Genomic DNA, 55,959 nt, shown 5'->3' with positions numbered 1-55,959 from the left:
CGCCGATCAGGAACATCTCGGGATCGACCACGTTGGCAATAAGCGCCAGGGCGCGGCCGAGATAGTCGGCCATGGTATCGGCAGCTGCCAGCGCGAGCTTGTCACCCTCGCGGCAGGCCTGGAACACGTCCTTGGAATCAGAAGGCCCGGTGAGCTCGATGGGCTCGACGCCCGCCTTCTTGCACTCGGCAAGGTAGTTACTCACCACGCCGGTGGCGCTGGAATACTGCTCCAGATGGCCATGGCCGCCACAGCCGCAGGTGCGCTCCTCAGCCGGGTTCAGGCACATGTGGCCAATCTCGCCGCCGGCGCCCACAACGCCCGATACCACGTCGCCGTTGACGATGACGCCGCCACCCACGCCGGTACCAATGGTGACCATCACCACGTTCTGTACGCCCTTGGCAGAGCCGAGCCAGGCCTCGCCCATGGCAGCGGCGTTGGCATCGTTCTCGTATTTAACAACCGCGTCGGGGCAGTGCTCCTGAATGGCGACTCTTAGCTCGGGCAGGTTAATGGCAATGTTGGCCTTGACCTTGGCATCGCCCGATGCCGGGATGGGGCACGGAACGGCCAGGCCAATACCCGCCACAAAGGCGCGCGGAATCTGGGCCTTGGCGACCACCTGGTCGATAGCCTCGGTCACCGCGGCAAAGCCCGCGGCGTCAACGATAGGCGGCGTGGGCACGCTGGCCTTGGCCAGCAGGTTACCGTCCTCGTCGAACAGGCCCTCCTTAACCGAAGTGCCGCCGACGTCAATGCCGATGTAATACTGCTTAGGTTCCATGGGAGCCCGCCTTTCTCGTTTAAACATTGCCTGTATGGTACCGCTCCCAAGGCAAAAACCTGCCAAAAAGGGACAGGTTTGTTTTGGCAGGTTTTATCTGTGAAAACGCAAACGACCGCTCAAAAGGTCGCGCAGGGCCTTCGCCAAATATAAGGGCGCCGGGAGGCGGAGACTCCCGGCGCCCGTCAAAGGGACTGTGTTGTCTGTTGGACCGCACGGCCCATCGCGGCGATAACGCCAACTAGGCCTTAAGTGCCTGCAGCTGCTTGTGGATCTCGATGAGCTCCGTCGCCATGACGCGCATGGTCTCGGTGCCGGCCATCTGGTCCTCGGCATGCAGCAGAATCAACGGGGCCTCGCCGTTACGCTCGCCGTTGGCCTCCTTCTTCAGAAGCCCCATGTGAACATCGTGGCCACCGTTATAGGCCTCGTCGCCCTGCTTGATAAGCTCCTCGGCGGCGTCAAAATCGCCCTCCTTGGCCTTTTGCACGGCATTGATGTACATGCTCTTGGCGGTACCGACGTAGCTGATGATCTCAAAGCAGGTCATCTGCAGTTCGTTCATATCCTCCATGCGGAGCACCTAGCCCATCACGCTGACGCAGTGGTCGATGATGCCGGCAGCGTTCATGCGGCCGTAGTCGACCATGTTGATGACCTCGACCGGGAAACGACCGGCGGCCTCCTTCTCAAAATCGCCCTTGGTGTAGCCGATCTGCGGACCAAGCAGCAACATGTCGCACTCGCCCAGGTGATCGTGGGCCTCGTTCATGGGACGAGCCTCGACCTCAATATCCAGACCACGGTTTGCAACCTCGGCCTGCATCTTCTGGACCAGCAGGCTCGTGGACATACCGGCATTGCAGCAGAGCATGATCTTCTTCATGGTTTCCTCCTTATAACTGCGCGGCGCGCAGACGACGACTGGTTTTATTCCTTGCGGCTATTGTGCCCACCCCCTGCATCTTTACACAAGGGAGAGAGCCGCGGGCACCGGCACCGCGTACCGGTGCCCGCAACGGTGAAAGGGACGAACGTTAGGCGTTCTACTCGGCGAGAGCCTCCTGCTTGGCGATTGCCTTCTCGGAAATCTTCATAAAGGGCAGGTAGACGGCCATGCCAATGACAATCTCGAGAGCCTGCCACACGCCGGCGCGCCAGTCAAAGCCCGTAGCGAGCAGGGCATTGATGACGGGAGGCATAGTCCAGGGCACCTGGGCGATGCAGGGGCTGATGATGCCTGCGCAGGTAAGGCCATAGGTGATGCCGATGAACAGGTCGGGAAGAAGAACGAACGGGATCATGAGCGGCAGGTTGTACACGATGGGGTAACCGTAGATAACCGGCTCGTTGATGTTGAACAGACCAGGCAGGATAGCCATCTTGGAAACGGTCTCGGAAGCCTTGTTCTTGGAGAACAGGAGCGTGTCGAGCAGAAGCATGAGGGTGCAGCCCGAGCCGCCGATGAGGGCGAAGCTGTTAACGATCTGCATGTTCATGTAGTGATCGGGCTGGATGGTGCCACCGGCGGCAAAGGTAGCCATGTTGTCGACGATGAGCATGGTCAGGATCGGCTCGACGGTAGCGCCAGAGATGGTGGACTGGTGAATACCGACGCAGAACAGCAGGTTAGCAAGGGTGTAGATGAGGATAACAGCCCACGGACCGGCGTTCATGATGCTCTTGAGCGGGTTGGAGATGCACGTGGAGATGATGGTGCACAGATCGGTGCCGGCGCACACGGCGAGCAGGGCTGCGGCAAGAGCGAAGATCGCGAGGTTGAGCAGCATCGGGATCATGACGTTGAAGGAGTTGGAGACCGCGGGAGGCACGCCCTCGCCCAGCTTAACCTTGAGCTTCTCGACGCCAGAAATCTTGATGAAGAGCGAGACGGAAAGCAGGGCGATGATAATAGCCGAGAACAGACCGTTGGTGCCGGTGTTGGCAGTCGAAAGGGCGCCCGTGACCTCGGCGGAGGTGATCTTGTCGGTGAGCAGCGGGCTCGTGGCGGCAAGCGAGGCGGTGATCTGCTGCGGCATCATGATGACGAAAGCAGAGATAGCGACGACCACGCAAGCGAGCGGGTTATCGAAACGCTTGTTCTTAGCGAGGCTGTAGCCAATCAATCCGGCCAAGATAATGGCAGAGACGTTGAGGGTGCCCAGCGTAATTGCCGAACCCCACGTCTGAAGGTTGGCAAGGCCCGCCGCATCGAGCGGGAACAGAGGGAACACGACGTTGTTAATAAGAACCGCGATACCCGCAAGGATATAGAGCGGCGTGATGGTCGCGAAGGCGTCACGCAGGGAACGCAGGTGAACCTGGTTTCCCACCTTCGCAGAGACCTCGGCAAACTTGTCGAGGAAGCTCTTTCCGTTGTCACTGGCCATGATTGCTCCTAACTTTCAAATCCGGCCTTTTCCTATGCGCACGGTGGTCTGTCGCCCTCTGCCACCAGATGTGCCATGTGTTTCGCGCGGCGGCGCGCGGTCTGGGCGTTCGCCCGGTCGCTAATCAACCACGTGGGTTGTGGCGACCTGTTTGAGCCAGGCCGCTGACTTCTTAAGGCGGCGCTTGTAGCCGTCCATAAGGTCGACCTCGACAAAACCGTAACGGTTCTTAAAGGCATTAGCCCAAGACCAGTTATCGATGACGGCCCAGTAATGGTATCCGCGGCACTTGGCGCCCTCGGCAATTGCCTTGGCCACCCACTCCAGGTGCTGACGTACAAAGTCGACGCGGTAGTCATCCTGGATGGTTCCTTCGGCGTCACGGTTCTTGTATTCGTCCATGATGCCGATGCCGTTCTCGGAAACGAACCACTCAAGGTCGGGGTAGTTTTTAGCGCAGTCCATGCCAAAGTCGTAGAGGCCCTGCGGGTAGATCTCCCAGCCACGGCTCTCGTTCATAACGGCGTCGGGCCATACGTACTCGTCGGCAAAGTGCGGCAGGCCGTACTGGTCGACCTTGCTCGCCGGCGCCTGAACACGCGTGGGGTGGTAGTAGTTGCAGCCGAGCCAGTCGACAACACCCTGCTTGAGAATCTCTTGGTCGCCGGCACGGAACGGGAGCTTAACGCCGCCCTCAGCCAGGCTGTCGAGCACGTCGGCAGGAAGCTCGCCCTTGGTAATAAGGTCGAGCCACCAGCGATTGTTGATGCCGCTGGTCATACGCACGGCCTCGAGGTCTGCCTCGTTGGGGTTCTCCTTGGTATAGACCGGGGTAAAGCAGTTGATCATGCCGATCTTGGCATCGGCGCGAATAACGCCCTCGTCATAGGCGCGACGATAGTTGGCCACGGCCAGCGCGTGCGCCAGCGAGATGTGATACTGCACGGTGCGGGCGCGGTTGAAGTCATGGAGCTGCGGGAACCACACGCCCTCCTGATAGCGCTGCTCGGGCTCGACGATGGGCTCGTTAAAGGTGAACCAGTACTTAATCTCCTGGCCAAACTCGTGGAAGGCGACATCGGCGTAATGCGCGTAAGCCTCGACGACCTCACGGCTCTCCCAGCCACCACGGTTAAAGAGGTAGGTGGGCATGTCAAAGTGGTACAAGTTGGCAAACGGCTCCAGGCCGGCCTCGCGAGAGGCGCGGAACAGCTCGTGATACCACGCAGCGCCCTCCTCATTAAGGTTGCCGTCGGCATCGAGCAGACGGCTCCACTGGATGGAAGTGCGATAGGTATTCAGGCCCAAGTCCTTCAAAATGCGAAGGTCTTCCTGGTACTTGGCCATAAAGTCATTGCCGGCATAAGAGCCAACGCAGTTGTAGAACGAGCCCAGATCCTGGATGGACCAGGTGTCCCACAGGTTCTCGAGCTTGCCGCCCTGGTTCCACTGACCCTCAGTCTGCGGGCCGGACATAGCAGCGCCAAAGAAGAAGTCGTTGGGCAGCTGATACTGTGCCATCAAAGTCCTCGCTTTCGTGTTCTAGAGCTTCCGGTTGGAGACGGGTTTGCTTTGGCAGGTTATCCGGCGCGGGCGCGCACCGGTCATACCGATATCCAACCCGCCAAAACAAAACTGTCCCCAAACAGCACAAGCAAACGCCAATGCATCTCGCTTGTTGTCTGTAACTATAGCGCTCTGATTTATTATGTAAAGCGTCTTTTTTATTTTTCTTTATCGAACTTCTTTGATGAAAGCCATATGGATGCTTTTTAAGTAGGTATACTCTCTTTATATCAACGCAAATATGAAGGGAGGATTACATGATTCCCAAATACGAGGCGATAGCTGCAGATATCCGTCGAAGCATCGAGGACGGCGCTCTTAAACCGGGCGACAAGCTACCCACCGTCGTTGAGTTCTGCGAGCTCTATGGCGTTTCCAAAATCACCGTCAAACGAGCTATTGAGCAAATCACCGAGGAAGGCCTAATTACCAGCCGGCGCGGATCGGGCACCTACGTTAAGGACACGGCGGGGCTTCCTGGCCAGGTGTTTTTCCAAGGCAAGAACGACCGCGCCCAAGGCTTTTCGTACGAGCATCGCGGGGAGAAGGTGACCTCGGTGGTCTACGATTTCTCGATCGTCAATCCGCCGGCAGAGGTTGCGACCCAGCTGGGAATGGCCGAAGACGACTTTGCCTATCACATCGTGCGCGTACGCGAGGTCGATGGTCAGCCCATCGTTATCGAGTACACCTATATGCCACTCGAGCTGATTCCGGGTCTTAAGAAAAAAGACCTGTACGCGTCGGTCTACAGCTTCATCCGCGAGCAGTGCGGACTCAAGATCTCGAGTTTCCACCGCACCATTCGCGCCGTCGCGGCAACTGAGGAAGAGGCTGAGCGCCTGGATACCAAACCCGGCTCTCCCCTGCTCGAACTCAACCAGATTGGCTTCTTGGATAGCGGCACCGCGTTTGAATATTCTATCTCGCACAACGTAGGCGACCGCTTTGAGCTGCACAACGTAACGCTGGCCTAGTTTTGCAATCCGGTGGGTGCTCGTTTTGAGCTGTCTTACGCGGCACCCGCACAACCTTATGGGAGTATGCACATGTCCGATTTGATTAAACTCACGCCGATCTTCCACGAGAAGATCTGGGGCGGCCGCCAGCTCGAAACCGTATTTGGCTACGACATTCCCGAAGGTCCCATCGGTGAGTGCTGGGCCATCTCGGCCCACCCCAACGGCGACTGCCAGATTGCGGAGGGCCCGTATGCAGGCCACACACTTTCGTGGCTGTGGGCCGAGCACCGCGAGCTCTTTGGCAATTGCGAGGGCAAGGAGTTCCCGCTGCTCATCAAGATTCTGGACGCCAAGGACGACCTTTCGATCCAGATTCACCCCAACGACGAGTACGCCGCCGAGCACGAGAACGGCAGTCTGGGCAAAACCGAGTGCTGGTATGTGCTGGACTGCGAGCCCGGCTCCACGATCATCGTCGGCCAGCGTGCCAAAGACCGCGCCGAGGCCGCACAGATGATCGAGGAAGGCCGTTGGGACGACATGCTCAACGTGCTGCCGATTCACAAGGGTGACTTTTTCCAGATTGACTCCGGTACCGTGCACGCCATCAAGACTGGTACGCTCATTTTGGAGACGCAGCAGTCGAGCGACGTGACCTATCGCCTGTACGACTACGACCGCCCCGGCACCGACGGCAAGCTGCGCCCGCTACACATTGAGCAGAGCCTCGACTGCATCGACTTTGATGCTCAGGCTCCGACCGACGGCACGGTGACCGCGCCCGAGGTGGACGGCGTGACCGAGCTCGAGTCCAACCCCTGCTACACCGTCGATCGCGTGCGCGTCAACGGCAGCAAGACCCTCGACCAGCGCTGGCCCTTCATGTGCCTGTCGGTCATCGACGGCGAAGGCACCGTCTGCGGCGACCCCGTCCACAAGGGAAGCCACCTGCTGGCCCCGAGCACCGTCAGCTCCATCGACCTCGAAGGCAAGATGGAACTGATCATCAGCCACCTGTAGGTCGCACCAACAACCCAAACGCAACAAGGGGCTCTCCCGTCCATGTGCGGGAGAGCCCCTTGCCATATCTATTTATCAGCCCACCCGGCTCTCCAGATCAAAAAGCGGACGAGCAGAGCGACGTTCGCAAGCACCGTTACCCAAGGACCTGGGCGGGCGTATAGGGCAACATCGATCGCGAGTTCCGCACGCAAAGGAGAGCACTTAATGTGCTCTCCGTCTTGCGCAGGACTGCCCGAGCAGGCGATGTTGCCCTATACGCCCGCCCAGGTCCGCCAGGATCACGACAGCTTGACGATCGGCGCGAAGCCCTTCATAAGCTTTTTGGTCTGGCCGGTCTTTTCGAATTGAACCTCGATCATGTCTCCGGCGACCGAGATCACGGTACCCGTGCCAAAAGTCTTGTGGCTCACGGTATCGCCCGCGGCAAAGTCCTGCGATGCGCTGGCACGATCGACCTTGCGCTCCACCGTCGGGGACACCTTGGAAGACGGCTTTTTGGCTCGCGACGCGCCCGAACCAAAAGTCGAGGCAACACGGCCGGCGTCAGGCGAAACCCCACGATGGCGCTCGGTCCCGTAACTGCTGCCGCCAAAGAAATCGTCAAAGCTCGATCCGCCGCGCGAACCGGAACCGCCGGTCGAGCGCGTATGCGAGCCAAACACCTTGCCGCCGTACATATCCGAGCCCATGCCCGAGCCAAAGGTGCCGTGACGGTCGCCGCGCTTCTCCCAGCCCGTGCCCTCAAAACCGGCAGAACCGATGCCGCTAAACTCGATATCCTCAAACGGAATCTCGTTGAGGAAACGCGAGCGCGGGTTGGCAGAGGTCGAGCCGTAGGTGCGACGCGTGGCCGCATAGGTCAGGAACAGGCGCTTGCGAGCACGCGTGATGGCGACGTAGGCCAAGCGGCGCTCCTCCTCGAGCTTGCCCGGATCGTCACTACCGCCAAAATCGTGCACGTGCGGGAAGATGCCTTCCTCCATGCCGGCCACGAACACCGCCGGGAACTCCAGGCCCTTGGCGGAGTGGATGGTCATCATGGTAATGGCATGCGTCTCGCCGGCCAGGGAATCCAAGTCGGAGCGCAGGGCCAGCCACTCCATGAGTGCCGGCAGCGCCTTACAGGTGAGCGGACCGTAGGTGCGCTCGATCTCGTCGGCATGCACGGCACCCGCCGGCATCCCCGTCGGCGCGGCATACGCGTTGCCCGCGATGGCGGCGGCCAGGGCATCCTGCGGCGAGAGCGCCGGGGCGGCTAGGCTATCGAGCGGATTGGAACCTGCGGCATCGCGCGCGCCGACGAGTGCCTCAAACGAGGATACCGGGGCAGATGGCCCCGGTTCGGGCGCGGGCGCGCTCACCACGACGGGCTCGGCGCCGGCAGGCACGTCGGCAACACCGGCAGCGCGCAGCTCTTCCAAGCTCTCGAGCGTACCCTCGATGTCCTCGTGCGTCTCCTCAAATTCGGCAGCGACGCCCAGGAATTCCTGGATGTTCTCGGCACGGCTCTCAGACTCCATGGTGCCCTCGGCGCGAAACGCCTGCAGCAGGCCCGTCTTATCGACAATCATCTCGACGACGTCCTTGAGCTCGCCGTCCATGCGGCGGCCCTCGCGCACCAGCGACACAAAGCTTGACAGGCCATTGCGGACCTTGGCGCTAAACATGCCGGTTTCGGCACACGCAATCTCGCAAGCCTGGAAGAACGAGCAACGGTTGTCGCGCGCCAGCTGCTCGATTTTTTGGATCGAGGTGGAGCCGATGCCACGGCGCGGTGTGTTGATGACGCGCTTGACGCTCATCTCGTCGGCCGGGTTCACGATCATCTTAAGGTAGGCCATGACATCACGGATCTCGGCACGGTCGAAGAATCGCGTGCCGCCCACGATCTTGTAGGGCACGCCCGCGCGCAGGAACATATCTTCGAGGATACGCGACTGGGCGTTGGTGCGATAGAACACGGCAATGTCGTCGTAGCTCGTGCCTTTGGCATGCAGCTTCTCGATCTCGCCGGCAATCCAGCGACCCTCGTCGCGTTCGTCGCTCGCCTGGAAGGCCTGGATCTTCTCGCCATCGCCCTCGGCCGTAAACAGGCGCTTGTCCTTGCGCTGCGAGTTGTGGCGCACCACGGCGTTGGCGGCGCTCAGGATGTGACCCGTAGAGCGATAGTTCTGCTCCAGCTTGACGGTCTTGCAGTTTTTAAAGTCCTTCTCAAAGTCCAGGATGTTGGTGATGTCGGCGCCACGCCAGCTGTAAATGGACTGGTCATCGTCGCCCACGACCATGAGGTTTTGGTACTTAGCGGCCAGCAGGTTGGCGATTTCGTACTGGACGTGGTTGGTGTCCTGATACTCGTCGACGCTAATGTAGCGGAAGCGCTCTTGGTACTTATCGAGCACCTCGGGACGGGTGCGCAGCAGCTCGAGCGCGCGCACGAGCAGGTCGTCAAAGTCCATCGCATTGGCGGCGCGCAGGCGGCGCTCCAGCTCTAGGTAGACCTGCGCGGCCTTTTTGTCGTTGGGGCTATCGGCACTCTTGAGCATGTCCTCGGGGCCGATCATGGCGTTTTTGGCCGAGCTAATCTTGCTGCGGATCATGTTGATGGGGAACTGCTTTTGCTCGATGCCGAGCGCCTGCATAATGTCGCGCACCATGCGCTTTGAGTCATCGTCATCGTAGATGGTGAACTGGCCGGTGTAGCCCAACAGGTCGGCGTCCTCGCGCAGCATGCGCACGCACATAGCATGGAAGGTACACACCCACATGCCACGGGTGCCGCTGGGAATGAGTGCCGCCAGACGCTCGCGCATCTCTGCCGCGGCCTTGTTGGTAAACGTAATGGCAAGAACCTGCCAAGGCTTAACACCCAGGTCGCCGAGCATATGTGCGATGCGGAAGGTCAAGACGCGGGTCTTGCCCGAGCCGGCGCCGGCGAGCACCAGCAACGGGCCCTCGGTGGACAGGACCGCCTCGCGCTGGGCGGGATTAAGGCTGTCGATGTCGACGAGCGGTTTGGCGGGCTTGGGCGCCGGCGCGGGAGCGTCGTAGATGTCGAGCGGAACGAGCTCGGGCTCCGGCGCAGCGGGGGCGGTGTATGCATCGAGCGGCACGGGTTCCGGCGCGGGCGGTACGGGTACCGCGGCGTTCTTTTCCCAGGGCAGGGGCTGGGTCATGGGCGACTCCTCATCTGACGGACGGCGCGCCTGCGGGCAGCGCCATAGTTTGAGCCGTACCAGTATACCGAGCCGCGCGGACACCGACGCAAATCACACCACGACTCCGTGCGCCACCGTCAGACCCGCCCCAGCGGATTTGGCGCAATGGGGTCAGGTTGCTTTGCACCAATCTATTGACAATCACGGAACCGCCGATGTCATGGCCACGGTAGCGAGCGGCGGCCAGGGCGAACAAATTGGCATGAAAAGAGGGCGGCATAGACCTTTTGGTCATGCCACCCCCTTTGAATGACAAGTTGTCGCCCTGGCCGTCGCGCAGCGTCAACTAAGTTAGAGGCCGAGCATCGGCTCCAGGACAAAGAAGTACGCGAGAACCACGATGCCCAGGATGATGCGGTAGACGCCGAAGCACTTAAAGTCGTGACGCCGCACGAAGCCCATAAGCCACTTGATGGCAATGAGCGACACCACAAAGGCGACGACGCAGCCCACGCCCAGGATGGCGATTTCGTTGGTGCCGAACGTGCCGCCCTTAATAAAGTACTTGACCAGCTTGAGCGCACTCGCACCAAACATGACGGGAATGGCCAGGAAGAACGTGAACTTAGACGCCACCGAGCGCGTGCAGCCCAGCAGCAGGCCGCCGATGATCGTGGAGCCGGAGCGCGATGTGCCCGGAATCAGCGAAAGCACTTGGAAGCAACCGATACCCAGCGCGGTCTTCCAGCTCAGATCCTCGAGCGTAGTGATGGAGCCAAAGTCCAGGTTATCGTCATCGTCTGAAGCGGCAGCCGCAGCGGGAGTGGCAAAATGCGCACCAGCGGGGCGTCCGCCCGCCACCACGGCACTCGAACCAAACGAACCGGCAAGAGCAGCCTGGTCGCGCTTGTTCGCGCGCCAGTTCTCGATCACAATAAACAGCACGCCGTACACAATGAGCGCCAGCGCCACGACGGGAGCATTATAGAAATGCTCCTCCATCCAGTCGTTAAGCGGCAGACCGATCGCCGCGGCGGGAATGCAGCCGAGCACAATCTTGCCCCACAGCACCCAGGTGTCGCGACGGCCCTCCTTGCCCTTGCTGGGAGAAAACGGGTTGAGGTCGTAGAAGAACAGGACGCAGACGGCCAAAATGGCGCCAAGCTGAATCACGACCAGGAACATATTCCAGAACGTCTCGCTCACGTTCATCTTGACGAACTCGTCCACCAAGATCATGTGACCGGTCGACGAAACAGGCAGCCATTCGGTAATGCCCTCGACTAGGCCCATGAAGGCAGATTTTAGAAGCTCAATGATATCCAAAGGGACCCCCTCGTTAGACACCCACCGATAGTTGTTCTGCGGACGGTGCGGGCGATGTCCCATTATCAACCGTTGGCGGCGCGCCTGCGCCTACCCTTACCAAAAAACTCGCCCGTTCACAGAATTGCGAGCGGTCAAACCCAAATCCTTGGGTATAACTGCAACAAGATAAAGTGTCCGGCGGTCACGCATCCGCGCCCGCCCGACGCACGAGCCCCGCGCCCGTGCGATAGACCAAGGAGGAAACCATGAACGAGGGCTATACCAAGGTATTTGTTTCACTCGACGGTACTGAGCAGCAGGATTTTGTGCTCGCACGCGCCATCAAGGTCGCCGCGAACAACGGCGCCAAGCTGATTATCGGCCACGTCATCGATTCCACGGCACTCGAGAGCGCCGGTTCCTATCCGGTCGATCTGGTCAACGGCCTAGAGGAGGCATTTAAGAACTCCATCGCCAAGCAACTCGAAGAGGCCAAGGCCAATCCCGATATTCCCGAGGTCGAGGTTATGATTCGCGCCGGCCGTATTCGCGAGACGCTCAAGGACGAGATGCTCGACGTGGTCAAGCCCGACCTGGTGCTCTGCGGCGCTCGCGGTCTGTCCTCGATCAAGTATGCGCTCCTGGGCTCGATTTCGACGTTCCTGCTGCGCAACACCGACTGCGACATCTTGGTCGTAAAGTAGCGTTGCTCCCACCGGCCGCGGGGCCTGCGGGGTTTCCACGGGCACGTCCTCGCCGCGTTGCGGCTGCGGGATGTGCCCTTAGGAAACCCCTCCCGGCCCCGCGGCCTTCGCAGCCTTACTTCAGCGAGTTGGCTGATAAAAGATGGCGTGCCGCCCCGTTTGGGGTGGCACGTTTTGTTTGGGCTGCACGTTTTTGTTTGGGCGGACGTCTGCCGCATGCGTTACTCGAAATATTGAAACTTATTCGTTGAGAAGGAAAACGTTACGACAAAGCCTTCGCCGGAGTCGGATGCTGCGGTGACGTCGATGCCCATCTTGGAGCACAGACGCGCCACCAGGTAGAGGCCGATGCCCGTTGCGCGCTTGGTGGTGCGGCCGTTGTCGCCGGTAAAACCTTTCTCGAACACGCGCGGCAGGTCGGCCGCGCTCACGCCGCAGCCGTTGTCCGCGACGGTAAGCTCGATGCGTTCGCTCGCCAGGCCCTCGTCCAGCAACGCGCCCGAAAACACGATCTTTGCGCCGTCCTCGCGCGCATATTTGATGCTGTTCTGAATAAGCTGGCCTAGAATAAACTCGAGCCACTTCTCGTCGGTAAAGACCTCAAAGTCGAGGTTCTCGCACACCGGAGCCACGTGCGCCGCGATAAGCTCGCGCGCGTTGGCTTTAATCGCGCCCGTCACCAAGGTCTTGAGATTCCAGCGACGAATCAGGTAGTCGCGCTCCACGACTTCCGAGCGCGCGTAGTACAGTGCCTGGTCGATATAGCGCTCCACGCGAGCCAGCTCGCGACCCAGGTCATCCACACGCGACAGGTCGTCTTCGCTGCCATCCAGGTTTTCCAAAATCAGATGGGCCGCCGCCAGGGGCAGCTTGGCCTCGTGGACCCAGCTCTCGATATAGTCGCGATAGTCATCGGTCTGACGCCGGCCTTCGGCAACCTCGTCGCATGCCGCCTTGCCCACCCGGCGCAAGACCTCGTACTCGAGCTCGCCCTCGGCATAGGTCGGGCATTGCACCATCTCCTGGACCCATGCGGGACTCTCGAGCTCCTCTGCCGCGCGCTCCAACTGACGCAGAAAACGGCGACGGCGAGTGTACTCGATCACGATGCCGAGCATACCGAAGATAAAGGACACGCCAACCGCCACGACCACGATAGAAACGGGTGCGCCGGCAACCGTCAGCACAAAGCAGCTCAGCAGCACGCCGCACGTCCACACGGCGACGGGCAACAGCGCATCTTTAAAGAACTTGCCAAACGACATAGCTGGCACCTAGACCGAATAGCCCTGGCCGCGATGCGTGGTCAGATACCCCTTGACGCCGATCTTGTCGAGCGTGGTGCGCAGGCGGTTGATGTTGACGGTGAGCGTGTTGTCGTCCACGAAGGCATCGGAATCCCACAGGTCTTGCATGATGGCCGAGCGCGAGACGATCTTGCCCGCGCGGCTCAGAAGCAGCGAGAGGATACGCAGCTCGTTTTTGGTGAGCTCAGTGCTAGTGCCGGTTTGCGTGTTGGTGACCATGGAGCGGGCGAGGTCGAGCTCCAATCCCTTGTGGACGAGCGTGCTGCGCTCGCCTGCCGCCGCGGTGCGACGCAGCAGCGCGTTGATGCGCGCCACGAGCACGCGCGCGCTATAGGGCTTGGAAATAAAATCGTCCGCGCCGAGCGTCATGGCCATGACCTCGTCAATCTCGGTCGTGCGCGAAGTGAGGACGATGATGGGGACCTCGGATTCGCGACGGACTTCGTGGCAGATGTGTTGGCCGTCTTTGACAGGAAGCGTGAGGTCGAGCAGTACCAGATCGGGCGCGGCAGCGAGAATATCGCGCGAGACGTGCTCGAACGATTCGCAGGCCTCGACCTCAAAACCGGCACGGGCAAGGATATCGACAAGCTCGCGACGAATGGGCTCGTCGTCATCAACGACATAAATCAGCGCCATGTGTCCTCCCGTTTCTCGTAACTTGCACTTTCCACACCATTATGCCCACGGCGTCGCAGCGATGCGACCCCGTGGGCATCTAATGTGACAATAGTGTTCGGTAGCCTTGAGAGAGAGTAGGGGCCCTCGGTCCTAAACCGATCGGCCCCATCACTTCGGCCTCGAGCCTCTACTCGAGCGTACGCATGTACGCCGAAATGGCATCCAGGCCCTTCTGCAGGTCATCGGTGTTGTCGGAGTATGCATAGCCGATGCGCATGCTCTTGGGTTCCTCGAAGCAATCGCCCGGGGTGACGAGCGCGCCGGACTTCTTAATCATGTCGGTGCAGAACGTCCTGGAGTCAATGTCGTAGTCGTAATACACGAGCGCGGTGCTACCCGCCTCGGGCTTGACGAACGACAGGTGCGGCTCGCTCTCGACCCACTTCTCCAGAACAGCAAGGTTCTGACGGACGATGCGACGGCTGCGCTCAAGGATCACGGAAGCGTTGCCCAGAATCAGCTCCGCCACCGACTCGCTGAATATGCCGGCGGAAATCAGGTTGTAGTCGCGATGCGAGAGCAGCGCGCGACGGAGCTCCGGGCTCTTGGTGACCGCCCAGCCCAGACGCAGGCCGGCGAACGACCAGACCTTGGACATGGATGCGGTGGCGACGGCCTTGTCGTACAGGTCGACCACGGACTCGGCGTACTCATCCGTCTGAGTAAGCAGACGGTAGACCTCGTCGCAGAGCAGCCACGCGTCGTGTTTGCGTGCGACCTCGACAATCGCCTTGAGCGTATCGGCGTCGAGCAGGGCGCCCGTGGGGTTGTCCGGGTTATTGATGCAGATGAGCTTGGTATCGTCGGTCACCAAGGCATCGAGTGCGTCGACGTCGACGTGGTAACCGTTCTTGCGATCGAGCTGAAGGATATCGACCTTCGCACCGCACATCTCGGGAATCGAATAAAGCTGCTGGTAGGTGGGCTTGACGGAGACTACATGATCGCCCGGTTCGACGAGCGTGGAAATAACCAGGGAGTTGGCGCCGGTCGCGCCGTGCGTGGGCACGATATGCCCGGGCTCGACCGTCTTATAGAGACGCGCGACCCCCTCGAGGAAGCCGGGCTGTCCCTCGATGTCTCCGTAGGTGAATCGGCGCGAGCACAGGCTATCGAGCCACGCCTTCTTGTCGGTGTTCGTAAGCTCGAACAGCTGGTCGAGCGTGAGGGAGTAGACGCACGTCTCCGCAACGTTGTGGGTGCACTTGGTCTCCCACTCGTTCATCCACTGCTCGACGGCGAAATCCTTGATCTGCATTGTCGTTTCCTTTCCTTGACTTTCTTACAGTTCCACCACGGTGCCCAGCCCCGCCTCGACGGCGCGGTCGTAGGCAATTTTCGATGCCGAAAGGTCTTGAACGGCGATGCCCGACGTATCGAACACCGTCACCTGCTCGTCATCCGAACGCCCCGTAGCCGTGCCGGCGATGACTTCGCCGAGCTCCGCTTTGATGTCCTCGGGTGTGATGGCACCCTCGGCAACCGGAATCTCCAGCTCGCCGGACGCGACCGATTGCTCGCGGTCGTCGACGTAAACAGCGGCACGGGCGACAAGCGCCGAGGCGAGCTCCTGCTTGCCGGGCATGTCGGCACCGACGCAGGAGATATGCGCACCGGGGCGCACCCATGCATCGGGGATGATAGGCTTGGTCGCAGGCGTGATCGTCACGATGATGTCGGCCTCTGCCGCGGCGCCTTGGCCGTCGGCCGTCGCCTCGATGGAATAGGTGGATGCCTCGCGAGCATGCTCGCAAGCGCCCAAGATATGGGCGAGCTCGTCTCGTATGCGCTCGACGCGAGCCTCGGGCGCGGCATCGGAAACCGGCTCCCACACCTTGACCTCGCTCACTTTGGGACAGGCGGCGAGCACGCCCGCCACCATATAGGTGCTCATGTGGCCGGCACCCGCAACAAGCAGTTTGGACGCATCCGCCCGAGCCAGCCACTTGGCGCCGAGCGCAGCGGCAGCACCGGTGCGAAGTCCAGTGACGGCGGAGGCATTGAGCAGCGCCAACGGCTCGCCCGTCGCGTTGTCGCACAGCAGCGTAGTGCCAAAGATCTCGGGGAGCCCCTTTTTGGGATTCTGAGAGAACCAAGCAGTGAGCTTCAGGCCGAAGAGGCCGCTCCCCGCCAACTCGCCCGAGCGGATATCCATATCGGCCACGCCGGGTTCGAACTGCTCGTATACCATCGGCCACGCAACACCCTTGCCCGTTGCCTTCTGGCGATATGCCTCCTCCACGGCAGCGATTGCATCCTCGATCGTCAGCACCTTGGAAACTTCCTCGGCCGAAAGCACCACCATCTGCCCCATCATCGCTCCTTTCAGCGAAAGCTTTACGTTGCTTCACTGTACGGTTTAGTAACGATGCCGCCAAGGATCATTTCTTGTTGGAATCTACAACGATTCTCAATCTGATTTTTCGTTCCATCAGCATATATTTGAACTATTTCTCGCATCAACGGCATACGGATGTGCGATTATCCTTTTTATGCCGGTATTTATTGTAGTGATTTACAGGGTGATGTTGATGCTATACACCGTCTCGGACTTCTCACGGGAATATGAGGGGTCGGTCCGTCTAATCGCCGGCAGCGATGGCATCTCGCGTGCCGTCTCCGGCGTTGGGATCCTCGATTATGAACTCATGCCCGGCCTCAAGAACAAGTACCAGCGCGTCAACTTCAGCTCAGACGAGATCGTCCTCAGCACCTTCCTCTATGCGAAGGACGACCCGTACCTCATCACTGAAGCCGTGAAATACCTCGTCGCCAAGGGAACGAGCGGTCTCATCATCAAAAACGTCCTGCACATCCCGATTCCCGACCAAGCCATCCGCTACGCCAACGCGCGGCACTACCCGGTCTTTCTCACGACCGACGACTCACTGTTCTTTGACAGCGTCATCTATGAGGTCAAACGGCATATCGAGCAGCTCGCGTCCATCGACTTCGCACAGCGCGAGATCGATGCCCTGAGGACAGACGTATCGCCCGAGTCCATCTGCCGACGCATCCGAGGCCTCAACCCGTCATTTCTGGACGAAGCGGTCGCCCTGTTCACATCGTTTGCAGAGCCCCTCGACCCGCGTACGTTTTTGCAAATCGAACGTCTCTGTGCAAAATCGACCCTCGCCGGATGCCACAACATGCTGGCACCCTATGACGGAGGTCTGTTATTCGTAGCGACAAGCGACTCGGAGCAGACGCTCGATGTGGAGCGAATCGTGCAGGCGCTCACGGAGCTCATCGAGGCTAGCGGCATCGATGGCGGAGCGGAAGGGCTTGGCATCAGCGATATTCTGTTTGGAGACGAGGCGGTGGCGCAGGCGATCTCGCAGGCGATTTACGCACAGCGCCTATCTTGTCAACGAGCCGAGGGTCCCGTCCGCTATACGCAGCTCGGCATCCTGAGAACCGTGATGCCTTTTGCGGAAACCCCGGAGATGCGATCGTTCTCGGAGGCGATTCTCTCGCCGATACGCGAGCACGACAGTGAGCATGGCAGCGAGCTGGAATCCACGCTCGCCGCATTCATCGAGAACGACCGACGTATCGAGCGAACCGCCAAGCAGACTGGCCAGCACCCGAACACGATTCGATATCGCCTCGATAAGGTGACGGCTCTCACCGGACTGAGCTACAAATGCGCCCCGGAGATGGAGCAGCTGTCGCTCGCCTACGCCATCGAACGCGCTCGCTCGCTTCAGTAAGCCCACCCCACCTTGAGGTTAGGAACGGCGGGCACGGAGCTTTTCGTAGCCATCGGCGAAGAAGGCGACCGTGGCGGCGTCGGCCTCGGCGGCGTCCGTCTCGGTTGCGGGGACCACGCCGTGCTCGTCGCTCACCAGGAACAGCGCGCCCTTAAGCTGCGCGGGAATATCTACGCGCGCGACCGGGATGTCCTTGGTCTGGGCCAGCTGTTCGATGAGCGTCGCCGTGCCGCACAGGCACTCGTCCGCCGGCGCCACAAAGGCCAGCTCGCCGTCGTTGACGGCAGCAAGCAGCTCGGGCGCCACGCCGGTTTCGTCGGCCTCGGAACGGGCCTCGGCAGAGCGGGCACGCAGCGCCTTGGCTGACGTATCGGCGAGCGGCTCGTACTCCCCCACTGTCATGGCGGCGTTGCCGTTGATGTCGATCACCAGCATGAGCACGCCGTCGTGCGCAGTATAGTCGCCCTCGGCTAGCGACCACTCAACGTGCTGCTTGGCCCAGCTGAGCATGTTATGGGTAAGTGGCTCGCCCTGCACCAGACGCTCGGACAGCGCGCGGATGTGGCGGTTGAGCATGGGCACCTTTTTGTTGGACATGCGCCAACGGCAGACAAGCGCGGGCTTGTCGAGCGTAAACTTCTCGACCGCCTCCTGATTGGCGCAAAAGTCCTCGTACGCACGCTGATCCTCGGCATTGCCAAACAGCTCGGCATCATCCACAACGGCCATATCTAACCTTTCTCAAAAACATACACCGCACCGTTATACCCAAAAAAACCGCCCGCGCCAACCGGCGCAGACGGCAATAGATAGCCTTCGTTCGGAGCAAGCCAAGGCCACTGGTGGAGCATAAGCCAGCGAGCCGGCTCCAAGTGCCCCAGGTCGCCACGAAAGAGGAGCGACGCGTACTTCTTGTACGCGAGCGACGGTTTGAGCGGCGAGATGGGGTGCTTGGGGCCGGCGCAGCGTCGAGCAGTTACGCGGTTTGGTAAAACCGCGTAACGATATTAGTGCCTAAAATGCCTGGCTCCGGTGAAGACCATCGCAATACCATGCTCGTTGCAGGCCTGGATGCTCTCGTCATCGCGCTTGGAGCCGCCGGGCTGGATGATGCAGGTCACGCCGTGCGCGGCAAGCACGTCGACGTTGTCGCGGAACGGGAAGAACGCGTCGCTTGCACAGGCAAAGCCGCCCTTCTCCACGCCCTCGCGCTCGCAGAAGTCCTCAGCACGCTCGCAGGCCAGCAACGCGGAATCCACGCGGTTGGGCTGACCGGGGCCCATGCCAATGCCGGCCTTACCCTTGGAGACCAGGATGGCGTTGGACTTGACGCCCTTGCAGACCTTCCAGGCAAACTCGAGCTCGGCCATCTCGGCGTCGGTGGGCTTACGGTCGGTGGGGAACGTAAAGGTCGCGGGGTCCTCGGTCACGTGGTCGACTTCCTGCACCAGCATGCCGCCGTCGATGGAGCGCAGCTCCACATGGGCACCGTGGTCCACGCCGCCGGTAGCCAGCACGCGCAGGTTGGGGCGCTTGGCCATGCGCTCGAGCGCCTCATCGGTGTAGCTCGGGGCGATGATGACCTCGACGAACTGCTTGTTCTGATCGGCAAAGTGCTCAACCAGCTCAAAGGGAACCTCGCGGTTGCAGGCGATGATGCCGCCGAAGGCGCTCTTGGGATCGCAGGCGAAGGCGCGGTCGTAGGCGGCCGTGATGTCCTCGGCAACGGCGGAACCGCAGGGGTTCTGATGCTTGAGGATCACGCAGGCCGGCTCGTCGAACTCGCGGACCAGGTTCCAAGCGGCATCGGCGTCCAGATAGTTGTTGTAGCTGAGCGGCTTGCCCTGGATCTGCTCGGAGCCCACGAGCGGGAACTGAGAGCTCGCGGTGTTCTCGCAGCCCTCGGCAAAGCGATAGACCGTGGCCTTCTGCTGCGGGTTCTCGCCATAGCGCAGGTCGTCGACCTTTTCCAGCGAGATCTCGAGCTTGGCAGAGGTGTCCGCCACGTCGCTTGCCTGGGCGGCAAGCCAACGGGAGATAGCCGTGTCGTAGGCGGCGGTGGTCTGGTAGACCTTCACCTGCAGGCGACGACGGGTGGAAAGCGTGGTGCAGCCACCGGTCTCGCGCATCTCGGCCAGGACGGCATCATAGTCGGCCGGGTCGGAGATGACGGTAACGCTCGCGGCGTTCTTGGCGGCAGAGCGCAACATGGAGGGGCCACCGATGTCGATGTGCTCGATGGCATCCGCAAAGGTGACCTCGGGGTTGGCGACGGTCTTCTCGAACTCGTACAGGTTGACAACGACCAAGTCGATCAGCTTAATGCCGTGCTGAGCGGCCTCCTGCATGTGCTGCTCGGAATCGCGGCGGGCCAGCAGCGCGCCGTGAACCTTGGGGTGCAGGGTCTTAACGCGGCCGTCCATCATCTCGGGATAGCCCGTGAACTCCTCGATGGGGGTTACGGGAACGCCCGCGTCCTCGATGGCACGAGCCGTGCCGCCCGTAGAGATGATCTCGACGCCAAAGTCATCGACCAGCGTCCGTGCGAAATCGACGACGCCCGTTTTATCGGTAACCGAGATCAACGCGCGTGCGATCTTCACATCAGATCCCATGCAGTCCTCCTGTCTGGTACGCCGCCGTGCTCTGTGAGTCGGTGATACGTCGATCTGCAGCGCTCGCGCAGCGGCATTGAAAATACTGATTCAATGTAGCGCATCGAGCGCATCGATGCACCCCGCAACGGGCGCATGTGCAGAAAAAGTTTGCGCGCGGAGGGGATGGGCACGGTGAGTTCATGGAACACAGGAGCACCATAATTAGATGCCAATGGCGTGGTAGAACTGTGCTCGATATGTATCCGCAATAGAAAGAGGCACCATGGTCTCGCGGGTTCTCTACCGACCGTTTGATACCGAAGATTTCGACGCCATCGCGCTGATCTTGCAGCAGCTTTGGCACAACAACTCGGATAACGATGAGTACAACCGCCTCGAAGCCGCGTGCGACCTCGCCTATTGCCTTTCTTCCTCAACGTTTTCGCAGGTTGCAGTTATAGATGGCGAGGCGCGCGGCATTTCGCTTGCGCGTGCGGGACAGAGCTCCGGCACCGCCGTCAGGGAACATTGGATGGATACTGAGCGTACACTGCTGTCGCAGATGCGTGAGCTAGAACCCGAGTCGTGCGCCGAGTATCTCTCGTTTGTGCGCGCCACCATTCGAACCAACAACCGCCTGCTCGAGAAAAGCCCACTGCCGCATGACAATGAGGTCACGCTGCTCGCCGTCGACCCTGACGTCCACGGCCTGGGCGTGGGATCGGTGCTGCTCGACGCCGCAATCTCACATCTGTCCTCGTGCGGGGCGACCAGCGCACACCTGTATACCGATTCCAACTGCTCGTGGAAATTCTACGAGCTGCACGGCTTTAAGCGCACGGCCACGCACCGCGCCAACCGCGAAGAGCGCCGTCACGACATGCCGCGTGAAAGCTTTCTCTACGAACTCGACCTAACAGCCTAGCCCAGGCAGCCACACCTAGTCATTTAAGTCTGTCCCCAATGAGTAGCCTTGGTGATCTGCAAATAGCTGTGGTCAAAAAACATCAAATATGAGTACTGTTACCTTTTTAGTAGCAGCGATTTGGGGCATTTTTGATGCTTGTAGGCATGACGACCAGCTGCACGAGCTGACGTAGCTCCCCAAATGTTCAATAAAATAGGCTCCTAACGAGAAGTACTCTCATTAGGAGCCATTATTATGTGCAAACATATGTGACCAACGCAGCAACAGTACTCATATTTGGCATTTTTTGTCCACTGCCCCTTGCGCGAAGGTCCTCAGCGGAAAGTTTGACCCGTTTCGATGCACAAAAATGGGATGAATCTTCCCTGGCAACCGCCCAGAAAGATCCACCCCAAAGCAAGCGCTCGCTAGAACGTTCCGCCGCCGCCTCCGCCGACGCCGCCGCCTCCGCCGCCCGAGAAGCCACCGCCTCCGCCGCCGCCCGAGCTATCGGAACTCGAAGCCAGCTCACGGATGCTCTCGTGATACACATCGTTAAACGAATCGAGCGGCGAATCAATGCCGTAATGGTGGTAGTACCACCAGTAGCAGGGGTAATTGTCGTAGAAACCGTCGGCCTCGCGCACCTCGGGAGGCACCGCCTCGGCAAGCTGACGCAGGACTTCCTTCGAAACGCCCAGCGCCACACCCATCACCAGCAGCTTGTTCCACAGCACCAAATCGCCCGGGACGGCTTCCTTTAGGCGCGTGAAGTCCTCGAGCCAATGCTTGAGCGCCTTGCAGCGGGCCGCTACCTCGGCACCTTCCGGAGTAAAGCGGCGGAACGTAAGGCCCACGCCAATACCCACCAGCACAATCGGCACCGAGATAACCGCGGCGATAATGTTCGCCTGTGCGCCGTCGGTAAAGAAAATGGATCCCATGGGAACAAAGGCGATCAGAATACCAAGAACCAGGCAGAACACCATTGCGACAATGCCGTCCGAGGCAACGTACTCGCTATCGGCCAACTTGCCCTTAACGGTGTTCTGATAGTCCTCGAGCTTGTCGCCAACAGATGTGGTGCGCTCGCTAGCGTACTCCTCCAGCTCGCTAAACGTGCGCGAACGGACTCCGTCCTTATCGGGCTTAACGCCGGCGAAGAAGACCTTGAGCACATCGCGATCGATGCCGTCCTTCTTGGCAGCCTTCCAGGCCTCGTCGGTCACTGTGATGCGATACGTCTGCTCCTCTTTTTCGCGACGGAGCAGACCCTTCTTCTTGGTCTCGGTCGCTTCTTCCAGCTTGATCACGCGATCGTCGGTGAGCTTCATGAGCGTGGCGATATATGCCTGATCGGGCACCTCGTTCCAGCTCATGAGGGCCGAAAGCACGGCGGGATGGTCGGCCGAAGGCACATCGCGGAAATATTCGTCCTGGAAAAGCGGCTTGGGCTTGCGGCGGCGCAGCTTGAGCACAACGATTGTGCCGGTAAAGGCCACCGCCGCGACAACACTTAGCACGGCAAGTGCAATGGCAATCATACGAGCGTGAGCGCGGCGGGCGTTAGCTTCGTCGGCCCATTCTTTTTCTTCGCTCAGGATCGTCGACATGCGCTCTTCGCCCGAGGCGGCAAGCTGCGGCACCCAGTCGCTGGGGAAGGCGATGCGTGCCTCGGCGAACTCGCCCTGATGCACGCAGGGAATGGTATAGGTGACCATGGGCTCGTCCTCATCGAGCGACACGTCGCCCGTCAGCGAGCCGTGGCCCCATGCGCGGAAGTTATCGCCCTTGACGGCCGCCGTCCCGGCAGCGGCATTTGCGAAGTACACCTCCATCTCGACATCGTCGGAATCCGCGGACCAGCCGTCACCTACAAATTTCCAGTAGAGCTCAGCGGTATCGGCCCAGTTCATGACCGCACCGGTCATGGTGTAGCTCACGTAATAGATCACGCTATCGCCGCTCTCGTGGGGGCTGAAAACCTTGATCTTTACGCCGCCGTCGGACTGCTCGACCGTGTAGACGCCAGAGTCACCCTTGTTTGCGCTATCGACTTTGTTGAACGCGGTGTCCTCTTCCTCGACGCTCAGCACGTTGACACCCGCCGCGCCGCCCTGCTGGTTGGTGCCCGCATTGATCTCCCAAAACACGCCGTTGATGTCGTCATCGAAATCGAACTGGCGCCCCTCGACAACGGTCAGCGAGCCGTCGGCCTCGACCGTGGCACCGATACAGGTTTGGGTCATAGAGTAGCCGTCGGCATGCGCGGCGGCAGGCAGCAGCAACAACGCAAGCGCGACGAGCGCGCAGACGGAAGCGAATCGCGCGAATAGGCGGCGCTGCCGACAGGTCTTGGCAACGGGGGCGTTCATAGGCACATCCTTTGTCTGTGATACCAACAGCGTCATTGTCCCACGTTTACGGGCACACATGACGAATATCTGGGCCAACGGAACGTCAAATGGGACAAAAGTCCCACCCGAGTCTGGCACTTAGGGACGTTCCTTATCTGCCGGCAATTTGGGACACTCCTTGGCATGGCCTGCACCAACGATAGACACCACTTCACAGCTCCGTCACAGGTGTAGCGGCTTTGTGTGGGCGCGGCATGCGCTGATTGAGCCGCCAGCCGAGGGGCATAAAGCAGTTGAGCGAAAACGGTTTGCCCCTTTGCCGTTCGCTCGAGGATCATGTCCCCCTTTTCCGCGGAAACCCCGGCAGTTGCGAAGAGCTGCCGGGGTTTCTGTCGTTTGTGAGGCTGAGTCAGTGCGCGGCAATCGAGACGTTGAGCCGCAAACCCGCCGTGCGCAATGCGCAGCGCCGCCAACTTGCGAGCCACGGCAACGCCTTCCCTACCGTGTCCCGCGCTATACTCGTCCGCATGGATATCAACGCACGCAACATAGCAGCGCCCGCCGCGGACGCGCCAACGACGACCTCCTCTCCCGCTCCCACGCCCGTCGTGGGTCGCTTTGCCCCGTCGCCCTCGGGCCGCATGCACCTGGGCAACGTGTTCAGCTGCCTGTGCTCGTGGCTTTCGACCCGCAGCCAGGGCGGCAGCATCGTGTTGCGCATCGAGGACCTGGACGATCGCTGCAAGCGCCCGGAACTTGCCGCTCAACTGATTGACGACCTAGCCTGGCTAGGACTCGAGTGGGACGATGGCCCCTACTACCAGCACGATCGCCTCGACCTGTACGAGAGCGCCTTGCGCCAGCTGCAAGACGCCGGCCTCACCTATCCCTGCTTTTGTACGCGCGCCGAGCTCCACGCCGCGAGCGCGCCGCATGCCAGCGACGGCACGCCCATCTACCGTGGCGCCTGCCGAGGGCTTTCGGCCGAAGAGGTCGCCCGCCGCAGCGCCCTGCGCGCCCCGGCCACGCGTCTGCGCGTGCCCACCGTCGATGACCTCGCAGACGACGTGATCGAATTCGTGGACCGCACGTACGGGGCCCAATGCGAGGCACTCGCTACCGAGTGCGGCGACTTTTTGGTGCGCCGCAGCGACGGCGTGTTTGCCTATCAGCTAGCCGTGGTGGTCGACGACGCCGCCATGGGCGTCACCGAGGTCGTGCGCGGATGCGACCTGCTTGGCTCCACGCCGCGCCAGATCTACCTGCAGCATCTGCTGGGTCTTCCCACGCCGCACTACGCACATATTCCGCTGCTCATGTCGCCGGATGGCCGTCGCCTTTCCAAGCGCGACCGCGATCTGGACCTGGGCGAACTACGCGCCCGCTTTGGCACGCCCGAGGCACTGCTGGGATGGCTCGCCGGACAAACGGGCATCGCACCGGACACCACACCGCGCTCTGCCGAGCAGCTGGTCGAGCACTTTAGCTGGGACGTCATCCGCGCGCACCGGGAGAACATCACTGTAACGATCGAGTAGCCAGCCATCCCGCCCCCTACGCAACATCCCAGGGCTGGAGTTCGTCACCCAAGCGAATGATGCAATCGTAGAGCACGGTATGGCGCTCGGCCGGGTTGGCATCCCGATGAAAATGCCCGTAGTACCAGCGCTTGTAATCCAAGCGGTCTTCCAGCTCATCGAAAAATGCCGTAAGTCGATCAACCGTGGGGCAATTCCAGCCGGGTGCCGGATAAAGCGTGGGCGAAAGCATACGCGTAGAGCAGGTGTGGGTGATCACGTAGTCGACCCTCCAGCCCACGCTGTCGAGCTTTGTCCGCGCTTCCTCAAAGTTGCGCTCACTCGGCAGCTCATGCGGCCACCAGCTGGAATACGGAATGCAGTATTCCTTGTCCACGCTCGTGGCGCCGCCCATGGTAAAGATCGTTGAGCCGTCGAGTTCAAAAACCTCGCCGCGCGCCAGGCGCCGTATGGGAGAGGTGTCCGACAGGCGCTGCGTCAGCCCACCGTGCCACAACTCCATGGGGCGCTCCGCCCAGTGATCGAAACGCTCGTGGTTGCCGTCGACAAACAGCACGGTATAGGGACGCGATTCCAGCCAAGCGATGTCGGCACATTCTTCGGCAGAGAAATCCCACGGAAAGCCAAAGTCGCCGGCGATAATCAGATAGTCGTCGCTCGTCAGACTATCCCCAAGGTCCCAGTCGCGCAGCTTTTGCATGTCGACGCCGCCGTGAATATCGCCCGTCACATAGACCGTCATCGGATCACCACTTCCCTGTAAGTCGCTAGCCCGCATTCTGCACGATCACTAAGCCAACCGTTCCAGCCCTTAGGGCTTACCCCTCGTTCTTCCATCCAAACGGGTCAAGCACCCAAAAAACCAGATCGAGCACGCCGCCGGTCATCATGGCGCCGGCAAGGGCCATGCAAACGTGCAGAGAGACGGCACTTCGGAGCACGTCGAATGGCCCCAAAGAAGCCAGCAGCGCGACCGCTGCGCCGGCTACGCACAGCGCGAGGCACGGCCCCGCGTCCTTAACGCACTTCTTTGCGAGATGCTTTGCGTTGTCACTCATCAATATCGAACTCCTTAGAGGGTCGTTGTTTGGGTACATGCCTCCGCGGCAGAGCAGGGCGGCAGGGTAAGTGTCACATGTCGTGCGGACATCAATGGAGAAACCGCCTGCTCGACCAACCTTTGACGCCGTTTTGCACCGGCACCACATCCCCCGCTATCGAGGTCTAATACTTTTCCCACCGCTACCCAAAAACTCATCCAACATTAATCTTGGCTCAAGAATCGCTTAATCTATAACCTGCACTATAGAGTTCGACCAAGGGCGGGGCGGCGCCGCGCAACGCAGGCCGCCGAACGCAACGCTCGCGCCCAGGCAGATCGCCTGGCGTCGCGCCCATCGAACGAAAGGACAGGTCATGGACGACCTCGAAAAAGTTGAAACCATCCGCACCAAGTGCAACGTGAGCTACACCGATGCCAAGGCCGCGCTCGATGCCGCCGACGGCAACGTTTTGGACGCCATCATTTGGCTCGAGTCGCAGGGCAAGACCCAGACCACATCAGCGCATGCCGCCACCGAGTCTGAGCCGGTCGATGAGCCCTCAGCCGAGATGGTCGCCGCGCAGGCCGCCTACGAGAAGTCGAGCGAAAAGACCGACTTCTCCAAGAAGATGGACAGCGTATGGGAGTACCTCAAAAAGCTCTTCCGCCTGAGCCTGGACACCAAGTTTATCGCCACGCGCCGCGATGCGATCATCCTCAACATCCCCATCCTGATCCCCATCATCGCCCTGTTTGCCTGGGGCGCTACGATTTGGCTGATGCTGATTGGCCTGTTCTTTGGCATGCGCTACCGCATCGACAGCGACGGCGACGTGCCCGGCAGCATCAACAACCTTATGAATCACGCCGCCGATGCCGCGGACGACATCAAGCAAAATCTGAACGACGACAAGTAATCGCAGACGGGGGCACGCATGGCACGGATCCTGATCGTAGAGGACGAGGAGAAAATCGCCCGCTTTGTGACGCTCGAGCTGGAGCACGAGGGCTACCAGGTGGAACACGCCGCCGATGGCCGCACCGCCGTGGACCTGGCGCTGGAGCGCAACTACGATCTTATTCTGCTCGATGTGCTGTTGCCGCAGCTCAACGGCATGGAGGTCCTGCGGCGCGTCCGTAAGCACAAGGATGTGCCGGTGATAATGGTCACCGCGCGCGATGCCGTGATGGACAAGGTGGCCGGGCTCGATGCCGGCGCCGACGATTACCTGACCAAGCCGTTTGCGATTGAGGAGCTGTTCGCACGGATCCGCGTGGCGTTGAAGCGCTCGGAGGCCGTGCGGGCGGCTTCGGGCGTTGGCGGCATCGGGACGGGCGCGGCAGGCGGCACGGGTGTCGGCGCCACTGCGATGCCCCCGGTCAGTGACTCGACCCAGGTTTCCGCCTCGCTCTCCCCCGCCACGCTCGCCGTGGGCTCGGTTGCGCTCGACCCCGACCGCCGCGAAGTCACGGTCGGCGGCTCGCCCATTGCGCTCACGGCCCGCGAGTTCGATGTCCTCGCCCTGCTTATGGCGCATGCCGAGACCGTGCTCACGCGCGAACGCATCGCGCACGAAGCGCTGGGCTACGAATACATGGGCGACACCAACAACGTCGACGTGCACATCGCGCATCTACGCGCCAAGATCGAGGACGCCGGCGGCGCCCGCATCATCCAGACCGTGCGCGGGGTGGGCTATGTCTGCCGCGCGTAACGCCGAGGCCAAACGCGTCACCTCCATCGCCCGCGCCATCAACTGGAGCTATATGTGGCGCCGCCTGATGAGCTACGTTTGGCTCGACCTGCTGCTAGTAGTGATTGTGGCGGCGATCCTTGTCTATGGATACAACCAGACGCTGCCCAACGGCGCGTTTACCGCAGGATGGATCCCCAGCGCCACCGTTCGCGGCATGACGCTGACGCCCGCGCGCGGCTGGGACCTGACAACGCTCACCTATACCGTCGAGCTTGCGCGTACCACCAAGACTTTCCCCCTCGCGCAGGACCTCGTCACGCTATGGCCTCTCTACCTTGTCGTTGTGGGTTGGCAGGTCATCAGCGTGCTCAACATGCTCGGCGGCGCCCGCCGCGTGCGCCGCACCATGGCGCCGCTCAACGATCTGGCCCTGCGCGTGGACGAACTCGGCCGCATGCAACTCGCCGGCGGCAAGATGGAAACACTGGAGCAAGCCATCGAGCGCGCAAGCGTCGACTCGCCGAGCGTCACTACCGGCGACGCCGACCTGGCAAGCATCGAGGTTGCACTCAACCGCCTACTGCGCCAGATGCAAGAGGCCAAACTGCAACAGATGCGCTTTGTCAACGATGCGAGCCACGAGCTGCGCACGCCCATCGCGGTGATTCAGGGTTACGTAAACATGCTCGATCGCTGGGGCAAAGACGACCCGGACGTGCTGGCGGAATCCATCGCGTCCCTCAAGGCCGAAAGCGAGCACATGCAAGAGCTCGTGGAGCAGCTGCTGTTTTTGGCACGCGGCGATGCCGGGCGCACGGTCCTGCGGCGTGCGGATACCAACCTGGCCGCACTGGTCGGCGAGGTATGCGAGGAATCGCAGATGATCGATACCGCGCACACGTATCGGCTGGCGTACGACACCGCGCTTGTCAGCGATTCGCGCTGCGACGCGCCCGTCGACGTGGCACTCGTGAAGCAGGCGCTACGCGTGATCGTGCAAAACGCCGCCAAGTATTCGGACGCGGGAACGACCGTCACATTTGGCATAACGCCGGATGCGGGCGCGGGCACAATCGACATAAGCGTTGAGGACGAGGGCATCGGCATGAACCAGGAATCCGCAGCTCACGCGTTTGAACGGTTCTACCGCGCCGACAACGCACGCAATGCCGGCGCGCAGGGCTCGGGCCTGGGGCTTGCCATTGCCAAGTGGATCGTCGATAGCCATGGCGGTGTCATTGGCGTGACCTCAGTCGAGGGCGTCGGCAGCCGCTTTACGATTCGCCTGCCGCGGTAGGAAGCCCCTCGGCATAAATAAAGGGGTAGGGCCACGCGGCCCTATCCCTTTTTGCTAGCTATGGCAGCTTGTGCGCTATTCGCGGCACAGGTGCACGGCGAAACCGGCGAACTCGCGCTTAAAGTACACGAGCTTGGTACCACCGTCGGGCAGCAGCGCGCGCGACTCTTCGTTGACCTCGAGCCCGCGCTCGGCAAACCACTTCTCAGCTGCATCGATGTCGTTAACGGCAAAGCCGATGTGGCCCTTGGTGCCACGACCGTTCTGCTTCATGATCTCGACCAGCGAATCGTTAAAGTACGAAACCGGGGTCTCGGTGACGGGCAGGCCCATCATCGTCGAGAACAGCTCCGCGATCTCCAGGGCGTCTGCCGGGTCGGTGGCGTTAATGCCCACATGGGCAACGCGCATACCAAAGAGCTCTACCGGGTTGGCGTTCTGCTCACTCATGCAGTCAGCGCCTACTGAGCCATGACGTCGAGAACGGCCTTCTCGGCGGCAACGCGGTTCATGCCGGTCATGAAGGGCACGCCACTCACGTACGGGCAGGTGAGGCCCTCGGGGGCAACGGTGGTGGCGATCAGCAGGTCAGCGCCCTCGTCGCAGTAATCCTTGGCCTCGGAGATGGCGCACTGCACGATCTCGTACTTGTCGGCATAACCGTTGGCGTCGAGCAGAGTAGCGACCTTCTGGGCAACGAGCGTGGAAGTAGCAGCGCCAGCACCGCAAGCCAAAACGATCTTCTTCATAGGTAATGTCTCCCTTCATGGTTTACTTTAGGTAAGTGTACCGCAGCGAGCGATGGCACTCGGCCTCGATGAGCTTTTATGCCAGTTTGCTTGCGCGCTGCGTATAATACATCTAGTACGTGTTGTCATACCGCTCGCTTTATGAGCGACTAAGGACCCTAATATGCCCGATTCCCGCACCCTCTGGACCGCCGTCGTTATCATCTGCATCGCCGTGTCGGTGTTCTTTAGCGTCAAAAAACGCACCACGTTTAAGCGCCTGCAGCAGCTTATGGCTGCCAAGCAGTGGGACGAGTTCGATCGTTTGCTCGACGGCAAACTCACCAGCATGCTGTACCCGCGCTACAACCGCGACTACCTGCGTCTGAACTCCTATCTGCTGCGCGAGGACCACGAGCGTGCCAGCGAGATGTTCGACCTACTGCTGGGACTCAACCTCCCCAAGATGCAGCGCGTCGACTTGGTGATTAAGGCCTTTAACTACTATGTTGGCCAGGAGGACCGCAAAAAGTCCAAAGAGCTGTTGCACGAGATCAAGGGCTTTGAGGGCGGTCAGGCCGAGGCAGTTGCGCACGAGTGTCAGCTGATGTACGACACGATGATCCTCAAGCGCCACAACGACATTCCCGAGCTGGAGCGCATGCTCGAGGATGTCGGCGACGACCCGGTCAAGCGCTGCCGCTTGGAGTACCTGCTAGCCCTGCAGTACAAGAACAAAGGCGACGAAGCCAAGTTCCAGGAGTTCCTGGAGAAGTCGGGCCAACACTCGATGGCCGTCAACGCGTAACGGACGGCTTGTGCTAGACTTCTAGTCTCACGGGGGCGTGGCGGAATTGGCATACGCAGGAGACTTAAAATCTCTCGCCGCAAGGATTGTGGGTTCGAGTCCCACCGCCCCTACCATGTGATTGCTTGCGAGCCCGTGTTCCCCAGGGATGCGGGCTCGCTTCTTTTAGATGCCAGTGGGACTCGAACCCGCGAGGGGGCGAGCGTTAAGCGGACGCGCAGCGTCCGTAGCGAGCCGGCGAGGGCGCCGACAGGCGGCCGAAGCCGGTGCGTATTTGCGCAGCAAATGCGCGGACGTCCCACCGCCCCTACCATATGGAGCTTTCGAGCCTGTGTCCCCAAGGGATGCGGGCTCGTTTCTTTTACACGCCGGCGGGGCTCTAAGTTGCGGTGGAATAGATCCTGTTGGGGGTGCGGATGATTTCTTGGACCGCGCCTAGGCGTATCCAAGCTTCCTGCGGTACTCCATCGGGCTCAGCCACCCGAGGGACTTCTTGATCCGCTCCTCACGATAGTACACGAGGTAGGCCTCGAGCCTTCCCATGAACTCCTCGGCCGTCACGCCCTCCCAGTCCCTGTAGTGGAAGAACTCGTTCTTGAGGCGCCCGAAGAAGCCCTCGCAGGCCGAGTTGTCCGGGCTGCAGCCCTTCGCGGACATGCTCCTGATCAGGCCGTTCTCCTCGCAGATCCCGATCCACTCCGGCCAGCGGTAGTGGCCGCCCCGGTCCGAGTGGATCGTCGTGCGCGCGCCCGCCGGCCTCGCCGCGCTGTTAGCGTCAATCTATTTTTCACCAGTTTCGCTAAACAGGCGCGCCGTTTGCGCAAAGGCGGTTTCACCGGTTGCGCTAACGTTATTTCACCGATTCCGGTCACGACTTGACGGGCCCGTCCCTCGGCAGGTCCTTCAGCCTGTAGGACCTGCCGGTTATCTTGACCAGGTGGCAGTGGTGGCACACCCTGTCCGCGATCGCGCTCGCCGCCACGTCGTCCCCGAACACCCTGCCCCAGCCGCTGATCCCCACGTTGGTGGTGATGATCGTCGAGCGCTGCTCGTAGCACGTCGATATCAGCTGGAACAGCAGGTCCGCGCCCGCGCTGCCGACGTCGAGGTAGCCGAGCTCGTCGATGATCAGCAGCCTCGAGTGGGCGTAGTACTTGAGCCTCTTCTTGAGGATGCCGCGCGACGAGGCGTCCTCCAGGTCCTCGACGAGCCGGGCGCAGTCCACGAACCTGACCTCGCGCCCCGCCTTGACCGCCTCGATGCCCAGCGCGACGGCGAGGTGCGTCTTGCCCACGCCGGGGCTCCCCACGAACAGGACGTTCTCGGCCCGCTCGACGAACCTCAGGGTCGCGAGCTCCTCGATCTCGGCGCGCGGGACCGACGGCTGGAAGTCCCAGTCGAAGTCCGCCAGCCCCTTGACGTAGGGGAACCCCGACGACCGTATGCGCTGGTTGGTGATCCTGACCTCCCGGGCGGCGACCTCGACGCGCGTCATCTCCTCGAGGGCGGAGGCGAAGCCCCGCTCGCCCGCGGCGACCATCCTCACGTAGTCGGGCAGGGACGCCGCCATCTCGTGCAGCCCGAGCGCGGAGAGGTTCGCCTGCGCCCTGATCGAGGGGCTGCCCTCCGCGACGGCGCCCATCACGCCCCTCCGAGCGAGTCGAGCAGCGCGAGATTTGCGCGCGCGGCCTCGGCGATGTCCGCGTCGGCCAGGCCCCGCTTCCCCTCGAGGGCCTGCCCATAGTGGTCGGGGTCGTAGTTGATTGGCCTCGACGGCCCGGACGCGGCGTCGTGGACGGCGACCTCCTCGCCGGCCATCCTCACCACGACCTGGCCGCCGGGCATCGCTATGACGCTCACGCGCCGGCCGATGCAGCGCCTGGGCACGGACCACTCCCTGCCGGCGGCCCTGACGAGCATGGTCGGCGGGACGGTCTGGACGCTCACGTCGCCCACCATCGACTCGAGGAGACGGAGGTTCCCGATGGGCCGCAGGCTCTCCTTCTCCCGCATGAACAGCGCGTCGGGCGGCAGGCCGGTGGTGCGGTTCGGCTCCGAGTTTGCCTGGGCCTCGACCCGGGCCACCGCCTCGGCGAGGCCGCCCCACCCGGTGAACTCGCCGCCGTAGGCGAGCAGGCGGTTCAGGAAGCGGTTGGCCGACTCGTCCTTGCCCTTGGTCTGCGGCGAGCGCGGCGCGCAGAGCCTTAGCTCGAAGCCGGCCTCCCGCGCGAACCGCCACGCCCTCTCCTGCCTGGTCCTCCTGCGACCGGAGACGGTCACCAGGCACGACATGTTGTCCGTGATGCACTCCTCCGGGACGCCGCCGAGGCGGGTGAAGGTGGCGAGCAGGCAGGACAGCAGGTCGTCGAGCGTGCGGCTCCTGACCGGTATGAAGCGGTGCTTCCGGGAGTAGCCGAGCGTCGCGGTGAACACGCTGAACTCGAAGACCTCGCCCTCCGAGTCGACGAGCCTCATGCCCTCCTTCCAGTCGAACTGCAGCTGCCTGCCCGGGGGCGTCTCGAACCGCGGGTGCGGCTCGCGGCCGCCCGCGCCTCCGAAGGGCACGTCGCGGGCCCGGCACCATGCGGTGAAGGCGCCGTACCCGGGCAGCCCCTCCCCGCGGCTCTCGCGCAGGAACGCGTACACGGCCATCTTGGTCATGCCGGGCAGCTGGGCCTTCGCGCGGATCACCTCCTCGAGCGGGTCGAAGGCGCTGCCCCTCGCGGACCTCCCGTCGGCGGCGGACTCGCCATCCCGCCAGTACTTGGCGACCGTGTGCCGGTCCATGCCGTGCCTCCTCGCGATCTCGCTGAAGTTCGGTTTCGCGCCGGACCCCCTGTAGACATTCAGCTCTCCCATTACGTTTCGCTCCATATCCCGCTCCTCCCGGGTCGGATACCCGATCGGAGCATAGTTCCGTTAGCGCAGTTGGTGAAAGTACGTTAGCGGGTTCGGCGAAAGCGCGTTAGCGCATTCGGCGAGATGCGTTTGCGAAAGTGGTCAATTTTAGATTAGCGCTAACACGCGCAGGCCTTGAGCAGGCTCGAGTTCGCGAGGCGCTTGTCGGGGTGCAGCCCGATCGACCAGGCGACGGGCATCCCGTCGAAGCAGTCGACGATCGGGCTCAGGTAGACCTTCTCGCCGCCCGGGAGCCTGAACTCGGTGATGTCGGTGAGCCACAGCCGGTTGGGCTCGTCGGCGTGGAAATTCCTGCTCACGAGGTTCTCCGGCGCCTTGGAGACCTCGCCGGCGTAGGAGCTGTAGCCCCGGGCGCGCCTCTTGTTGTAGACGACCTCGAGGCCCTCCTCGCGCATCACGCGGGCCACGCGCTTCTCGCTGGCGCGGACCCCCTCGCGGCGCAGGCGCGCCCAGACGGTGCGGTACCCCCAGCACCCCGAGCCCTCGCGGAAGATGCGCACCACGCGGTCGCGTATGTCGGCGTCGCGGTCGCGCGGCGCGGCGACGCGGGGCCTCCAGTACTCATAGGAGCTCTTCGATATCCTCAAGAAACCTGTGATCGAGCGGAGGGGCAGGGCGGTCGCCCGCCTCAATCTCTCGCCGAGCTCGCACTTGCTCCTGTTCGAGATCGAAGCCGGGTCCCACCCTTCCGCTTTTAGGTCGGCCAACACCGCCCTGAGCAGCAGGTTCTCTATCTGGTCCTCGTTGAGCCCGGCGAGCGGGCCGGTCGCCGGCGGGGCGTAGGTCGACTTGTCGGGGCCCAAGCCGGCCTCCTTCCGTGGCGGTTTCCTCGCCCCGATTCTACAGCGCGCCCCGGTGTAGCTGTGCGGGAGGTGCCCCGTCGCCCACTTCTTGGCCGCGCCCACCGAGACCCCCGCGAACTTCGCGGCGGCGGTCGGCCCCATGCCGTCCTCCGTCGCCAGGAGGAAGAGCTCGACCTTCTCCCTGCTGTACATGCGAACCTCCAGTCCGGACCGCTTCACGGTCCAACTTTCTGTCCGCACCCCCGTTTATACCGTTTACCAGCTTATTTAGGAACTATTTCACCGCAACTCAGAGGAAGACGGTTAAAGAGCACTCAGGCTCGGGGTCCAGCCGATGGTGGGGGTCGCGCCGTCGAGGGTTTCGTTGATAGTGGCGGCCATGCCAGCGAGTAGGCTGTTCTCGCTTACGGTGAGCGTCTTGTAGCCACCGGCGCGCATGAGCTCGCGAACCACCACGGCGCCGGCCAGAATCACGCCCGCGCGCTTGGGCTGCACGCCCGGCAGCGCAGCGATACCCTCCACATCCAGCGTAGACATATGATCGATAGCGTCCGAGATCTGCTCCATCGAAAGCTCGCGCAGGTGCACAAAGCTCGAGTCGTACGGCTCCAGCTCGTGGACCAGCGCCACGAGTGTGGTGACGGTACCGCTCACCGCGACCAAGCGCTCGGCGCGCTCAAAATCGCTCGGCAGGCTCTCAAAGTAGGCCTCGAACTGCTCGCCCGCCCAGTCGGCAGCGGCAGCAAGCTCGCCGTCCGAAGGCGGCAACGCCGAGAAAAAACGCTCCGTCACACGACGGCAACCAATGTCCAGCGAACGCGTTCCCTCCAGCGCGAAGATCCCGCGCTCCGGCGCGTATACACCCGTAGCGAGCTCCGTGGAGCCGCCGCCCGAATCGGCAACAATGATGCGCTCGCCGGCAAAGTCGTGCGCCACGCCAAAAAACGTCAGGCGCGCCTCGACCTCGCCCGGAATCACCTGCGGTTCGAGCCCCAGATCGCGCAGACCGTCCAGCAGCAGCGCGGCATTGGACGCATCGCGCGCGGCACTCGTGCAGGTGGTGCAGATGCACGCGGCCCCAAAGGTACGGGCTTCGTCCACAAACATGCGGCACGCAGCGAGCACGCGCTCAACGGCCGCCTCGCAAAAGCGCCCCGTCGCGTCCACGCCCTCGCCCAAGTCGGTGATCTCGGTATGCTTGGACGATTCCACGATCGCCCCGGCCTCGACCTGCGCCAACACCAGTCGCGACGACACCGTTCCCAGGTCAATCGCGGCCACCTTATATCGTTTGCAATTTGTCATTGCGGGCTCCCCTCCGGGCGCTACTCGCCTACTCGCCGCTGGACGCGACCGTCTGACCCTCGACGCCGTTAAATCCAAACAGCATGTCGAGCGTCTGAATGTACCACGGCGCGTCCTTGCCGACTTCTTCGATCTCCTTGGCCACCTCGCTGGCCTTCTTGGCGTTCGACGACTTCTTTTCAGCCGGCGACGAGTCCGAATCATCGTCCAAGCCCAAGACATCAATCCTAGTCTCGCCAGGCATCACCAGGCCCAGGTCCTCGGACGCCGCATCCCTGATACCCTCCTCCGAGAGCAGCTTGTCGACGCTTTTTTGCAGCTCGTCGTTATATTGCTCGCGAATCTCGACCTGCTTGGCCAAGATGTCGCTCGAGCGTTTTGCCACATACAGATCGCGCACGGGGAAATACAGGCTCACGAGCGCAAGCGCCACCACGATACCGATAAACAGCGGGCGTAGAGAGCCATGCGTAAAGTCATAGATCGCCTTAATCACCGCGTTGTCGTTGGCGTAGCGCATAAAGTCCGAACCCGAAAGACGGCTCGAGGGCCTACTCGACCTGTCGTGCGTCTGGGCCGAGGGACGCGACGCATGCGACGAACGTGCCGGGCGCACCGGTCCATCTGCCGAAGCATTCACATGAGCATTGGGGCGCGAGGTACTTGTCGGGCGCTGCGTGGAGCGGTCGGCGCCGGCGTAGGCGGACCCACCGAGCTGCACCGTGCGCGCACGGCGAGGCGACGGCTCACGCGAACCGGCGGAATAGTACCTGTTGTCGTAAATCTGATCCATGTGCGCCTTGTGCGGTTGAGGTTTGTTTGCGCTAAGTCCTTTAGTTATAGCACGAGTGCGCGCACCGCCTTCGGCGGCCCTTGCTCGACATAAAAAAGGCGCTGAGCCATATGGCCCAGCGCCCAATGGTGCTCAACAGTGCCCGGCGGGAACGAGGCGAATCCGAGTCAGCTCCGTCCCCGCACACGCCGCCTGCCTAGCGAATGTTGTAGAACGCGGCCTTTCCGGCGTAGCGCGCGCTGCCCTCGAGCTCGTCCTCGATGCGGATGAGCTGGTTGTACTTGGCGATGCGATCGCTACGGCACGGGGCGCCCGACTTGATCTGGCCGGCATTGACGCCCACGACCAGGTCGGCGATCGTGGAATCCTCGGTCTCGCCGGAGCGGTGACTCACGATGCAGGCGTAGCCGGCCTCCTTGGCGGTCTCGATGGCCTCGAGCGACTCGGTGAGCGTGCCGATCTGGTTGACCTTGACCAGGATCGCGTTGGCGGCGCCCAGCTCGATGCCCTTCTTGAGGCGCTCGGTGTTGGTGACAAACAGGTCGTCGCCCACCAGCTGCACCTTGTTGCCAATGCGCTGGGTGAGCTCGACCCAACCGTCCCAGTCCTCCTCGGCCATGCCGTCCTCGATGGAGATGATGGGATAGGTGTCGACAAGCTTCTCCCAGTAATCGACCATCTGGGCGCTCGTGTACTCCACGCCCTCGCCCTTGAGCTCGTACATACCGGTCTCGGCGTTGTAGAACTCGGTCGAGGCCGGATCCATGGCGTACATGAAGTCGACGCCGGGCTTAAAGCCAGCCTTCTCGACGGCCTTGGTGATGTACTCGAACGGCTCAGCGTTGGTCTTGAGGTTGGGCGCAAAGCCGCCCTCGTCGCCCACGCCGCCGCCCAAGCCGGCCTCGTGCAGCACGCCCTTGAGGGTGTGGTAGACCTCGGCGCACCAGCGCAGGCCCTCGGCAAAGCTCCGGGCGCCCACCGGCATGATCATGAACTCCTGGAAGTCGACGTTGTTGTCGGCGTGCACGCCGCCGTTGAGGATATTCATCATGGGCGTGGGCAGCAGATGGGCGTTGACACCGCCCAGGTACTGGTACAGCGACAGGCCCGCCGACTCGGCTGCGGCGCGGGCAACTGCCAGCGACACGCCCAGAATGGCGTTGGCGCCGAGCTTGGTCTTGTTGGTCGTACCGTCCGCGGCGATTAGCGCGGCATCGACGGCGCGCTGATCGAAGGCGTCGAGGTCCACGACGGCATCGGCACACTCGTTGTTGACGTGCTCGACGGCCTGCGAGACACCCTTGCCCAGATAGCGGCCCTTGTCGCCGTCGCGCAGCTCACATGCCTCAAAGGCGCCGGTCGAAGCGCCCGAAGGCACCATCGCGCGGCCGAAGCTGCCGTCCTCGAGCACGACCTCGACCTCGACGGTGGGGTTGCCGCGACTGTCGAGCACCTCGCGACCGTAGACATCCAAAATATCGCTCATGTTGTCTCCCTCTCACTTGGAAACGGGTTGAATGCTTGGCGACGCGGCTTACACGCTGCAGCGGCGCGAAGGTTCATAAGTTAGCCTTGTCGCACTTTTTGTATTATGCCCTAAGTTAGCCAAGCGATACAATCTTTTTAAAAAATAATGGGAGCGATGGGACAAGTCTGTCCCGTCGCTCCCGCGGTATTACTCCCCTGCCTTTGCTGCGTCCCACAGGTCGTTGAGGCCATGGGTCGAAAGCTCGGCAAGATCCACGTGGGCGTCGGCCGCCATCTGCTCCATCGCGGCCCAGCGGCGGCGGAACTTTGCCGTGCTGGCACGCAGGGCGCTCTCGGCGTCGATACCCTCCTTGCGCGCGACGTTGACCAGGGCAAAGAGCAGATCGCCAAACTCCATTTCGCGCTCGGGCGTTCCGGGAGCCTCGGCCTCAAACTCGGCACGCTCCTCAGCTGCCTCGTCCCACACGTCCTGGACCGTCTCCCACTCAAAGCCTACGGCAGCCGCCTTGCGCGACACCTTCTGCGCCTGCATCAGCGCCGGCAGGTGCGTGGGCACGCCGTCGAGCAGCCCCTCGGGCGCGGCCTCGCCTGCCGCCACGGCCTGGTCTTTGGCAGTCTTCTCGGCAAGCTTGACCTCGTCCCAAATCTTGAGCACCTCGTCGGAGTTGTCGGCATCCGCATCGCCAAACACGTGCGGGTGACGACGAATGAGCTTGGCGTCGATATCGCGCGCCACGTCGGCTAGCGTAAACTCGCCGGCGTCCGCCGCGATCTGCGCATGCAGTACGACTTGCATCAGCACGTCACCCAACTCCTCGCGCAGATGCGTGGCATCGTCGGCCTCGATGCAGTCGAGTGCCTCGTAGGCCTCCTCGATCATGTTCTTGCCAATGCTGCGGTGCGTCTGCTCGCGGTCCCATGGGCAGCCATCGGGCTGACGCAGGCGCCAGATGGTCTGTACCAGATGCTGCAGCTCGGCCGACGCGTCTACCAGCGTGGACAGATCACGCGAACCCTCGGCATTTTGCTGAGCCATATGCTCGGCCATGGTTAGTCCTCCTCCATGACCACGTGGCGGAACGTGCCGCCCTCGTAGATGCCGTAGCTGTGCGAGCCGTCCTTGGGGATGCTCACGCTGCCGGGGTTGAAGAGCCACAGACCCGGGTGCGCGGCGCTTTCCTCGTTGACCTTGACGTGCGTGTGACCGTAGACGAGCGCGGAACCCTCAGGCAGCGCGGGTGCGTGGTCGACGCTGTTATGCATGCCAGCGCCAAAGACGTGGCCGTGCGTCAGGAACAGCTCGCGGCCGGTCTCGTCGAACAGCGTGGCGTAGTCGGCCATGACGGGGAAGTCGAGGACCATCTGGTCGACCTCGGCGTCGCAGTTGCCGCGCACCGCGATAATGCGGTCGGCCAGGGCGTTGAGCAGCGGAATCACACGCTTGGGGGCGTAGTCGCGCGGCAGCTCGTTGCGCGGGCCGTGGTAGAGCAGGTCGCCCAGCAGCACAATGCGGTCGGGCTGCTCGGATTCGATGGCGGTGCAGAGGCGCTCGGCCCAGTATGCCGAGCCATGGATGTCGGAGGCGATGAGGTATTTCATGGGGAGTCCTTTCGGAGTGGGGTTGCTAGGGGCTGAATACGGGATCTGGCGGATATGGAGCCCATCTACCGTGTTACTCGAATCGCAGCGCCGCGCTCTGAGCCGCCTGCATCACGCGTTGGAGCGGCACGTCATGTTCGCGGGCAAGACGGGCGCAATTCTCGTACTCGGGAGCCGCGCGCTCGCTGCCGTCGGGCAGGGTCGCCACCTTAACGGATACCTCGCCCCAAGGCGTTGTCACCTGCTCGAATCGGCGCGGCAGGCAAACGCGTTCCATCACCTGGCGACGAACGGCGTTGGTCGTGGTCTCCAAAAAGATAATCGTCTGTAGGCGCTCGATATCCTCGTGCGAGCAGATCACCTGCAACTGCCATCCGGGGCGACCCTTTTTGCAGTAAAGCGGCAGCCAATGCACCTCGCGGGCGCCGGCCTCGCGCAGGCGGTCAGCGGCGTAGGCGAGCACCTCGGGCGACGCGTCGTCGATGTCGCACTCCAGCTTGACGATAGTTTCGGGCGCATCGGTCTCGCGAGACAGCGGGGATGTGCTATCGCATGGCATACGGTCCGGCTCCTTTCCGCATGGGCTCGTTTTGTTCACTCAAACGCTAGCACATCGGACGTGGCACAGGCGTGACTTTCGTCCGTCGCCGCCCTCGCCCCTATCCAAACATGTACATCAGCCTCCAAACATGTCATTTTTTGCAGCTTTTGGAGGCTGATGTACATGTTTTGAGAGCAAGCGAGGCCGCACCGGCGCCGCGCAGCCTTTCCAATCGATTTCGAGCTCCGGCGTGCGCGGCGTGTTGAGAGCTGCGCCATTACAATGGAGCGGATTCGCCAAATGCAAAGGAGTCGCCATGCCCACCTGCCCGCTGGTCGATTGCCACACCCACACTTCGTTTTCGGATGGCCATGCCTCGTTTGAGGACAACGTTCGCGCCGCTGCTGCGGCCGGCTGCCGCGCTATGGTCTCGACCGACCATCTCACCCTGCCCGCCAGCATGGACGCCAACTGCGAAGTGCAAGTTGTCGAGGGCGACCTGACGGCACATCGCCTGGCATTTGAGGACGCCCGCAAGCTCGCCGCGCAGATCGCGCCGGAGCTCGAGCTTGTCTATGGCTTTGAATGCGACTGGTACGAAGGTTGCGAGCCTTTGGTTGAGCGCTGGTCCGCGGGTGCCATAGTGCGCTTGGGCAGCGTGCATTGGATTGGCAACCCAGGCGATATCATGGCCGGCGCCGCGGGCACGGCGGGAACGGAAAACGTCGCTCGTCCCGATACACCCGATTCGCGCTGCGGTTGGGTCGACGACGACACCAACCTGCACGTTTGGGAAAACCTTGGCGTGCTCGGCGTGTGGGAGCGCTACGTCGACGACTGGTGCCGTGCTTGCGAAAGCTCACTCAACTTTGATGTGATGGCCCACCCCGACCTGGTCATGCGTTTTTCGAAGGAAGGCTTTGCGCCCGATTTTGACCCGGCGCCGTTTTGGGAGCAGATGGCCGAATGCGCCCACGATACGGGTCGCCGCATTGAGGTCTCGACGGCCGCATCGCGCAAGGGCCTCGACGACTATTACCCCTCGACGGGGCTGTTGCGTTGCTTCGCCCACGCCGAGGTACCCATCGCCTTTGGCTCGGACGCGCACCGCGCCTGCGACATCTGCTGGAATATCCGCGAAGCGCAAGCCCACGCCTACGACTGCGGCTATCGAACCTTCGACATCCCCCACCCTACCGGCGAATGGGAGTCCACGCCCCTCGCCTAAGACTAGTGACGGCGGGCGTTGAGTTCGCCGGCCAGTTCGTCGAGGGTGATGCCGTAGCGCTCGAGCGTCACGAGCAGGTGGTAGATCAGGTCGCCAGCCTCGTAGCGGATGTGATCGTGATCGTTATCCTTGCAGGCCATGATCACCTCGCTCGCCTCCTCGGCAAGCTTCTTGAGCAGCTCGTCCTCGACGTCGGTCAGCAGACGCGCGGTATAGCTCTCCTGCGGCGATGCATCACGACGACCGTGAATCACCTCGGCCAGACTTGTCAGCGTCTCTCCGATATTTCCATCCTGAACGTTTGCGGTGCGCACACCCATAGTTCAATCCTTTCTGGTGGCCGAGCGTCTAATCGAGCGCCCGCCCTACGCGAGTTTCTTAAAGAAGCAGGTACGGTTGCCGGTGTGGCAGGCCGGACCCGGCGAGTCGACCTTGACCAGCAGCGTATCGCTATCGCAGTCGGCCCAGAGTTCCTTGACCTCCTGCATATTGCCGCTCGTCGCGCCCTTGTTCCAGAGCTCTTGGCGGCTGCGGCTCCAAAACCACGTGGTGCCGGTCTTGAGCGTCAGCCCCACCGATTCCTCATTCATCCAAGCAACCATAAGCACCTCACCGGTGTCATACTGCTGAACCACACAGGGAATCAGCCCGCGGGCGTCGTATTTAAGATCAGCAGCTTCTACTACCTCAGTCATCATTTCTCCCAAGTAATAACAGTAAGCCCCACAGGTCGGCGAGGGTTGTCCAGGTGCCGCAGGTTGCCGCGAAAGAGGAGCGACGCGTACTTTGGTACGCGAGCTACGGTTTGAGCGGCAAGATGCGGTGCCTGGGCAAGCCGCAGCGCTAGAAGTCCAACCTGACAGGGATGCCCTGCGAGGCCATGTACTCCTTCACCTGGCGAATGCTGAAGGTTCCAAAGTGAAAGACGCTGGCCGCCAGTACGGCGTCGGCTTCGCCCTCGATCACGCCCTCGGCAAAATGCTCGAGCGTGCCCACGCCGCCGCTCGCGATGACGGGGATTGGCACCGCGCGCGCCACGGCGCGGGTGAGCGCCAGGTCAAAGCCAGCCTTGGTGCCGTCGCGATCCATACTGGTCAGCAGAATCTCGCCGGCGCCGCGACGAGCCGCCTCCTCGGCCCATGCCACTGCATCGATACCCGTGGCGTTGCGGCCTCCTGCGGTAAAAACCTCCCACTTGTCGGCATCCGGCTGCCCAGGCAGGCCGACGCGCTTGGCATCGATCGCCACGACCACGGCCTGGCTGCCAAACGCCGCGGCAGCTTGGCTGATCAGCGACGGGTCGCGCGCGGCGGCAGAGTTGAGCGACACCTTGTCGGCACCGGCGGCAACCATGGTCCGCATGCCCGCCAGGTCGCGAAAGCCGCCGCCCACGGTATAGGGAATGGCGAGCTCCTCGGCCGCATGCGCCGCCATCTCGATGGTCGTCGCACGGTTGTCACTCGTGGCGGTTATGTCCAGGAAAACGACCTCGTCTGCACCCTCGCGGTCGTAGGCACGGGCAAGCTCCACCGGATCGCCCGCATCGCGCAGGCTCACAAAGTTGACGCCCTTGACCACACGGCCATCCTTGACGTCTAGACAGGGAATTACGCGTTTGGTAAGCATGGGCTACTCCTCCTCTCGGGCGGCGACTAGCGCCTGGGCGAGTGTAAAGTTGCCCTCGTAGAGCGCGCGACCGGTGATGGCGCCCTCAATAGCGCCCTCGCTCACCGCGGCGAGCGCGCGGATGTCGTCGAGCGTCGAGATACCGCCCGACGCCACGACGGAAAAGCCCGCGACCTCGGCCACATGGCGATACGCCGCCACATCGATGCCCGTCTGCATGCCATCGCGCGCGATGTCGGTATACACCAGGTGCTTAAAGCCCAGCTCGGAAAGCTGTGCCACGGCATCGTCGAGTGCCACGCCCGCGCCGTCGCGCCAACCATTCACCTTGACCTGGCCATCGCGCGCGGCAATATCCGCCACCAACAGCTCGCCAAAACCTTGGGCTGCCACCTCGGCAAAACCCGGCTCAGTCACCAACACGGTGCCCAGCGCAATGCGACGCGCGCCGTAGCCTGCCAGCTCGTCGATGCGCGCGAGCGAGCGGACGCCGCCGCCCACATCTACGGACAGACCGTCGACGCCGCAGATGGCCTTGATCGCCGCCGAGTTGGCGGCACATGCGTCCTCATCCTCGCCAAAGACGGCGGACAGGTCGACGACGTGCACCCAGCTTGCGCCCTGCTCGGCAAACGAGCGGGCAACGGCCACGGGGTCGTCGGAATATACCTTGCAGCGGCTGCGGTCACCGCGCTCCAAGCGCACGACCTTGCCGCCGATCAGATCGATTGCGGGAAACAGGATCATCGGCCAACCTCCTCGACGATGTTGACGAAGTTCTTAAGGATGCGCCGACCAAGCGCGGAGGATTTCTCGGGATGAAACTGGCAACCCCACACGTTGCCATGACGCGCGATGCACGGGAAGCTCCGCGTGTAGTGCGTGCGCGCCAAAACATCAGCGGCATCGGCGTCGTCGGCCACCGCGTAGCTGTGGGTGAAGTACATGTTGGCGCCCTCGGCAAAACCGGCGAGCAACGGATCGGCCGCGCCGGCGGGCGTCATGTGCACCTGGTCCCAGCCCACGTGCGGCACCTTCAGGCGACTCGATTCCAAGCGCGTACACGAACCGCGCATGATGCCCAGGCCATCGACCCAGGGGCCGCCAGACTGCTCAGGGGTGCTGCCGTCTGCAGCCATGCCCTCGTCCGCAGGCACGCCCTCGTTGCCGCGCTCAAAAAAGAGCTGAAGGCCCAGGCAGATGCCGAGCAGCGGAGTTCCGGCGGCGACGGCGTCGAGCACCGCGTCCGCCTCGCCGCCCTGACGCATAAAGGCGATCGCGTCATAGAACGCGCCCACGCCCGGGATGACCAGGCCGTCGGCGTTGCGGATCTGCTCCGGATCGTCCGATGTGCAGGCGGCGGCACCGGCGCGCGCAAGCCCGCGCACGACGCTCGACAAGTTGCCCTTGTGGTAGTCGACCACCACAATCTTCGGTTCGCCCACGCGACCCCTCCACTTCTCATCATCCAAAACCACCACAAAGGTGCCTGTCCCCTTTGTGGTGGTTTTACCCTTGTGACGGTTACAGCGATCCCTTGGTGCTGGGGATGCCCTGCACGCGGGGATCGAGCTCGCAGGCGTGGCGCATCGTGCGACCCACGGCCTTAAAGGCGGCCTCGATAATGTGATGCGAGTTGCCGCCCGCCAGCTCGCGCACGTGCAGCGTGAGCTTGGCATCGCGCGCAAAGGCGTAGAAGAACTCGACGGCCAGTTCGGTATCGAAGCTGCCCACGCGCTCGGTCGGCACGGGCAGCTCGCAGTAGGCCTGCCCGCGCCCCGAAATATCAACAGCAGCCATCACGAGTGTCTCGTCCATGGCGATCGCCGCGTCGGCAAAGCGTGTAATGCCCGCCTTGTCGCCCAGCGCCTGGCAAAACGCCTCGCCCAGCACAATGCCCGTGTCCTCGACGGTATGATGCGCATCGACCTCCACGTCGCCCACCGCGTGCACCGTCAGATCGAACAGGCCATGGCGGCCAAAAGCGTTGAGCATGTGGTCGAAAAACGGCACACCGGTCGAGATATCGCACACGCCGCTTCCATCCAGGTCGAGCTTTACGACAATGTCGGTCTCGCCCGTCTTGCGGGTCACCTCGGCATAGCGGTCCATCTACATCTCCTCCTTCACCAGCGCGGCAAACGCAGCCAGCACCTCGTCGTTTTCCTGCGGGGTGCCCACGGTAATGCGCAGGCAGTCCGCGAGCCCCGGCGCGTAGCTAAAGTCGCGCACCAAAATCGAATACTCGTCGCGCAGACGCTCGCGCACGCGCGTGGCATGCGACGTGCGCACGAGCACAAAGTTCGCCGCGCTCGGCCATGCCTCCACGGGCATGCCCTCGGCAGCCATTGCACGCAGGGCACACAACTCGCGCTCGCGCTCGGATGCGACCTGTGCCACCACAGGCGCATACGCATCGCGGGCACGCACGCAGGCAAGCGCGGCGGCCTGGCTTAGCACGTTAACCGAGTAGATTTGGCGAATCGCCGCAAACACATCGATGACCTCGGGCGCCGCGATCACATAGCCCAGACGCGTGCCGGCGGCGCCAAACGCCTTGGACAGCGTATGCAGAATCACCAGGTTGGGATGCTCGGCGATAAGCCCCTGCGCCGTGGTAGTCGCGCCAAACGAATCGTCCGCAAACTCAACGTAGGCCTCGTCGACCATGACCATGCCGGGGCATGCATCGCACAGGGCCGCGACAAAGTCGAGCGGCGCCACGTCGCCCGTGGGGTTATTGGGCGAGGTCACGATGGCCAAGTTGCACTCCGGCGCCGCGGCGAGCATGGCTGCCTGGTCGAGCTCAAAGCTCGTCGGATCACGCCACACGTCGCGCACCTCGGTCTGGCACAGAGACGCAAAGAACGCATACTCGCTAAAGCACGGCGGGCAGTTGAGCAGGGTCCGTCCCGCGCCGCCAAACGCCAGCAGGTAGTTATAGAGCAGCTCGTCGCCGCCGTTGCCCACGCAAATATTCTCACGTGCCACGCCATGCCAGGCAGCAAGCTCATCGCGCAGGTCGTTGGACATGGGGTCGGGATAGCGGTTGAGCGGCGTGGCAGCCAGGGCCGCGTCGACCGCCTTGCGCACGCCAGCCGGCACGGGATAGGTGTTCTCGTTGGCCGAAAGATTGATGCGCGTGGGCGCAAAGTCGGGATCGTAGGGTTCGATACCGGCCAAGTAGGGCTGGACGAGCTCCTTCATGCGCGGCGTGAGTTCGGCCATGTTAGGCCTCCTCGCCGGTCGCGCCAGCGGAAGCCAGGTCCACACCCTTGGCAACCGTCGCCACGGCGTCGCCCGGCCAGGCGACCTTGGTCAGGTCGGCCGCAGCCAGAGACTCGGCACTCACGGCATCCTCGCCCTGCTCCAGCACACGGCGACGCAGAGCGGCGGATAGCGCGTGCGCCCACAGGCCCTCGGCCTCGGCCAGACGTTGTGTGGCGGGAGCGTCGGAGAGCAGGCCCTCGGGCGTATAGCAAATGACGCTCGAGCGCTTAACGAACTCTTCGACCGAAAGCGGGTTGGAGAACATGGCCGTGCCGCCGGTCGGCAGCGTGTGGTTGGGGCCGGCAACATAATCGCCAAGCGGCTCGGAGCTCCAAGCGCCCACAAAGATGGCGCCGGCGTTGCGAATGCCGCCAAGCAGGCCCATCGCATCCTTGCAGTGCAGCTCCAGGTGCTCGGGCGCCACGGTGTTCACGGCCTCGACGGCGGCAGCCATATCGGCGGCCACCACGATGGTGCCTTCGCTGTCGAGCGAGGCGCGCGTGATCTCGGCACGCGGCGACTGCGCCACCAGAATGTCGATACCAGCCTCGACCTCGCGCGCAAACTGCTCGTCGCAAGTCACCAGATAGCAGGCTGCCAGCGGATCGTGCTCGGCCTGGGCCATCAGGTCTGCCGCGACCACCATGGGCTTGGCCGTGGCATCGGCCAGTACGCAGACCTCGGAGGGGCCAGCGACCATGTCGATTCCCACGTCGCCCGAGACAATCTGCTTGGCCGCGGCGACAAAGGCGTTGCCCGGACCGGTGATTTTATCGACACGCGGAATGGTCTCGGTACCGTATGCCAGCGCGGCCACGGCCTGGGCGCCGCCCACCATATAGATTTCGTCCACGCCGCCGAGCTTTGCCGCGGCGAGCGTGTAGGGGCTGATCAGGCCGTCTTTTTGCGGCGGGGTCACCATAACCACGCGCTTGACGCCGGCAACCTTGGCGGGAATGGCGTTCATGAGCACCGTGGAGGGATATTGCGCGCGACCGCCCGGTACATAGATGCCAGCCGCCGCGAGCGGGGTCACCTTAACGCCGAGCATCGTGCCGTCCGGGCGCGTGGTAAACCAGCTCTGTTCGACCTCGCGCTGGTGGAACTCGCGAATCTGGCGCGCGGCCTTCTCGAGCGCGGCGACAAAGGCCGGATCGAGGCCTTCGAGCGCGGCATCGATCTGCTCTTGCGGCAGACGGAAGCTCTGCAGCTCAACGCCGTCAAAACGCTGACAGTAATCGCGCACCGCGGCATCGCCGTTGGCGCGCACGTTGGCCACGATATCGCGGGCGGCGTCGACGATGTTTTGCGGCAGCACGCCCTTGCGGTTGAGCTGCTTGGTAACGAGGCGCTCACCGGGAGCAAGCTTGATGGTCTTCATATCGGTATCCCCTATCGGTCGAGGTTGTGTTCGAAAAACGAGAGGCCGGGCGGCGGCGCCAATCGGCCCGCAGCCCGTACGTTGGGGCGCCCGTGCGCGCTCGCGCTATTGTGCCGAGCCCGCGACGGGCTCAAAATGCTTGTCCTTAACGGCCGCGGCCAGGCGATCTGCCAGATTGCGTACGCGCGGATCAAGGCGCGCAGCACCCGGATTGACAAAGAAGCGGGCCGTGCAGTCCATGATGCGGCCGGTGATGACCAGGTCGTTGTCACGCAGCGTGGCACCCGTGGCGGTAATATCCACGATGCGATCGGTCATGCCGACAATGGGGCCCAGCTCGATGTTGCCGTGCAGCGAGACGATGTCGGCGTTCACGCCGCGCTCGGCATACCAGGCACTCGCGATGCGCGGATACTTGGTGGCCACGCGAAGCGACCCACGGCGGGCATAGTTGCGCTCGGCCTGGCCGGCGCGCCACGCGGGCTCCGCCTCGATAAAGGTGCACAGGCCGTAGCCCAGATCGACCAGCTGCAGCAGGTTGAGGTCTGCCTCGATAAGCGAGTCCCAGCCGCAGATGCCACAGTCGGCACCGCCGCAGCCCACAAAAGCGGGCGCGTCGCTGGGACGCACGATGACAAATTCGATATCGCCGACCGTGCCCTCGCCGGCACGTGTGTCGCGACCACGCACGATCAGGTGACGGCCGGGATCGCGCAGCTCAGAGACGTCCAAGCCCGCGGCCTCGAGCACATCGAGCGTATCGGCCTTGAGCGAGCCCTTGGGCACGGCGATACGCAGCGGACCCTCGGCGCCACGGCCCACGGCATGGTCACCATCGGAAGCAGCGTCCTCGGCCGAGGTGCGCGCGGCTTCCAGACGCTCGAGCGAAAAGGCAAAGCCCGCCGCCGGCACCTCGATGCCGTCGCCGAACGCACCGGTAAAGATGGAGTCGTAGCGACCGCCCGAGCCCACCGGATCGGGCAGGCCACCGGCATAGGCCTTAAAAACCAGGCCCGTGTAGTAATCAAAAGAGTTCATGATGGAGAAATCGAAGGACAGCACCTGGGCGTCCTCGGGAGCCAGGCCCTCGACCAGGGCGCGCAGCTCGCGCGTGAGCGGCGCGACAATGCCCGCCGCCGCCAGAAGCACATCGACGCGGTCGAGTACCTCGGCGCCGCCGTGCAAGCGCGGCAGCTCGCTAATGGCGGCCTTGACGGCATCGGACTCGGCGCTTGCCGCCACGCGGGCATCGAGGCCCACAAAGTCGTTGGCGTGCACGCAGCGCAAGGCCTCGGCGGCCAGCTCGCGATCCTCGCACGCCGCGAGCAGCTCCTTAAACGGACGCACGCTACCTGCGATAATGCGCGCATCGGGCAGCGCCAGCTCGCGCACGGCCTCGGCCACGAGCGAGACAATCTCGACATCGCCCGCGGTATCGCCCGCACCGATAAGCTCAAAGCCCAGCTGGGTGAACTGACGCGAACCGCCGGCATTGCGCTGGCACTCGCGAACCACCGGCGCCTCATAGCGCAGGCGCAGGGGCAGGTCGGCCGCACGCATGCGGGTCGAGACCAGACGCACGATCGGCAATGTGTTGTCGGGACGGACCACCAGCAGACGGCCATCATCGTCAAAAAGCTTAAACGGCGTGTCCGCGATGCGGCCGCCTTCCTCGAGTGAACCCTTGTCCTCGAGCAGCGGCGTTTCGACCGGAAGGTAATGATGCTCCCTGAAGCAGCCCTTCACCGTCAGCGCAATCTCCTCGCGCGCCTGAGCCTCCTCGGGCAATATATCCCGGAATCCCCACGGTGTGGCCGTCATCTGGTGAGCCTCCTCATGCTGTGTTTCACATAGAGCAGAAGACCGGCATAGCTCCGCCGGTCTTCTGGGTACTTTAGCATACTAGAGTGTTTGCGGGGAAAATCCGTCGCAGCCGCTCACACCGTATTCATTTGGAAACATAGGGGCGGGCCCTCAGCTTAATCTGGCGATCCCCCAGGCCAGTCGGAAACCGCGTCCCGTTTTTCGGCCAAAAACTGGGATGCATTTTCCGCCGGAGGCCTCATCCGGAAACCACATCCCACTCTGAGCTGAAATTCCGGGATGGACTTTCCGCCGGACCCCCGCGCCAGCAGCAACGCAAAAAGGGCGCCCGCGCAATGCGGACGCCCTTGTGTAGGGTCGAGATATCAACCAGCCAAGATATCGGACCTGTGACCAGCTCTTAGTAGTCGAACTGGTGGTAGTAGCGGCGGTACTTGAGGTTGTGCTTGGTGACCAGCTCGTAGTTGCGCGCGAGGCGGTCGGTGGTCAGCGCGGACAGGATCCAGGGCGACACGATGACGCGGAAGTCGTCGTCCAGGCCCGGGATCGCGTACTCGGCGGTGTCGATGATGACGTAGTCCTCGTCGCCGGTCACGCCGCTGGTGAGGAAGGCGCGGACGCGCTCGTCGAGGGCGCGGCACTCGTCCTCGCCCATGAACAGGAACACCGGGACGCCGGGCTCGAGCAGCTCGAGCGTGCCGTGGAAGAAGTCGTGCGAGGTGATGTGGCGGATGCGCTTCCACTGCATCTCCTCGAGCAGGCACATGGAGTACAGGATGGTCTCGCCCCACAGCGCGCCCGAGCCGATGAACATGGTGTAGTCGGCCAGCGCGTACTTCCTGGCGAGCTCCTCGGCGCGCGGCTCGAAGCGCTTGCGGATGTCGAGCATGTCCTTCCAGACGTCCTTCGTCTGCTCGATGAACAGGTCGAACTTGGGGAAGCAGCCGCGGCGGTTGAGCAGGCGCAGGCCGAAGCAGTCGGCGAGGTAGTAGCCCTTCTCGCAGCCGCCGGCGCCGTGGTCGGAGGCCATCATGACGCAGTTCTCGGCGCCCACGGCCTGGCCGATCTTGCCCTCGGGGTTGGTCATGGCGAAGACGCGCACGCCCATCTCCCTCATCTTGCCGACGGCCTCGAGCACCTCGGGGGTGGTGCCGGACTCGGAGGCGGTCAGCACGACGGACCTGTCGGTCATGCGCTTGTGGCCCATGACGTTCCACTCGGCGGCGTGGATCAGGTAGACCTCGAGGTCGCGGTCGCCGAACTTGTTCATGAGGTACTCGAGCTGCATGAACTCGTCCCAGGTGCCGCCGACGCCCATCAGGAAGACGGCGTCGTAGCCCTCCTCGTGCACGCGGTCGGCCAGGGCGGTCATCTTCTTGCCGGCCTCGTAGACGTTCCTGCCGTCCTCGAGGTAGCCCTCCTGGTCGAAGTGCATGATCTCGATCTTCTCGGTCTCCTTCATGTGTGTCCTCCCATCACATGTGCGCAATTCTATACATCGCGCTTCTTGCTGATACCAATTATAGCCATACGATTGCTTGTTATTTAATACCAATCCAAACTCACGGAGATTTGCGGCGAACGGTCGGTTTCCTCGCCCGAGTGGTATTACAACGCCAATAGTTGTCTATTTCGAGCGCTACTGCCAACGGGTTCCCCACAACTCGCCAGCTATAAAAGCGTTGCGCCAGACCCGCCCAAGCGTTTCCGGCGCAACCGCGCAGTTTAGTTATTCGGCTTCCATCTCCGCTGTCACACGGCGATACATCTCGATAACCTGAGTCGTCGCCTTGGACGGATCCTGATAGTAGCGGCCATCACACGTCTCGGCCGAGACATAGCCCGTATAGCCGTGGCGCATGAGTGCCTCGAGGTCGGCACGCATATCACGCTCGCCGTCGCCCCAGGCAAGATGCGTCGTGCCGCCGCCCACATCTACAAAGTGGGTGTGAACGATCTTGTCGCCCAAAACCTCAAAGTAGCCGTCGATCGTGTCGCCGGCAACTTCCATGGCGCCAAAGTCGATACAGGCCTTCAGGTTGGGACGATCGACCGCCTCGAGGATGCGCGCGACATCCTGTGCGGTGTTGACCAACACGGACTCCGATGGCTGCAGGGCCTCGAGCGCGACGCGAATACCGCGCGTATCGGCGTAGTCGCACACCGAGCGCAGCATGGCAACGCTGCGGGCCCAGGCGTCCTCAGCCGGCTCGTCCAGATAGGCCCAACCACTCGTCACCAGAATCTGCGGCACGCCCAACTCAACGGCAACGTCGATCACATTCTTAAAGTACGAGAGGATGCGTTTTTGGCCCGCCTCACCGCGCACCGCGACGTTCCACGGCTTGGGGTTGTTCTGCTCGGGGCACACGCACACGATCTTGATACCGTATTGGGCGGCAAGATCGCGAATCTTATCCACCGAATCGTGCTCATGGCAATCCACATACAGGTGCATCGAGCCGGTCCACAGCTCGATATTGCGATAGCCGGCCTCACCTGCAGCCTTAAAAAACGTCTCGATGCTGTAGTAACGATGGTTGATGTTCATGAGCGAAAGCTCGGGTACGACCATAGCCCTCCCCTTTCGTACGGAGTTTTAAAAAACAGGGGGCCGCCGCAGATGCGACAAGCCCCCCAAAGATCGACGCAACCGTTAGACGCGATGGAAGCGCGATTCGAACATATTAGGCAAGCACGCCAAAGTAAGCGCCGATGATGCCCACGACCATGGTGCAGAGGATCAGGACCATCGGGTTGATCTTCTTGGAGAGCAGCCAGTAGTAGAGCCAGAAGGCGGCCATACCGAGCATACCGGGCATGATGCCGTCCAGGATGTCCTGGAGAGTCTGGGCGGAGTCGCCCTGACCGATGGCGATGGGCAACGAAGCCCAGAACATGTCCTTGCTCATGGCGCCGACGACCATAACGCCGACAATGCCGACGCAGGCCATGATCTTTTGCATCAGGCCGGTCTTCTGAGCCTCGTCGAGGAAGCCAATGCCTAGCTCATAACCCTTGATAGCGCCAAAGATACGAATCAGGAACGCCGGGATGTTGTAGACGAGCAGGAAGGCGATGGGGCCAAAGACGTTGCCGGCCTGGCACAGGCTGATGCCCACGGCAGCGGCGACGACGCGCAGGGTGGACAGGAAGAAGGAGTCACCCAGGCCGGAAAGCGGACCCATGAGGGCGGCCTTGATGTCGTTGACGCTCTCGGGCTCAACCTCGCCACGAGCGACCTTTTCTTCCATGGCCATCGCGATGCCACCCACGAAGGGAGCGAGCTGCGGGGTGATGTTGAAGAATGCGCTGTGACGGTGCAAGGCCTCGGCGTAATCATCGGGACGGCCGGCATAGATCTTCTTGAGCATGTTGGCGACCATCAGGCAGAAGGCAATGTTCATCTGCTTGTAGTAGGTCCAGGAGAATTCCATGCCCAGGGCGCCGGTGTTCACGGCGCTCTTAATGAGGTCGGAGCGAGTAATCTGGTTCTCGGAATTAGAAGTCATCGTCCTCATCCCCTTCCACAGAAAGCTGGGACTGGGCGCCACCAAGGCCCAGCAGGTCGTACTTGTCGATGCCGATGATGATTGCGATCAGGGCGACGCCGAGGACGGGCACGTTGGCATAGGAGCACAGCAGGAAGCCCAGGAAGTAGAACGGCACGAGCTGCTTGGTAAGCACCAGACGGCCGAGCATGGCGAAGCCCATGGCAGGCAGGATGTTGGCTGCGACGCCAAAGCCATCGAGGACGAACGTCGGGATGAAGTCGAGCAGGCCCTGAACGGCGTCGGCACCCAGATAGAAGGAGACCGAGCACAGGATAAAGGCCAGGACGACAATCACGAGACCGATAATCCAGTGCATAGCGTAGATACCCTTGAGGTTACCCTTGCTGGCAAAGACGTCGGCACGGTCGACCAGAAGGGGCATACCGGCGTTGACGACGTTCTTAATGGCCAGGCACAGAGTGGCGATGGGCATCGCGAGCGCGATAGCGGCCTCGGTGCTCTGACCCAGCTGAATAGCGAAGGCGCAGGCGAGCACACCGCCAATACACTCATCGGGCGGCACGTAAGCGCCGATGGAGATTGAACCCATGAAGAGCAGCTCGAGGCTCGCACCGATGGCGAGGCCGGACTGCAGGTCCCCGAGGACTATGCCGACGAGCGGGCACAGAACGATCGGGCGGAACGCATAGAGCGTACCGAGCTGATAATCGAGCTTACCGAAGGCAGCGATAAGTCCGATGAGGATCGCTTGAACAAGCATTGTTCCTCCCTTTGATCCCTCTTGGATCCGCGCGGCGATTCCCGACTTGTCAGCGCGCCCTTTTCCATGCCGACAATCGCCTAGACAGATCCAGCTTGTACCGGTGTGCTGTTAACACCTAAACCGGTGCAAATGATTTGATACCAATTATATAGTCATGAGAAAACTATTTAATACCAATCGCTCAACGGGCGTGTACTCCCGGTGAACGGTAGATGGGGGTAACGGGTAAAGCGTTTATCCGGTACGCCCACGAATAGGGGCGGCGCCGTGCGCGCCGCCCGTGGTTCTCAATTAGAGGGCGCTTAGGGCATCGACCTTGGGGTCGTCGGCCAGAGCGCGAATCTCGACCTCGACACCGCGGCCGACGAGCTCACGAATGTCCTCTTCCTCGGCAGCAGTCACAAAGATCTGGCGGGAGATCTTACGGGCATCGGGACGCTGCTCGTCCTTGGACTTGGTGTTGCCCAGGTTGATGGAGGTGATCTGCGGGCAGCCGTCGACAAGCTGCTTGGCCTCGGCGATGCTGGCGACGCAGATGATCATCTTGTACTTATCGGTAACACCGGAGTTGATGGCCTCGATGGCGTGCTCCATGTCCTTGATGACGAGCTTGACGTTGGCCGGCTTTCCCATCTTGAGCGTAGTCTTCCAGACGGGATCGTTGGCAACCTTGTCGCCAACGCAGAAGATGCAGTCAGAACCCAAGCCCTGGACCCAAGAGACGGCCACCTGGCCATGAAGCAGACGATGGTCGACGCGAAGCAGTTGAATCATGATTGACCCCCAAAGGTCTCATGCCGGAAACCCGGCCCCATTAATAGCAGGCGGTGACTAGAACTCTTCCTCGTCATCCGCATCGGTCAGCAGGTCGTTGACAAACTTGACGCGCGTGTCGTCAGCCGCGAGGATCTCGCGGATAACCTGATCGGCGGGAGCCTCCTGGTCCGAAAAGAGCAGCTGGATCAGCAGCGGCAGATTCATGTTGGCAACCAGGTAGGTGTTGGGGCGCGTCTGGACGATCTTGGTGAACTCGTTGTTGACGCTGCCGCCAAACAGGTCGGTGCACACGATTACGTCGTCGGCGGGGTCGAAGGTCGCCAGGAGCTTGGCGGCCTCCTCGGCGACATCGGTGCGGCCGTCGACAAACATCGACAGGTCGTGGACGTTATCGCGCGCGCCCGAGAGCAGCTCGGTACTCTCCTTGATGCCGGTCGCAAAATGCGCGTGGCTGGCGAAGATGTATTGCCTCATTGCGGTTTCCCCCAAATGAAATTAGTAGTCGAACTGGTGGTAGTAGCGGCGGTACTTGAGGTTGTGCTTGGTGACCAGCTCGTAGTTGCGCGCGAGGCGGTCGGTGGTCAGCACGGACAGGATCCACGGCGACACGATGACGCGGAAGTCGTCGTCCAGGCCCGGGATCGCGTACTCGGCGGTGTCGATGATGACGTAGTCCTCGTCGCCGGTCACGCCGCTGGTGAGGAAGGCGCGGACGCGCTCGTCGAGGGCGCGGCACTCGTCCTCTCCCATGAACAGGAACACCGGGACGCCGGGCTCGAGCAGCTCGAGCGTGCCGTGGAAGAAGTCGTGCGAGGTGATGTGGCGGATGCGCTTCCACTGCATCTCCTCGAGCAGGCACATGGAGTACAGGATGGTCTCGCCCCACAGCGCGCCCGAGCCGATGAACATGGTGTAGTCGGCCAGCGCGTACTTCCTGGCGAGCTCCTCGGCGCGCGGCTCGAAGCGCTTGCGGATGTCGAGCATGTCCTTCCAGACGTCCTTCGTCTGCTCGATGAACAGGTCGAACTTGGGGAAGCAGCCGCGGCGGTTGAGCAGGCGCAGGCCGAAGCAGTCGGCGAGGTAGTAGCCCTTCTCGCAGCCGCCGGCGCCGTGGTCGGAGGCCATCATGACGCAGTTCTCGGCGCCCACGGCCTGGCCGATCTTGCCCTCGGGGTTGGTCATGGCGAAGACGCGCACGCCCATCTCCCTCATCTTGCCGACGGCCTCGAGCACCTCGGGGGTGGTGCCGGACTCGGAGGCGGTCAGCACGACGGACCTGTCGGTCATGCGCTTGTGGCCCATGACGTTCCACTCGGCGGCGTGGATCAGGTAGACCTCGAGGTCGCGGTCGCCGAACTTGTTCATGAGGTACTCGAGCTGCATGAACTCGTCCCAGGTGCCGCCGACGCCCATCAGGAAGACGGCGTCGTAGCCCTCCTCGTGCACGCGGTCGGCCAGGGCGGTCATCTTCTTGCCGGCCTCGTAGACGTTCCTGCCGTCCTCGAGGTAGCCCTCCTGGTCGAAGTGCATGATCTCGATCTTCTCGGTCTCCTTCATTCC

54 protein-coding genes, 1 tRNA gene and 1 pseudogene (1 of these 56 cut by a window edge) are annotated in these 55,959 nt (G+C 62.2%); 12 read left to right on the top strand and 44 right to left on the bottom strand.

Annotation, left to right across the window (positions count from 1 at the left end; all coding sequences use genetic code 11):
• The 5 genes from PMX70_RS06680 to PMX70_RS06660 form a co-directional block, all read right to left on the bottom strand.
• Positions 1-787, bottom strand: partial view of an ROK family protein gene (locus PMX70_RS06680; protein WP_117820909.1) — the 5' portion only. Its footprint begins 167 nt before the window's first position; 787 of the gene's 954 nt are visible here — the first part of the coding sequence; its start codon is at positions 785-787; its stop codon lies off the left edge, out of view.
• A gap of 241 nt (positions 788-1,028) precedes the next feature.
• Positions 1,029-1,361, bottom strand: a complete 333-nt coding sequence (locus PMX70_RS06675; RefSeq protein ID WP_199411192.1) for a PTS sugar transporter subunit IIA — start codon at positions 1,359-1,361, stop codon at positions 1,029-1,031.
• Positions 1,362-1,370: 9 nt separating this feature from the next.
• Entirely contained in the window at positions 1,371-1,673 is a 303-nt protein-coding gene (locus PMX70_RS06670) for a PTS sugar transporter subunit IIB (protein WP_117716273.1), read from the bottom strand.
• 160 nt (positions 1,674-1,833) lie between these two features.
• Complete coding sequence (locus PMX70_RS06665; RefSeq protein ID WP_118226878.1) at positions 1,834-3,177, bottom strand: PTS sugar transporter subunit IIC; 1,344 nt, start codon at positions 3,175-3,177, stop codon at positions 1,834-1,836.
• A 120-nt stretch (positions 3,178-3,297) separates the two neighbouring features.
• The gene (locus tag PMX70_RS06660) at positions 3,298-4,698 is read right to left on the bottom strand and encodes a glycoside hydrolase family 1 protein (protein WP_271740263.1); all 1,401 of its coding nucleotides are present in this window, start codon (positions 4,696-4,698) and stop codon (positions 3,298-3,300) included.
• A gap of 302 nt (positions 4,699-5,000) precedes the next feature.
• Here PMX70_RS06660 and PMX70_RS06655 point away from each other — a divergent pair, with 302 nt between their 5' ends.
• Entirely contained in the window at positions 5,001-5,720 is a 720-nt protein-coding gene (locus PMX70_RS06655; RefSeq protein ID WP_271740262.1) for a GntR family transcriptional regulator, read from the top strand.
• A gap of 72 nt (positions 5,721-5,792) precedes the next feature.
• Entirely contained in the window at positions 5,793-6,725 is a 933-nt protein-coding gene (gene manA, locus PMX70_RS06650) for a mannose-6-phosphate isomerase, class I (RefSeq protein WP_416378137.1), read from the top strand.
• A 281-nt stretch (positions 6,726-7,006) separates the two neighbouring features.
• On the opposite strand, the gene PMX70_RS06645 is transcribed toward manA, so the two are convergent.
• Complete coding sequence (locus PMX70_RS06645; RefSeq protein WP_271740260.1) at positions 7,007-9,901, bottom strand: ATP-dependent helicase; 2,895 nt, start codon at positions 9,899-9,901, stop codon at positions 7,007-7,009.
• Positions 9,902-10,234: 333 nt separating this feature from the next.
• Positions 10,235-11,209: an undecaprenyl-diphosphate phosphatase gene (locus PMX70_RS06640; RefSeq protein WP_271740259.1), complete on the bottom strand. Its 975-nt coding sequence runs from the start codon at positions 11,207-11,209 to the stop codon at positions 10,235-10,237.
• A gap of 248 nt (positions 11,210-11,457) precedes the next feature.
• On the opposite strand from PMX70_RS06640, the gene PMX70_RS06635 reads away from it, so the two are divergent.
• Positions 11,458-11,895 (top strand): universal stress protein, encoded by a 438-nt coding sequence (locus PMX70_RS06635; RefSeq protein ID WP_006235921.1) that lies wholly within the window; start codon positions 11,458-11,460, stop codon positions 11,893-11,895.
• Positions 11,896-12,116: 221 nt separating this feature from the next.
• Here PMX70_RS06635 and PMX70_RS06630 read toward each other — a convergent pair whose 3' ends face one another.
• The 4 genes from PMX70_RS06630 to PMX70_RS06615 all read right to left on the bottom strand — a co-directional run bounded on the left by PMX70_RS06630 (position 12,117) and on the right by PMX70_RS06615 (position 16,197).
• A complete protein-coding gene (locus tag PMX70_RS06630) occupies positions 12,117-13,160 on the bottom strand; it encodes a sensor histidine kinase (protein ID WP_271743193.1) in 1,044 nt (347 codons plus the stop codon).
• Between the two features lie 9 nt (positions 13,161-13,169).
• Complete coding sequence (locus tag PMX70_RS06625; protein ID WP_271743192.1) at positions 13,170-13,841, bottom strand: response regulator transcription factor; 672 nt, start codon at positions 13,839-13,841, stop codon at positions 13,170-13,172.
• 169 nt (positions 13,842-14,010) lie between these two features.
• A complete protein-coding gene (locus PMX70_RS06620) occupies positions 14,011-15,141 on the bottom strand; it encodes an aminotransferase (protein ID WP_271743191.1) in 1,131 nt (376 codons plus the stop codon).
• A gap of 24 nt (positions 15,142-15,165) precedes the next feature.
• Entirely contained in the window at positions 15,166-16,197 is a 1,032-nt protein-coding gene (locus PMX70_RS06615) for an ornithine cyclodeaminase family protein (RefSeq protein ID WP_253057254.1), read from the bottom strand.
• Positions 16,198-16,414: 217 nt separating this feature from the next.
• Here PMX70_RS06615 and PMX70_RS06610 point away from each other — a divergent pair, with 217 nt between their 5' ends.
• A complete protein-coding gene (locus tag PMX70_RS06610) occupies positions 16,415-17,596 on the top strand; it encodes a PucR family transcriptional regulator (protein ID WP_253057252.1) in 1,182 nt (393 codons plus the stop codon).
• A gap of 18 nt (positions 17,597-17,614) precedes the next feature.
• Here PMX70_RS06610 and PMX70_RS06605 read toward each other — a convergent pair whose 3' ends face one another.
• Positions 17,615-18,325 carry a hypothetical protein gene (locus PMX70_RS06605; protein ID WP_253057250.1) on the bottom strand — a complete coding sequence of 237 codons (711 nt, stop codon included), beginning with the start codon at positions 18,323-18,325 and terminating at the stop codon, positions 17,615-17,617.
• 278 nt (positions 18,326-18,603) lie between these two features.
• Entirely contained in the window at positions 18,604-20,211 is a 1,608-nt protein-coding gene (purH, locus tag PMX70_RS06600) for a bifunctional phosphoribosylaminoimidazolecarboxamide formyltransferase/IMP cyclohydrolase (RefSeq protein ID WP_271743190.1), read from the bottom strand.
• Positions 20,212-20,476: 265 nt separating this feature from the next.
• On the opposite strand from purH, the gene PMX70_RS06595 reads away from it, so the two are divergent.
• On the top strand, positions 20,477-21,118 hold the full coding sequence (locus tag PMX70_RS06595) for a GNAT family N-acetyltransferase (RefSeq protein ID WP_117646225.1): 642 nt from the start codon (positions 20,477-20,479) through the stop codon (positions 21,116-21,118).
• Positions 21,119-21,528: 410 nt separating this feature from the next.
• Here PMX70_RS06595 and PMX70_RS06590 read toward each other — a convergent pair whose 3' ends face one another.
• Positions 21,529-23,475, bottom strand: coding sequence for a DUF2207 domain-containing protein (locus PMX70_RS06590; protein ID WP_271743189.1), 1,947 nt, complete (start codon positions 23,473-23,475; stop codon positions 21,529-21,531).
• A gap of 509 nt (positions 23,476-23,984) precedes the next feature.
• Between PMX70_RS06590 and gluQRS the strand changes: the two genes are divergently transcribed.
• Positions 23,985-24,995: a tRNA glutamyl-Q(34) synthetase GluQRS gene (gene gluQRS, locus PMX70_RS06585; RefSeq protein WP_416378138.1), complete on the top strand. Its 1,011-nt coding sequence runs from the start codon at positions 23,985-23,987 to the stop codon at positions 24,993-24,995.
• Between the two features lie 16 nt (positions 24,996-25,011).
• Here the strand turns inward: gluQRS and PMX70_RS06580 are convergent, their stop codons facing one another.
• Positions 25,012-25,737 (bottom strand): metallophosphoesterase, encoded by a 726-nt coding sequence (locus tag PMX70_RS06580; RefSeq protein WP_271743187.1) that lies wholly within the window; start codon positions 25,735-25,737, stop codon positions 25,012-25,014.
• A 76-nt stretch (positions 25,738-25,813) separates the two neighbouring features.
• Complete coding sequence (locus PMX70_RS06575; RefSeq protein ID WP_040359765.1) at positions 25,814-26,053, bottom strand: hypothetical protein; 240 nt, start codon at positions 26,051-26,053, stop codon at positions 25,814-25,816.
• Positions 26,054-26,411: 358 nt separating this feature from the next.
• Here PMX70_RS06575 and PMX70_RS06570 point away from each other — a divergent pair, with 358 nt between their 5' ends.
• Genes PMX70_RS06570 through PMX70_RS06560 form a run of 3 tightly spaced genes read left to right on the top strand, consistent with a single transcriptional unit; the run spans position 26,412 to position 29,031 of the window.
• Entirely contained in the window at positions 26,412-26,954 is a 543-nt protein-coding gene (locus PMX70_RS06570; protein ID WP_006235908.1) for a UBA domain-containing protein, read from the top strand.
• An 18-nt stretch (positions 26,955-26,972) separates the two neighbouring features.
• Positions 26,973-27,752 carry a response regulator transcription factor gene (locus PMX70_RS06565; protein ID WP_006235907.1) on the top strand — a complete coding sequence of 260 codons (780 nt, stop codon included), beginning with the start codon at positions 26,973-26,975 and terminating at the stop codon, positions 27,750-27,752.
• On the top strand, positions 27,736-29,031 hold the full coding sequence (locus tag PMX70_RS06560) for a sensor histidine kinase (RefSeq protein ID WP_006235906.1): 1,296 nt from the start codon (positions 27,736-27,738) through the stop codon (positions 29,029-29,031). Before PMX70_RS06565 ends, PMX70_RS06560 begins: the two co-directional genes overlap by 17 nt.
• 75 nt (positions 29,032-29,106) lie before the next feature.
• Here the strand turns inward: PMX70_RS06560 and PMX70_RS06555 are convergent, their stop codons facing one another.
• Together PMX70_RS06555 and PMX70_RS06550 are read right to left on the bottom strand one after the other, a co-directional pair.
• Positions 29,107-29,481, bottom strand: coding sequence for a VOC family protein (locus tag PMX70_RS06555; protein ID WP_035137716.1), 375 nt, complete (start codon positions 29,479-29,481; stop codon positions 29,107-29,109).
• Between the two features lie 11 nt (positions 29,482-29,492).
• Positions 29,493-29,780: a PTS sugar transporter subunit IIB gene (locus tag PMX70_RS06550; protein WP_006235903.1), complete on the bottom strand. Its 288-nt coding sequence runs from the start codon at positions 29,778-29,780 to the stop codon at positions 29,493-29,495.
• A gap of 163 nt (positions 29,781-29,943) precedes the next feature.
• Between PMX70_RS06550 and PMX70_RS06545 the strand changes: the two genes are divergently transcribed.
• Positions 29,944-30,567 carry a hypothetical protein gene (locus PMX70_RS06545; RefSeq protein ID WP_271740251.1) on the top strand — a complete coding sequence of 208 codons (624 nt, stop codon included), beginning with the start codon at positions 29,944-29,946 and terminating at the stop codon, positions 30,565-30,567.
• A 31-nt stretch (positions 30,568-30,598) separates the two neighbouring features.
• Positions 30,599-30,683, top strand: a tRNA-Leu gene (locus PMX70_RS06540).
• Positions 30,684-31,002: 319 nt separating this feature from the next.
• On the opposite strand, the pseudogene PMX70_RS06535 reads toward PMX70_RS06540, so the two are convergent.
• The 10 genes and pseudogenes from PMX70_RS06535 to larC2 all read right to left on the bottom strand — a co-directional run.
• Positions 31,003-31,308, bottom strand: a pseudogene (locus PMX70_RS06535) (IS3 family transposase); the annotation flags it as partial.
• A gap of 127 nt (positions 31,309-31,435) precedes the next feature.
• Positions 31,436-32,209: an IS21-like element helper ATPase IstB gene (gene istB / locus PMX70_RS06530; RefSeq protein WP_271743186.1), complete on the bottom strand. Its 774-nt coding sequence runs from the start codon at positions 32,207-32,209 to the stop codon at positions 31,436-31,438.
• Positions 32,209-33,441, bottom strand: a complete 1,233-nt coding sequence (gene istA / locus PMX70_RS06525; RefSeq protein ID WP_271740663.1) for an IS21 family transposase — start codon at positions 33,439-33,441, stop codon at positions 32,209-32,211. Before istA ends, istB begins: the two co-directional genes overlap by 1 nt.
• A 143-nt stretch (positions 33,442-33,584) precedes the next feature.
• Positions 33,585-34,481 (bottom strand): IS3 family transposase, encoded by an 897-nt coding sequence (locus PMX70_RS06520; protein WP_271740396.1) that lies wholly within the window; start codon positions 34,479-34,481, stop codon positions 33,585-33,587.
• A 111-nt stretch (positions 34,482-34,592) separates the two neighbouring features.
• Positions 34,593-35,594: a Ppx/GppA phosphatase family protein gene (locus tag PMX70_RS06515; RefSeq protein WP_271740397.1), complete on the bottom strand. Its 1,002-nt coding sequence runs from the start codon at positions 35,592-35,594 to the stop codon at positions 34,593-34,595.
• A gap of 28 nt (positions 35,595-35,622) precedes the next feature.
• Positions 35,623-36,387 carry an FtsB family cell division protein gene (locus PMX70_RS06510; RefSeq protein ID WP_271740398.1) on the bottom strand — a complete coding sequence of 255 codons (765 nt, stop codon included), beginning with the start codon at positions 36,385-36,387 and terminating at the stop codon, positions 35,623-35,625.
• Positions 36,388-36,583: 196 nt separating this feature from the next.
• Positions 36,584-37,873, bottom strand: coding sequence for a phosphopyruvate hydratase (gene eno / locus PMX70_RS06505; RefSeq protein ID WP_271740399.1), 1,290 nt, complete (start codon positions 37,871-37,873; stop codon positions 36,584-36,586).
• A gap of 189 nt (positions 37,874-38,062) precedes the next feature.
• A complete protein-coding gene (gene mazG, locus PMX70_RS06500; protein WP_271740400.1) occupies positions 38,063-38,923 on the bottom strand; it encodes a nucleoside triphosphate pyrophosphohydrolase in 861 nt (286 codons plus the stop codon).
• Positions 38,924-38,925: 2 nt separating this feature from the next.
• Complete coding sequence (gene yfcE, locus PMX70_RS06495; RefSeq protein ID WP_271740401.1) at positions 38,926-39,474, bottom strand: phosphodiesterase; 549 nt, start codon at positions 39,472-39,474, stop codon at positions 38,926-38,928.
• A gap of 73 nt (positions 39,475-39,547) precedes the next feature.
• On the bottom strand, positions 39,548-40,033 hold the full coding sequence (gene larC2 / locus PMX70_RS06490; RefSeq protein ID WP_271740402.1) for a nickel pincer cofactor biosynthesis protein LarC2: 486 nt from the start codon (positions 40,031-40,033) through the stop codon (positions 39,548-39,550).
• A gap of 298 nt (positions 40,034-40,331) precedes the next feature.
• Here larC2 and PMX70_RS06485 point away from each other — a divergent pair, with 298 nt between their 5' ends.
• On the top strand, positions 40,332-41,243 hold the full coding sequence (locus PMX70_RS06485) for a PHP domain-containing protein (RefSeq protein WP_271740403.1): 912 nt from the start codon (positions 40,332-40,334) through the stop codon (positions 41,241-41,243).
• A 2-nt stretch (positions 41,244-41,245) separates the two neighbouring features.
• Here PMX70_RS06485 and hisE read toward each other — a convergent pair whose 3' ends face one another.
• From hisE to PMX70_RS06405, 16 genes are all read right to left on the bottom strand, one after another.
• Positions 41,246-41,563: a phosphoribosyl-ATP diphosphatase gene (gene hisE / locus PMX70_RS06480; protein WP_195363443.1), complete on the bottom strand. Its 318-nt coding sequence runs from the start codon at positions 41,561-41,563 to the stop codon at positions 41,246-41,248.
• A gap of 45 nt (positions 41,564-41,608) precedes the next feature.
• Positions 41,609-41,938, bottom strand: coding sequence for a phosphoribosyl-AMP cyclohydrolase (hisI, locus tag PMX70_RS06475; protein WP_271740404.1), 330 nt, complete (start codon positions 41,936-41,938; stop codon positions 41,609-41,611).
• A 148-nt stretch (positions 41,939-42,086) separates the two neighbouring features.
• Positions 42,087-42,869 (bottom strand): imidazole glycerol phosphate synthase subunit HisF, encoded by a 783-nt coding sequence (gene hisF / locus PMX70_RS06470; RefSeq protein ID WP_271740405.1) that lies wholly within the window; start codon positions 42,867-42,869, stop codon positions 42,087-42,089.
• A 3-nt stretch (positions 42,870-42,872) separates the two neighbouring features.
• Positions 42,873-43,616 (bottom strand): 1-(5-phosphoribosyl)-5-[(5-phosphoribosylamino)methylideneamino]imidazole-4-carboxamide isomerase, encoded by a 744-nt coding sequence (locus PMX70_RS06465; protein WP_271740406.1) that lies wholly within the window; start codon positions 43,614-43,616, stop codon positions 42,873-42,875.
• On the bottom strand, positions 43,613-44,314 hold the full coding sequence (locus tag PMX70_RS06460; protein ID WP_271740407.1) for an imidazole glycerol phosphate synthase subunit HisH: 702 nt from the start codon (positions 44,312-44,314) through the stop codon (positions 43,613-43,615). The genes PMX70_RS06465 and PMX70_RS06460 overlap by 4 nt, the downstream gene beginning before the upstream one ends.
• A 79-nt stretch (positions 44,315-44,393) precedes the next feature.
• Positions 44,394-44,981, bottom strand: coding sequence for an imidazoleglycerol-phosphate dehydratase HisB (gene hisB / locus PMX70_RS06455; RefSeq protein ID WP_117779030.1), 588 nt, complete (start codon positions 44,979-44,981; stop codon positions 44,394-44,396).
• Positions 44,982-46,097 carry a histidinol-phosphate transaminase gene (gene hisC, locus PMX70_RS06450; protein WP_271740408.1) on the bottom strand — a complete coding sequence of 372 codons (1,116 nt, stop codon included), beginning with the start codon at positions 46,095-46,097 and terminating at the stop codon, positions 44,982-44,984. It lies immediately after the preceding gene.
• 1 nt (position 46,098) lies between these two features.
• Positions 46,099-47,520: a histidinol dehydrogenase gene (hisD, locus tag PMX70_RS06445; RefSeq protein WP_271740409.1), complete on the bottom strand. Its 1,422-nt coding sequence runs from the start codon at positions 47,518-47,520 to the stop codon at positions 46,099-46,101.
• Positions 47,521-47,625: 105 nt separating this feature from the next.
• Complete coding sequence (gene hisG / locus PMX70_RS06440) at positions 47,626-49,341, bottom strand: ATP phosphoribosyltransferase (protein ID WP_271743185.1); 1,716 nt, start codon at positions 49,339-49,341, stop codon at positions 47,626-47,628.
• Between the two features lie 403 nt (positions 49,342-49,744).
• The gene (locus PMX70_RS06435; protein ID WP_215675047.1) at positions 49,745-50,806 is read right to left on the bottom strand and encodes an SIS domain-containing protein; all 1,062 of its coding nucleotides are present in this window, start codon (positions 50,804-50,806) and stop codon (positions 49,745-49,747) included.
• A gap of 267 nt (positions 50,807-51,073) precedes the next feature.
• Positions 51,074-51,919 (bottom strand): sugar phosphate isomerase/epimerase family protein, encoded by an 846-nt coding sequence (locus PMX70_RS06430; RefSeq protein WP_117770651.1) that lies wholly within the window; start codon positions 51,917-51,919, stop codon positions 51,074-51,076.
• 112 nt (positions 51,920-52,031) lie between these two features.
• The gene (locus tag PMX70_RS06425; RefSeq protein WP_006235883.1) at positions 52,032-52,865 is read right to left on the bottom strand and encodes a PTS system mannose/fructose/sorbose family transporter subunit IID; all 834 of its coding nucleotides are present in this window, start codon (positions 52,863-52,865) and stop codon (positions 52,032-52,034) included.
• Entirely contained in the window at positions 52,846-53,619 is a 774-nt protein-coding gene (locus PMX70_RS06420; protein WP_006235882.1) for a PTS mannose/fructose/sorbose/N-acetylgalactosamine transporter subunit IIC, read from the bottom strand. The genes PMX70_RS06425 and PMX70_RS06420 overlap by 20 nt, the downstream gene beginning before the upstream one ends.
• A 294-nt stretch (positions 53,620-53,913) precedes the next feature.
• Complete coding sequence (locus tag PMX70_RS06415; RefSeq protein ID WP_055252644.1) at positions 53,914-54,396, bottom strand: PTS sugar transporter subunit IIB; 483 nt, start codon at positions 54,394-54,396, stop codon at positions 53,914-53,916.
• A 57-nt stretch (positions 54,397-54,453) separates the two neighbouring features.
• Complete coding sequence (locus PMX70_RS06410) at positions 54,454-54,873, bottom strand: PTS sugar transporter subunit IIA (protein WP_006235880.1); 420 nt, start codon at positions 54,871-54,873, stop codon at positions 54,454-54,456.
• A gap of 21 nt (positions 54,874-54,894) precedes the next feature.
• Positions 54,895-55,959 (bottom strand): SIS domain-containing protein (locus PMX70_RS06405; RefSeq protein WP_271743184.1); only part of this gene is annotated, 1,065 nt, incomplete at its 5' end.

This window comes from Collinsella aerofaciens (assembly GCF_028206795.1).
Taxonomy (GTDB): Bacteria; Actinomycetota; Coriobacteriia; order Coriobacteriales; family Coriobacteriaceae; genus Collinsella; species Collinsella aerofaciens_AX.
This window is presented reverse-complemented; position numbering and strand designations above follow the sequence as displayed.

What these genes read in the sequence shown, in the direction of transcription:
- PMX70_RS06675 (WP_199411192.1), bottom strand. Translation starts at nt 1,361, where the DNA reads ATGGAGGATATGAACGAACTGCAGATGACCTGCTTTGAGATCATCAGC.
- PMX70_RS06670 (WP_117716273.1), bottom strand. Translation starts at nt 1,673, where the DNA reads ATGAAGAAGATCATGCTCTGCTGCAATGCCGGTATGTCCACGAGCCTG.
- PMX70_RS06665 (WP_118226878.1), bottom strand. Translation starts at nt 3,177, where the DNA reads ATGGCCAGTGACAACGGAAAGAGCTTCCTCGACAAGTTTGCCGAGGTC.
- PMX70_RS06660 (WP_271740263.1), bottom strand. Translation starts at nt 4,698, where the DNA reads ATGGCACAGTATCAGCTGCCCAACGACTTCTTCTTTGGCGCTGCTATG.
- PMX70_RS06655 (WP_271740262.1), top strand. Translation starts at nt 5,001, where the DNA reads ATGATTCCCAAATACGAGGCGATAGCTGCAGATATCCGTCGAAGCATC.
- manA (WP_416378137.1), top strand. Translation starts at nt 5,793, where the DNA reads ATGTCCGATTTGATTAAACTCACGCCGATCTTCCACGAGAAGATCTGG.
- PMX70_RS06645 (WP_271740260.1), bottom strand. Translation starts at nt 9,901, where the DNA reads ATGACCCAGCCCCTGCCCTGGGAAAAGAACGCCGCGGTACCCGTACCG.
- PMX70_RS06635 (WP_006235921.1), top strand. Translation starts at nt 11,458, where the DNA reads ATGAACGAGGGCTATACCAAGGTATTTGTTTCACTCGACGGTACTGAG.
- PMX70_RS06630 (WP_271743193.1), bottom strand. Translation starts at nt 13,160, where the DNA reads ATGTCGTTTGGCAAGTTCTTTAAAGATGCGCTGTTGCCCGTCGCCGTG.
- PMX70_RS06625 (WP_271743192.1), bottom strand. Translation starts at nt 13,841, where the DNA reads ATGGCGCTGATTTATGTCGTTGATGACGACGAGCCCATTCGTCGCGAG.
- PMX70_RS06620 (WP_271743191.1), bottom strand. Translation starts at nt 15,141, where the DNA reads ATGCAGATCAAGGATTTCGCCGTCGAGCAGTGGATGAACGAGTGGGAG.
- PMX70_RS06615 (WP_253057254.1), bottom strand. Translation starts at nt 16,197, where the DNA reads ATGGGGCAGATGGTGGTGCTTTCGGCCGAGGAAGTTTCCAAGGTGCTG.
- PMX70_RS06610 (WP_253057252.1), top strand. Translation starts at nt 16,415, where the DNA reads ATGCTATACACCGTCTCGGACTTCTCACGGGAATATGAGGGGTCGGTC.
- PMX70_RS06605 (WP_253057250.1), bottom strand. Translation starts at nt 18,325, where the DNA reads ATGGCCGTTGTGGATGATGCCGAGCTGTTTGGCAATGCCGAGGATCAG.
- purH (WP_271743190.1), bottom strand. Translation starts at nt 20,211, where the DNA reads ATGGGATCTGATGTGAAGATCGCACGCGCGTTGATCTCGGTTACCGAT.
- PMX70_RS06595 (WP_117646225.1), top strand. Translation starts at nt 20,477, where the DNA reads ATGGTCTCGCGGGTTCTCTACCGACCGTTTGATACCGAAGATTTCGAC.
- PMX70_RS06590 (WP_271743189.1), bottom strand. Translation starts at nt 23,475, where the DNA reads ATGAACGCCCCCGTTGCCAAGACCTGTCGGCAGCGCCGCCTATTCGCG.
- gluQRS (WP_416378138.1), top strand. Translation starts at nt 23,985, where the DNA reads ATGGATATCAACGCACGCAACATAGCAGCGCCCGCCGCGGACGCGCCA.
- PMX70_RS06580 (WP_271743187.1), bottom strand. Translation starts at nt 25,737, where the DNA reads ATGACGGTCTATGTGACGGGCGATATTCACGGCGGCGTCGACATGCAA.
- PMX70_RS06575 (WP_040359765.1), bottom strand. Translation starts at nt 26,053, where the DNA reads ATGAGTGACAACGCAAAGCATCTCGCAAAGAAGTGCGTTAAGGACGCG.
- PMX70_RS06570 (WP_006235908.1), top strand. Translation starts at nt 26,412, where the DNA reads ATGGACGACCTCGAAAAAGTTGAAACCATCCGCACCAAGTGCAACGTG.
- PMX70_RS06565 (WP_006235907.1), top strand. Translation starts at nt 26,973, where the DNA reads ATGGCACGGATCCTGATCGTAGAGGACGAGGAGAAAATCGCCCGCTTT.
- PMX70_RS06560 (WP_006235906.1), top strand. Translation starts at nt 27,736, where the DNA reads ATGTCTGCCGCGCGTAACGCCGAGGCCAAACGCGTCACCTCCATCGCC.
- PMX70_RS06555 (WP_035137716.1), bottom strand. Translation starts at nt 29,481, where the DNA reads ATGAGTGAGCAGAACGCCAACCCGGTAGAGCTCTTTGGTATGCGCGTT.
- PMX70_RS06550 (WP_006235903.1), bottom strand. Translation starts at nt 29,780, where the DNA reads ATGAAGAAGATCGTTTTGGCTTGCGGTGCTGGCGCTGCTACTTCCACG.
- PMX70_RS06545 (WP_271740251.1), top strand. Translation starts at nt 29,944, where the DNA reads ATGCCCGATTCCCGCACCCTCTGGACCGCCGTCGTTATCATCTGCATC.
- istB (WP_271743186.1), bottom strand. Translation starts at nt 32,209, where the DNA reads ATGGGCGCCGTCGCGGAGGGCAGCCCCTCGATCAGGGCGCAGGCGAAC.
- istA (WP_271740663.1), bottom strand. Translation starts at nt 33,441, where the DNA reads ATGGAGCGAAACGTAATGGGAGAGCTGAATGTCTACAGGGGGTCCGGC.
- PMX70_RS06520 (WP_271740396.1), bottom strand. Translation starts at nt 34,481, where the DNA reads ATGTACAGCAGGGAGAAGGTCGAGCTCTTCCTCCTGGCGACGGAGGAC.
- PMX70_RS06515 (WP_271740397.1), bottom strand. Translation starts at nt 35,594, where the DNA reads ATGACAAATTGCAAACGATATAAGGTGGCCGCGATTGACCTGGGAACG.
- PMX70_RS06510 (WP_271740398.1), bottom strand. Translation starts at nt 36,387, where the DNA reads ATGGATCAGATTTACGACAACAGGTACTATTCCGCCGGTTCGCGTGAG.
- eno (WP_271740399.1), bottom strand. Translation starts at nt 37,873, where the DNA reads ATGAGCGATATTTTGGATGTCTACGGTCGCGAGGTGCTCGACAGTCGC.
- mazG (WP_271740400.1), bottom strand. Translation starts at nt 38,923, where the DNA reads ATGGCCGAGCATATGGCTCAGCAAAATGCCGAGGGTTCGCGTGATCTG.
- yfcE (WP_271740401.1), bottom strand. Translation starts at nt 39,474, where the DNA reads ATGAAATACCTCATCGCCTCCGACATCCATGGCTCGGCATACTGGGCC.
- larC2 (WP_271740402.1), bottom strand. Translation starts at nt 40,033, where the DNA reads ATGCCATGCGATAGCACATCCCCGCTGTCTCGCGAGACCGATGCGCCC.
- PMX70_RS06485 (WP_271740403.1), top strand. Translation starts at nt 40,332, where the DNA reads ATGCCCACCTGCCCGCTGGTCGATTGCCACACCCACACTTCGTTTTCG.
- hisE (WP_195363443.1), bottom strand. Translation starts at nt 41,563, where the DNA reads ATGGGTGTGCGCACCGCAAACGTTCAGGATGGAAATATCGGAGAGACG.
- hisI (WP_271740404.1), bottom strand. Translation starts at nt 41,938, where the DNA reads ATGACTGAGGTAGTAGAAGCTGCTGATCTTAAATACGACGCCCGCGGG.
- hisF (WP_271740405.1), bottom strand. Translation starts at nt 42,869, where the DNA reads ATGCTTACCAAACGCGTAATTCCCTGTCTAGACGTCAAGGATGGCCGT.
- PMX70_RS06465 (WP_271740406.1), bottom strand. Translation starts at nt 43,616, where the DNA reads ATGATCCTGTTTCCCGCAATCGATCTGATCGGCGGCAAGGTCGTGCGC.
- hisB (WP_117779030.1), bottom strand. Translation starts at nt 44,981, where the DNA reads ATGGACCGCTATGCCGAGGTGACCCGCAAGACGGGCGAGACCGACATT.
- hisC (WP_271740408.1), bottom strand. Translation starts at nt 46,097, where the DNA reads ATGGCCGAACTCACGCCGCGCATGAAGGAGCTCGTCCAGCCCTACTTG.
- hisD (WP_271740409.1), bottom strand. Translation starts at nt 47,520, where the DNA reads ATGAAGACCATCAAGCTTGCTCCCGGTGAGCGCCTCGTTACCAAGCAG.
- hisG (WP_271743185.1), bottom strand. Translation starts at nt 49,341, where the DNA reads ATGACGGCCACACCGTGGGGATTCCGGGATATATTGCCCGAGGAGGCT.
- PMX70_RS06435 (WP_215675047.1), bottom strand. Translation starts at nt 50,806, where the DNA reads ATGAAGGAGACCGAGAAGATCGAGATCATGCACTTCGACCAGGAGGGC.
- PMX70_RS06430 (WP_117770651.1), bottom strand. Translation starts at nt 51,919, where the DNA reads ATGGTCGTACCCGAGCTTTCGCTCATGAACATCAACCATCGTTACTAC.
- PMX70_RS06425 (WP_006235883.1), bottom strand. Translation starts at nt 52,865, where the DNA reads ATGAGGACGATGACTTCTAATTCCGAGAACCAGATTACTCGCTCCGAC.
- PMX70_RS06420 (WP_006235882.1), bottom strand. Translation starts at nt 53,619, where the DNA reads ATGCTTGTTCAAGCGATCCTCATCGGACTTATCGCTGCCTTCGGTAAG.
- PMX70_RS06415 (WP_055252644.1), bottom strand. Translation starts at nt 54,396, where the DNA reads ATGATTCAACTGCTTCGCGTCGACCATCGTCTGCTTCATGGCCAGGTG.
- PMX70_RS06410 (WP_006235880.1), bottom strand. Translation starts at nt 54,873, where the DNA reads ATGAGGCAATACATCTTCGCCAGCCACGCGCATTTTGCGACCGGCATC.